This is a genomic window from Aquabacter sp. DMC10, from assembly GCF_056314145.1.
On the sequence record NZ_JBQUYX010000007.1, the window covers coordinates 114,001 to 171,671 of the forward strand.

General features: G+C 68.9%; 50 protein-coding genes (2 of these 50 only partly in view). 26 read left to right on the top strand and 24 right to left on the bottom strand.

Annotation, left to right across the window (positions count from 1 at the left end):
• Together ACT54L_RS18490 and ACT54L_RS18495 are read right to left on the bottom strand one after the other, a co-directional pair.
• On the bottom strand, positions 1-651 hold the 5' portion of the coding sequence (locus tag ACT54L_RS18490; protein ID WP_476087093.1) for a S1C family serine protease. The gene continues 564 nt to the left of window position 1, outside the view; 651 of the gene's 1,215 nt are visible here — the first part of the coding sequence; the start codon lies at positions 649-651; its stop codon lies beyond the left edge, outside the window.
• Between the two features lie 335 nt (positions 652-986).
• Entirely contained in the window at positions 987-1,898 is a 912-nt protein-coding gene (locus tag ACT54L_RS18495) for a LysR family transcriptional regulator (RefSeq protein ID WP_476087094.1), read from the bottom strand.
• A 147-nt stretch (positions 1,899-2,045) separates the two neighbouring features.
• Between ACT54L_RS18495 and ACT54L_RS18500 the strand changes: the two genes are divergently transcribed.
• Complete coding sequence (locus ACT54L_RS18500; protein WP_476087095.1) at positions 2,046-3,008, top strand: Bug family tripartite tricarboxylate transporter substrate binding protein; 963 nt, start codon at positions 2,046-2,048, stop codon at positions 3,006-3,008.
• A gap of 72 nt (positions 3,009-3,080) precedes the next feature.
• Complete coding sequence (locus ACT54L_RS18505) at positions 3,081-4,811, top strand: CocE/NonD family hydrolase (protein WP_476087096.1); 1,731 nt, start codon at positions 3,081-3,083, stop codon at positions 4,809-4,811.
• Positions 4,812-4,985: 174 nt separating this feature from the next.
• On the opposite strand, the gene ACT54L_RS18510 is transcribed toward ACT54L_RS18505, so the two are convergent.
• Positions 4,986-5,564: a hypothetical protein gene (locus ACT54L_RS18510; RefSeq protein ID WP_476087097.1), complete on the bottom strand. Its 579-nt coding sequence runs from the start codon at positions 5,562-5,564 to the stop codon at positions 4,986-4,988.
• Between the two features lie 653 nt (positions 5,565-6,217).
• Between ACT54L_RS18510 and ACT54L_RS18515 the strand changes: the two genes are divergently transcribed.
• From ACT54L_RS18515 to ACT54L_RS18530, 4 genes are all read left to right on the top strand, one after another.
• A complete protein-coding gene (locus ACT54L_RS18515; protein WP_476087098.1) occupies positions 6,218-6,589 on the top strand; it encodes a hypothetical protein in 372 nt (123 codons plus the stop codon).
• A 129-nt stretch (positions 6,590-6,718) separates the two neighbouring features.
• On the top strand, positions 6,719-9,415 hold the full coding sequence (locus ACT54L_RS18520; RefSeq protein ID WP_476087099.1) for a YadA-like family protein: 2,697 nt from the start codon (positions 6,719-6,721) through the stop codon (positions 9,413-9,415).
• Positions 9,416-9,469: 54 nt separating this feature from the next.
• Entirely contained in the window at positions 9,470-10,066 is a 597-nt protein-coding gene (locus ACT54L_RS18525) for an invasion associated locus B family protein (RefSeq protein WP_476087100.1), read from the top strand.
• A gap of 246 nt (positions 10,067-10,312) precedes the next feature.
• Positions 10,313-10,789, top strand: coding sequence for a hypothetical protein (locus ACT54L_RS18530; protein WP_476087101.1), 477 nt, complete (start codon positions 10,313-10,315; stop codon positions 10,787-10,789).
• A gap of 30 nt (positions 10,790-10,819) precedes the next feature.
• Here the strand turns inward: ACT54L_RS18530 and ACT54L_RS18535 are convergent, their stop codons facing one another.
• The 11 genes from ACT54L_RS18535 to ACT54L_RS18585 all read right to left on the bottom strand — a co-directional run bounded on the left by ACT54L_RS18535 (position 10,820) and on the right by ACT54L_RS18585 (position 19,660).
• A complete protein-coding gene (locus ACT54L_RS18535) occupies positions 10,820-11,290 on the bottom strand; it encodes a MaoC family dehydratase (RefSeq protein ID WP_476087102.1) in 471 nt (156 codons plus the stop codon).
• A 1-nt stretch (position 11,291) separates the two neighbouring features.
• Positions 11,292-12,497, bottom strand: a complete 1,206-nt coding sequence (locus ACT54L_RS18540; protein ID WP_476087103.1) for a CaiB/BaiF CoA transferase family protein — start codon at positions 12,495-12,497, stop codon at positions 11,292-11,294.
• A complete protein-coding gene (locus tag ACT54L_RS18545; protein WP_476087104.1) occupies positions 12,494-13,375 on the bottom strand; it encodes an HpcH/HpaI aldolase/citrate lyase family protein in 882 nt (293 codons plus the stop codon). Before ACT54L_RS18545 ends, ACT54L_RS18540 begins: the two co-directional genes overlap by 4 nt.
• A complete protein-coding gene (locus ACT54L_RS18550) occupies positions 13,372-13,842 on the bottom strand; it encodes a MaoC family dehydratase (RefSeq protein WP_476087106.1) in 471 nt (156 codons plus the stop codon). The genes ACT54L_RS18545 and ACT54L_RS18550 overlap by 4 nt, the downstream gene beginning before the upstream one ends.
• 83 nt (positions 13,843-13,925) lie before the next feature.
• Entirely contained in the window at positions 13,926-14,972 is a 1,047-nt protein-coding gene (locus tag ACT54L_RS18555; RefSeq protein WP_476087107.1) for a TRAP transporter substrate-binding protein, read from the bottom strand.
• 33 nt (positions 14,973-15,005) lie between these two features.
• The gene (locus ACT54L_RS18560; RefSeq protein WP_476087108.1) at positions 15,006-15,371 is read right to left on the bottom strand and encodes a cupin domain-containing protein; all 366 of its coding nucleotides are present in this window, start codon (positions 15,369-15,371) and stop codon (positions 15,006-15,008) included.
• Between the two features lie 24 nt (positions 15,372-15,395).
• On the bottom strand, positions 15,396-16,682 hold the full coding sequence (locus ACT54L_RS18565) for a TRAP transporter large permease (protein ID WP_476087109.1): 1,287 nt from the start codon (positions 16,680-16,682) through the stop codon (positions 15,396-15,398).
• 134 nt (positions 16,683-16,816) lie between these two features.
• Entirely contained in the window at positions 16,817-17,317 is a 501-nt protein-coding gene (locus ACT54L_RS18570; protein WP_476087110.1) for a TRAP transporter small permease subunit, read from the bottom strand.
• Positions 17,314-18,069, bottom strand: a complete 756-nt coding sequence (locus tag ACT54L_RS18575; protein WP_476087111.1) for an IclR family transcriptional regulator — start codon at positions 18,067-18,069, stop codon at positions 17,314-17,316. The genes ACT54L_RS18570 and ACT54L_RS18575 overlap by 4 nt, the downstream gene beginning before the upstream one ends.
• 400 nt (positions 18,070-18,469) lie before the next feature.
• Complete coding sequence (locus ACT54L_RS18580; protein ID WP_476087112.1) at positions 18,470-18,670, bottom strand: hypothetical protein; 201 nt, start codon at positions 18,668-18,670, stop codon at positions 18,470-18,472.
• A 21-nt stretch (positions 18,671-18,691) separates the two neighbouring features.
• Positions 18,692-19,660 carry an agmatine deiminase family protein gene (locus tag ACT54L_RS18585; RefSeq protein ID WP_476087113.1) on the bottom strand — a complete coding sequence of 323 codons (969 nt, stop codon included), beginning with the start codon at positions 19,658-19,660 and terminating at the stop codon, positions 18,692-18,694.
• 164 nt (positions 19,661-19,824) lie between these two features.
• Between ACT54L_RS18585 and ACT54L_RS18590 the strand changes: the two genes are divergently transcribed.
• The 5 genes from ACT54L_RS18590 (at position 19,825) to ACT54L_RS18610 (ending at position 28,970) form a co-directional block, all read left to right on the top strand.
• Positions 19,825-21,468 (top strand): ATP-binding domain-containing protein, encoded by a 1,644-nt coding sequence (locus ACT54L_RS18590; RefSeq protein ID WP_476087114.1) that lies wholly within the window; start codon positions 19,825-19,827, stop codon positions 21,466-21,468.
• Positions 21,469-21,551: 83 nt separating this feature from the next.
• On the top strand, positions 21,552-21,833 hold the full coding sequence (locus ACT54L_RS18595) for a hypothetical protein (protein WP_476087115.1): 282 nt from the start codon (positions 21,552-21,554) through the stop codon (positions 21,831-21,833).
• Positions 21,834-21,938: 105 nt separating this feature from the next.
• Positions 21,939-24,635, top strand: a complete 2,697-nt coding sequence (locus ACT54L_RS18600) for a PD-(D/E)XK nuclease family protein (RefSeq protein WP_476087116.1) — start codon at positions 21,939-21,941, stop codon at positions 24,633-24,635.
• Entirely contained in the window at positions 24,628-27,858 is a 3,231-nt protein-coding gene (locus ACT54L_RS18605) for a UvrD-helicase domain-containing protein (RefSeq protein ID WP_476087117.1), read from the top strand. The genes ACT54L_RS18600 and ACT54L_RS18605 overlap by 8 nt, the downstream gene beginning before the upstream one ends.
• Before the next feature lie 95 nt (positions 27,859-27,953).
• The gene (locus ACT54L_RS18610; RefSeq protein ID WP_476087118.1) at positions 27,954-28,970 is read left to right on the top strand and encodes a helix-turn-helix transcriptional regulator; all 1,017 of its coding nucleotides are present in this window, start codon (positions 27,954-27,956) and stop codon (positions 28,968-28,970) included.
• 14 nt (positions 28,971-28,984) lie between these two features.
• On the opposite strand, the gene ACT54L_RS18615 is transcribed toward ACT54L_RS18610, so the two are convergent.
• Both ACT54L_RS18615 and ACT54L_RS18620 read right to left on the bottom strand, forming a co-directional pair.
• Entirely contained in the window at positions 28,985-29,401 is a 417-nt protein-coding gene (locus tag ACT54L_RS18615) for a hypothetical protein (RefSeq protein WP_476087119.1), read from the bottom strand.
• A complete protein-coding gene (locus ACT54L_RS18620; protein WP_476087120.1) occupies positions 29,402-29,527 on the bottom strand; it encodes a hypothetical protein in 126 nt (41 codons plus the stop codon).
• Positions 29,528-29,687: 160 nt separating this feature from the next.
• Between ACT54L_RS18620 and ACT54L_RS18625 the strand changes: the two genes are divergently transcribed.
• From ACT54L_RS18625 to ACT54L_RS18670, 10 genes are all read left to right on the top strand, one after another.
• The gene (locus ACT54L_RS18625; protein WP_476087121.1) at positions 29,688-31,745 is read left to right on the top strand and encodes an AAA family ATPase; all 2,058 of its coding nucleotides are present in this window, start codon (positions 29,688-29,690) and stop codon (positions 31,743-31,745) included.
• Between the two features lie 295 nt (positions 31,746-32,040).
• Positions 32,041-33,681, top strand: coding sequence for an ABC transporter substrate-binding protein (locus tag ACT54L_RS18630; protein ID WP_476087122.1), 1,641 nt, complete (start codon positions 32,041-32,043; stop codon positions 33,679-33,681).
• A 4-nt stretch (positions 33,682-33,685) separates the two neighbouring features.
• Complete coding sequence (locus tag ACT54L_RS18635; RefSeq protein ID WP_476087123.1) at positions 33,686-34,717, top strand: ABC transporter permease; 1,032 nt, start codon at positions 33,686-33,688, stop codon at positions 34,715-34,717.
• Positions 34,714-35,559, top strand: coding sequence for an ABC transporter permease (locus ACT54L_RS18640; RefSeq protein ID WP_476087124.1), 846 nt, complete (start codon positions 34,714-34,716; stop codon positions 35,557-35,559). Before ACT54L_RS18635 ends, ACT54L_RS18640 begins: the two co-directional genes overlap by 4 nt.
• A complete protein-coding gene (locus ACT54L_RS18645) occupies positions 35,556-37,196 on the top strand; it encodes a dipeptide ABC transporter ATP-binding protein (protein WP_476087125.1) in 1,641 nt (546 codons plus the stop codon). Before ACT54L_RS18640 ends, ACT54L_RS18645 begins: the two co-directional genes overlap by 4 nt.
• A gap of 30 nt (positions 37,197-37,226) precedes the next feature.
• Positions 37,227-39,230, top strand: a complete 2,004-nt coding sequence (locus tag ACT54L_RS18650) for a hydantoinase/oxoprolinase family protein (RefSeq protein ID WP_476087126.1) — start codon at positions 37,227-37,229, stop codon at positions 39,228-39,230.
• Positions 39,227-40,813: a hydantoinase B/oxoprolinase family protein gene (locus tag ACT54L_RS18655; RefSeq protein WP_476087127.1), complete on the top strand. Its 1,587-nt coding sequence runs from the start codon at positions 39,227-39,229 to the stop codon at positions 40,811-40,813. Before ACT54L_RS18650 ends, ACT54L_RS18655 begins: the two co-directional genes overlap by 4 nt.
• Positions 40,814-40,825: 12 nt before the next feature.
• Positions 40,826-42,334, top strand: a complete 1,509-nt coding sequence (gene pdxR / locus ACT54L_RS18660) for a MocR-like pyridoxine biosynthesis transcription factor PdxR (protein ID WP_476087128.1) — start codon at positions 40,826-40,828, stop codon at positions 42,332-42,334.
• A gap of 88 nt (positions 42,335-42,422) precedes the next feature.
• Positions 42,423-43,742, top strand: a complete 1,320-nt coding sequence (locus ACT54L_RS18665; RefSeq protein ID WP_476087129.1) for an aminotransferase class III-fold pyridoxal phosphate-dependent enzyme — start codon at positions 42,423-42,425, stop codon at positions 43,740-43,742.
• Positions 43,739-44,116 (top strand): nuclear transport factor 2 family protein, encoded by a 378-nt coding sequence (locus ACT54L_RS18670; protein ID WP_476087130.1) that lies wholly within the window; start codon positions 43,739-43,741, stop codon positions 44,114-44,116. The genes ACT54L_RS18665 and ACT54L_RS18670 overlap by 4 nt, the downstream gene beginning before the upstream one ends.
• Positions 44,117-44,156: 40 nt before the next feature.
• Here the strand turns inward: ACT54L_RS18670 and glpK are convergent, their stop codons facing one another.
• From glpK to ACT54L_RS18685, 3 genes are all read right to left on the bottom strand, one after another.
• Entirely contained in the window at positions 44,157-45,662 is a 1,506-nt protein-coding gene (gene glpK / locus ACT54L_RS18675; RefSeq protein ID WP_476087131.1) for a glycerol kinase GlpK, read from the bottom strand.
• 49 nt (positions 45,663-45,711) lie between these two features.
• Positions 45,712-47,271 (bottom strand): glycerol-3-phosphate dehydrogenase, encoded by a 1,560-nt coding sequence (gene glpD, locus ACT54L_RS18680; protein WP_476087132.1) that lies wholly within the window; start codon positions 47,269-47,271, stop codon positions 45,712-45,714.
• Between the two features lie 136 nt (positions 47,272-47,407).
• Positions 47,408-48,190, bottom strand: a complete 783-nt coding sequence (locus ACT54L_RS18685) for a DeoR/GlpR family DNA-binding transcription regulator (protein ID WP_476087133.1) — start codon at positions 48,188-48,190, stop codon at positions 47,408-47,410.
• Between the two features lie 370 nt (positions 48,191-48,560).
• Between ACT54L_RS18685 and ACT54L_RS18690 the strand changes: the two genes are divergently transcribed.
• Genes ACT54L_RS18690 through ACT54L_RS18700 form a run of 3 tightly spaced genes read left to right on the top strand, consistent with a single transcriptional unit; the run spans position 48,561 to position 51,492 of the window.
• Positions 48,561-48,851, top strand: coding sequence for a hypothetical protein (locus ACT54L_RS18690; protein WP_476087134.1), 291 nt, complete (start codon positions 48,561-48,563; stop codon positions 48,849-48,851).
• Positions 48,852-48,910: 59 nt separating this feature from the next.
• Positions 48,911-50,680 carry an N-acetylglutaminylglutamine amidotransferase gene (locus ACT54L_RS18695; RefSeq protein ID WP_476087135.1) on the top strand — a complete coding sequence of 590 codons (1,770 nt, stop codon included), beginning with the start codon at positions 48,911-48,913 and terminating at the stop codon, positions 50,678-50,680.
• A 41-nt stretch (positions 50,681-50,721) separates the two neighbouring features.
• Positions 50,722-51,492: a class II glutamine amidotransferase gene (locus ACT54L_RS18700; RefSeq protein ID WP_476087136.1), complete on the top strand. Its 771-nt coding sequence runs from the start codon at positions 50,722-50,724 to the stop codon at positions 51,490-51,492.
• A gap of 12 nt (positions 51,493-51,504) precedes the next feature.
• On the opposite strand, the gene ACT54L_RS18705 is transcribed toward ACT54L_RS18700, so the two are convergent.
• The 5 genes from ACT54L_RS18705 to ACT54L_RS18725 form a co-directional block, all read right to left on the bottom strand.
• Positions 51,505-52,458, bottom strand: a complete 954-nt coding sequence (locus ACT54L_RS18705) for an arginase family protein (protein WP_476087137.1) — start codon at positions 52,456-52,458, stop codon at positions 51,505-51,507.
• Positions 52,455-53,690: a M20/M25/M40 family metallo-hydrolase gene (locus ACT54L_RS18710; protein ID WP_476087138.1), complete on the bottom strand. Its 1,236-nt coding sequence runs from the start codon at positions 53,688-53,690 to the stop codon at positions 52,455-52,457. Before ACT54L_RS18710 ends, ACT54L_RS18705 begins: the two co-directional genes overlap by 4 nt.
• A 25-nt stretch (positions 53,691-53,715) precedes the next feature.
• Positions 53,716-54,381 (bottom strand): amino acid ABC transporter permease, encoded by a 666-nt coding sequence (locus ACT54L_RS18715; protein WP_476087139.1) that lies wholly within the window; start codon positions 54,379-54,381, stop codon positions 53,716-53,718.
• A 134-nt stretch (positions 54,382-54,515) separates the two neighbouring features.
• Positions 54,516-55,331: an ABC transporter substrate-binding protein gene (locus tag ACT54L_RS18720; RefSeq protein WP_476087140.1), complete on the bottom strand. Its 816-nt coding sequence runs from the start codon at positions 55,329-55,331 to the stop codon at positions 54,516-54,518.
• A gap of 60 nt (positions 55,332-55,391) precedes the next feature.
• Positions 55,392-56,147 (bottom strand): amino acid ABC transporter ATP-binding protein, encoded by a 756-nt coding sequence (locus tag ACT54L_RS18725; protein ID WP_476087141.1) that lies wholly within the window; start codon positions 56,145-56,147, stop codon positions 55,392-55,394.
• A 122-nt stretch (positions 56,148-56,269) separates the two neighbouring features.
• Between ACT54L_RS18725 and ACT54L_RS18730 the strand changes: the two genes are divergently transcribed.
• Both ACT54L_RS18730 and ACT54L_RS18735 read left to right on the top strand, forming a co-directional pair.
• Positions 56,270-57,172 (top strand): LysR substrate-binding domain-containing protein, encoded by a 903-nt coding sequence (locus tag ACT54L_RS18730; protein ID WP_476087142.1) that lies wholly within the window; start codon positions 56,270-56,272, stop codon positions 57,170-57,172.
• Positions 57,172-57,671: the 5' portion of a M28 family peptidase gene (locus tag ACT54L_RS18735; protein WP_476087143.1), read on the top strand. 778 nt of this gene lie beyond the right edge of the window; 500 of the gene's 1,278 nt are visible here — the first part of the coding sequence; the start codon lies at positions 57,172-57,174; its stop codon lies off the right edge, out of view. Before ACT54L_RS18730 ends, ACT54L_RS18735 begins: the two co-directional genes overlap by 1 nt.

A 57,671-nucleotide genomic window follows, 5' to 3' on the forward strand; every position in this document is an offset into this window, starting at 1 on the left:
GTTGGTGACGGCGGCGCCGTCTTCGGTGACGAAAAAGCCGCTTCCCGCAAAGGTTCCGGTGGCTTTCGGCTTGTTGGTCTCTGCGGTCTTTCCCGTGTCCTTGCCGGTCGGTCTTGGCGCTGTCGCAGGCGGTTTCGCATTCGCTTGGGGGATGTTGCGATATGTCTTGGCGCAATCCACCAGCGTCGAAAGCATCGCGGATGTCCCATCCAGGCGAAAGCCTGAGACGCGTCCATTGACGAGGATCCGAAGCAGGATGCCTTGCCTGAATTCATTGAAAAGCTCGAGGCGATCCGGCAGTGGGGCAAGCACCGAGTCTCTGCCCATGGCACGTGCAGAAATTTTGTGAATGGGGCCGCTGTCAATCTGATAGGATACGTCGACCTTCTGGCCCTCGTAAAAGCTATGCGGCATCTCAAAGAATGCCATGCTCCAATCTAATTCATCTGTAACCTGGAAAGCCAGAATCATTCCGCTCTTATAGTCGGCCATTGCGATGCAGCTTGCAAACAGGTTTGTCCTGTCGCTCGACATCACGCTGACTTTCCATCCGCGGATATTAAATGTTTCAAGTGTCTTTGCAGATAATTGAGTGGCCCAAGCGGTCACTGCCATGACTGCGGCAAGGAACAGTGCTTTCTTCATGGACATAACATCGGCTCCCCCTCCTAAAGGTAGCCGAGGCCAGACGGAGTGAAAAGGGCGAGCCGGGGCCGGCACGGCGTCGGCGGCAGGTGGGTGTTGTTTCAGGCATCGGTGTGCGCCAGCGTGAGTTTGCGCGGGCGTGCGAACCCGTCATCGCGGGCACGCCCGCGCCTTCTACGCCTGTTGACCCTCGCAGCGGGGCGAAATGCCGCCGGCGAGGCAAAGCCGAACACGCCGAGTGGCGCCTGACGGTTCGTCCTTCCCATCGATCCTGCGGCGTGCGCTTGCGGGCCTTTCCGTGAACCGAGGGGGCTCTGGGCGGGCGGCAGGCGGCCGCTTTTTCATCGGAGGGCGCGGAAGATGCCTGGGCGGCTGGCGCACAGGTGGGCGGCTTCGGCCTGGATCATGTCGCTGAGGACCTGCGCGGCGCGGGTCAGCGGCCGGTCGCGATGGGAGAACAGGCCGCGCGATACGTCGAGCCCGTCCAGCCGGGCACCGGAAAACACGCCCTGGCTCAATTCCCGGTCCAGCGCGGACACCGGGGTGACGAAATAGCCCGCCCCCGCGCGGACCGCCTCCTTGGCGAGGGACAGCGAATCCACCTCCGCCACCACGTTCAGCCGCACAAGATCCTTGCCGAGGTTCTTCTCCAGCAAGGTCCGCATGAAGCTGCCCATCACCAGCGGGAGCTTGTCGAGCCGGGTGGGGGGAAGAGGGGAGTCCTGGAACCGCCAGTCCTCCGGGCGGCCGACCAGCCACATGGCCTCCCGGAACAGGGGCGTTTGGACGAGGTCCGGGTGGTGCGCCTCGCAGCTCATGATGCCGATGTCGAGCTGGCCGGACAGCAGAGAGGCGCGGACGGCACTGGCATAGTTCTCGTGCAGCAGCAGCTTGATGCGGGGATGGCGGACGGCGCAGTCGGAGAGAATCCGGCCCACGAACAAGATCCCGATGGACGGGGGAAAGCCCAGCGCCACCGGCCCGGCCGGCTCATGGCCCTGGAACCGCACCTCGGTCTCCAACTGCTGGACGAGCCGCAGGATCACCTCCGCCCGCTCGAGCACCAGCCATCCGGCCTCGTTGGGCTCCACGCCCCGCCGGTGGCGCATCAGCAGCGGCGTGCCGAGGCCCTCCTCCAGCATCTGGATCCGCCGGGTGAGGGCCGGCTGCACCACGCCGAGCGAGGCGGCCGCCTTGGAGATGCTGCGCTGTCGCGCCGTCTCCACGAAAAAGCGCAGGGAAACCAAATCCATGGCGGGCGGTGCTTTGAGATATGCCGATCCGGCATATTTTCCATCAAAACTATCTATTTTCAATATGCCACAATCGGCGCCATCCTCCCTTCATGCCGTCAAGGCACCGATGCCCTGCACCAAGACAGGGCAGCACGGGAGGAAGCCATGCTGAAACGCCTTGTCCTGGCCGCCGCGGTGGCGGCGCTGCCGACCCTCGCCTTTGCCGCCGACGACTATCCCGCGCGCCCCATCACCATCGTGGTGCCCAGCCAGGCGGGGGGACTTAGCGACATTCTCGCCCGCAAGGTGGCCGACAAGGCCGCCCCGGCGCTGCACGGCGTCATCATCGTCGACAACCGGCCCGGCGCGTCCGGCGCCATCGGCAGCAATTACGTCAAGCGGGCGGCGCCGGACGGCTACACCATCCTGCTGGCCAACGGCGCGTCCCATGGCGCGCTGCCCTATCTGACGAAAACGCCCCCCTACGACCCGCTCAAGGATTTCGTCCCCATCGCGCGGGTGGGGGAGACCCAGGTGGCCCTCGTCGCCTCCAAGAAGCTGCCGGTGAAAACCGGGCAGGAGCTGCTCGATTACGCACGCAAGAATCCGGGCAAGCTCACCTATGGCACCTTCGGCCATGCCAGCGCCGGGCACCTGTTCGGCGAGGTGATGAAGAAGGAAAACGGCATCGACATGGTGCACGTGCCCTATAAGGGCGAGGGCGCGGTGATGCAGGCGCTCATGGCCGGGGAAATCGACCTGGCCATGATCGTCTCCGCCAAGCCCTATGTGGACCAGGGCCAGGTCACCCTCATCGGCATCACCAGCCCCGACGGCGCCGCCGCCTATCCCGATTGGCCGACGCTCGCCTCCCAGGGCGTGAAGGGCTTTTCCCAGGCGCGCGGCTTCCAGGCGTTCCTCGCCCCCGTGGGCACCCCGCAGCCGATCATCGACAAGCTGGCCAAGGCCTTTTCCGATGCGGTGGCCGATCCCGAGGTCCGCAAGCAATTGATCGACCTCGGCGTGAGCCCCGCGACCGAAAAGCCGCAGGACTTTCCCGTCCTGTACCGGGAGCTGGTCAACCAGTGGAAAGGCCTCGTGGAAAGTTCGGGCGTGAGCTCCGACTGAGCGTCCCGCAAACGGGACGCACCGCGGCCGCCCCCGGTGGCCGCCCTTCATCAGCGGGCCAGGGAGAGTGCCATGTCAGACTTCATCATCACGCGCGACGTTGCCATCCCCATGGATGATGGACTGGCGCTCAAGGCCGACGTGTTCCGCCCAGACACGGATGCGCCCGTGCCCGTCATCATGACGCTCGGCCCCTATGGCAAAGGCGTGCGCTACCAGGACCATTACAAGGCGAGCTGGGATTTTCTCACCCGGGCCCATCCCGATCTGCTGGCCGGATCGCAGCATCGCTGGCTGACCTGGGAAACCGTCGACCCGGAACTCTGGGTGCCCTGGGGCTATGCGGTGGTGCGGGTGGATTCCCGCGGGGCGGGACGCTCGCCAGGCTATCTCGACATCCTCTCGCCGCGCGAAACCCTGGACTATTACCACGCCATCGAATGGGCGGGGACGCAGCCCTGGTGCAACGGAAAGGTCGGGCTGAACGGCATCTCCTATTATGCCATCAACCAGTGGCATGTGGCGGCGCTCCAGCCGCCGCATCTGGCGGCCATGGTGCCGTGGGAAGGTGCGGCGGACACCTATCGGGACTTCTTCCGCCACGGCGGCATCCTGTCCAACAAGTTCCTGGAAACCTGGTATCCGCGCCAGATCCTCTCGGTCCAGCACGGCAACCCCAAAGGGCCCATGGACCCCTGGATGGGAGAACCGGCCACCGGCCCCGCGCATCTGTCCGAGGCCGAGCTTCACGCCAACCGCATGGCCACCCACGCCAATGCCCGCGCCCGCGAAATGGACGATGCCTGGTATCGCGCCCGCTCGCCCGATTGGAGCAAGGTGGTCACCCCCTTCCTGAGCGCCGCCAACTGGGCGGGCTTCGGCCTGCATCCCCGCGGAAACTTTTCCGCCTTCACCGAGGCGGCCTCGCCCCAGAAATGGCTCGAAGCCCATCCCGGCCGCCACGAGGAATGGTTCTATCTGGACTATGGGATGGCGCTGCAGAAGCGCTTCTTCGACCATTTCCTGAAGGGCGAGGACAATGGCTGGGACCGCGAGCCGCGCGTGTGGCTGCATCTGCGGCGGCCCTTCAAATCGACGTTCGAGCTGCGCAAGGAAGAGGAATGGCCGCTGGCGCGGACCCAATGGACCCGGCTGCATCTCGATGCGGCGGCCGGTGCCCTCAGCTGGACGGCGCCGCAGGCGCCCGGCTCGGCGTCTTTTGCGGCCGGAAGCGGGGGCCTGTGCTGGATGTCGGCGCCGCTCGCGCAGGAGATGGAACTGACGGGCCCCCTGGCGCTGAAGATGCACGTCTCCTCTTCCACGGTCGACGCGGACCTTTTCGTCACCGTGCGGGCCTTTTCGCCAGAGGGGGTGGAAGTGGCGTTCCCCGGTACGGTGGACCCGCACACGCCCCTGGCGCAGGGCTGGCTGCGCGCCTCCCATCGCAAGCTGTGCGAGGCGCGCTCGCGCCCCCACCAGCCCTATCACACCCACGACGACAAGCAGCCCCTGAGGCCCGGCGAAGTCTATGAGGTGATGGTGGAAATCTGGCCCACCTGCATCGTCCTGCCGGCCGGCTACCGGCTCGCTCTGGATGTGCGAGGAACGGATTTCCAGCGCCCCGTGGATGCCGCGAACCCCACCGCCTATCGCGGCTCCGGCCCCTGGCTTCACGACGATCCCTTCGACCGCCCTGAAAGCCTGTTTGCGGGAACGACAACCCTGCATACGGGGCCGCAGAGGGAGGCCTATGTTCTGCTCCCGGTCATCCCTGAGGCCTCATCAGGCGCCACGGCCCCTTAAGCCGTCCCGCCCGCCGCCCAAGCGCCCGGCGGCGGGCGATCGCCGCCTCCGACCGGAGGAGGCGGCCACCCCTGTCGGATGGTGCATCCGCGCAGGCGCGCCGGGCTTGCCCGTTGGCCTCCTGGCTGAACGTCAAAGCCTTGCCCGCACGGCGGTTAAAGTGAGGATGAGGCGTTATGCAAACCGCGCAGCATCGCCATGGGTCACGAAAGTGAACGCGTTGGCAAAGACGTCCTTCAGGCCGGGAATATACAGTTGTCCAATGGTCGGGTCCTGTATCGGCACAAAATTGGCGCCGCCATCCCGACGATCTGCCTTATCGCCCCTGGATACACGGACGGTGAGGCCGCGCCCTTTGAACGCATCCAGTCTGGCCTTCAGGCAGGCACTTACTAATATTCCGCAATCTCCCCATTCGTAGGGGACGGCCAAGTACAATTTCGCCGCATAACTCAATCCGCTCTGTCCCTGCTTTCGGGCGTAATCTCTGATCGTTTCCTGGCGTCTGGCGGCATCTCTGATTTTCATGAATGTTTCGTACTCTATCCACCATCCGCCTGACATTTCTCGCTTTTCGTCCAGAGAAAATCTTTTGCTATCGCAAAACCGATAGTAATATTGCCCTCTGATGAGGTGGTCACGCTGAATGTGTGACATTCCTCCATTCTGTCCATGTTCCGTAATGCCCCGTGCCCTCAGCTCATGCTCGCCAACGTTTTCTGGAGAGAAGCATGCGCAATTCAGGGGGGTCATGACCTAATCTCCCACTTTATTGGTGGCGCACCATAATTTTTTTACTGTTATATGTTATCGTTATATTATGTAAATATTTGTGCGGCGAAAAGTGGATTTCGCGCTGTGCCGTGGCTGTTTTATTGAATTTCTCTCGCGCAATGCCGTTGCGGGAGTCGCCGGGGTACCGTCCAAAGCCGACGAGATGAACTGGCAAAGACCCTCTTCGCCCACCGAGACGCCCGCCGGGCCAAGAGGCGGCACGCCCGTCGATATGGCCACCTCTGGGACGACCCGCACCGGAGCGGGCCTGTGTCCGGACTGCGGTGGACGTCGCAGCCGGCGGGGGCGGCCATGCCCGACATGCCCGACATGCCCGAGAACGGGAATCGTGGTGCAAGGGGGTCTGAGGCCGCCCCTCCGCGGTGCGACCCTCCCGCCGACCTGGGTGCGGCGCCGACTTCGACGCGGCCAGGGGATCGTCCAATTTTGTGAGCGATCGGCGCAAAAAAATTAAACTCAAGTCATTCAACGTCGTAGCTGTGTATGTGGCTATATACTACCTCTAATTGCGGTGGCGGCCCATCGGGGGCTTAGGAAACTGGTAAAAACTCCGCATGTATCACCCTACCTCAACCAGAGGGTGCCGTCGTGGGGACGGTTGTTTTGCCGCCATGTGGTCTGTGGCTCACCATTCGGACAGTTCAGATGTCAAGCGTTCCGCGCTGGAGAAGCTCGCACGCGCCTTCCGCCAAATCCTCCTGGCCGAGCGCCTGGAGGAATGGAGCGAGGCCAGCGTCAACCTGATCTTCGTCCACTATGTTACGGGACTTGTTCTCGCGTCTTGCCAGGAACTTCCCGCGCAGCGCCAATACGATCTCATTCGGCGCTTGTCAGAGCAGGAACTGGGGCCGGCGGGGGCTCGACTTGCGTTACACACACCACCCCCCGACGGACGGGGGGCGCTGGCCAGCGCCGTAGACGCTGCCGAGCAGGCCGGAGATTACGATGGGCTGGAATTGATCCGGTCAAATTTTATCGATTGACGCAACCGCAGGTGGCCCTGATTTATGCGCCGACTTAACTGTTCGATGCATTGGCATGTTCGGGGGAATGCGATGTATTATTTACCATATTGCCGGAATGGCCGGTCAAGTGAAAATACATCGTTAACCATGTATTTCGCGCGGCGTCGCCAATTCATGGGGGTGCTGCGCGGGGGAGGCAGGCTGCTGCTGGTGCGGCGCAAGACGTTGGCCTTGGGCCTGCAGATGGGGGTTGCGACGGTCGGGTCCCTGGGCATCGCCTCAGTGGCCCACGCCGGCGGCTATGTGATCGGCGGCACCTCGGGCGCGGGAACCAGTGCCGGCCTGAGCAACATGTGCCTCACCCGCGACGACCCCGCGTCCACCACCGCCACCTGGAACTGCCAGGCCAGCACCACCAATGGCGGCCTGGCTTGGGTGTCCGGCCTGATCGGAACCTCCCTGGCGGTGCAGGACGCCAATCTGAGCGCCCTCGTCGGGTCTCAGGCGGTGGCCATCGGCTCGCCGTCCACATCCGCCAGCGGCGCCTCCGCCGTGGCCATTGGCGCGGGCGCGACCGCCAATGTGGCAAACGGCGTGGCCCTTGGCCCCAACGCCAGCGTGGGCGCCGCCGGAGGCGTCGCGCTGGGCAAGGATGCGGTGGCCAACACGGCCGCCGGCCTCAGCGGCTACACGCCCGGCAACGCCAGCGCCGCCGCCAGCGCGGGAGTGAGCGCCACCACCAGCACTTTGGCCGGCGCCTCGGTGGGCAACGCCGCCGCCGGGCAGTTTCGCCAGATCAATGGGGTGGCCGCCGGCACGGCGGATTCGGACGCCGTGAACGTGGCGCAGATGAAGGCCCTCAACTCCGCCCTCACCGGCCTGCGGGACGTGGCGGTGACCTACACCAGCACCAACCAGGACACCGTCAGCCTGGCCGGCAGCGGCGGCACCACGGTGACCAATGTGAAGGCGGGCAGCCTGTCGGCCGCCTCCACCGATGCGGTGAATGGGGCGCAGCTTTTCGCCACCAACCAGAATGTGGCCACGCTTCAGTCCAATGCCTTGCAGTGGAGCGCGACGCTCGGCGCCTATGACGCCAGTTCCGGTGGCGCGGCGCAGAAGATATCGAACGTCGCCGCAGGCACCGCGGCCACCGATGCCGCCAATGTGGGCCAGGTGAGCGCGGTCTCCGCTGGCCTGTCCAACCTCTCGGACCGCGCCGTGCTCTATGACGGGACGGTGGGAAGCGCCAAGGATACGGTCACCTTGGCCGGCACGTCGGGCACCACGCTAACCAATGTCAAAGCCGGCACCCTGTCGGCCACCTCGTCCGATGCGGTGAACGGGGCGCAGCTCTTCGCCGCCAACCAGAATGTGGCGGCGCTCCAGGCCAATGCGCTGCAATGGAATTCGTCGCTTGGCGCCTATGATGCCGGCCGCGGCGGCGTGGCGCAGAAGATCTCCAACGTCGCCGCCGGCACGGCGGCCACCGATGCTGTGAACGTCGCCCAGCTGAACGCCGTGGCCACCGGCGTCAGCGCGCTTTCCGATCGGGCCGTGCTCTATGACGGCGCCTCCGGCGACCCCAAGACCACCCTCACGTTCGCCGGCACCGGCGGCACCACCTTGACCAATGTGCGGGCCGGCGCTGTCTCAGCGGCCTCGTCCGATGCCGTGAATGGCGCCCAGCTTTACGGCGTCTCCTCCAGTGTCGCGACCATCCTGGGGGGCGGGGCTTCGGTGGCGCCCAACGGCACGCTCCTGGCGCCGAGCTATGTGGTCAATCACGCCACCTACAATACGGTGGGCGATGCCTTCGGGGCGGTGGACACGCAGCTGGCCACCTTGCAGACCTCGATCACCACCCTCAACCAAAGCGGCGGCTCGGACTACGTAAAGGTCAATTCCTCCGGGGCCGCCGCCCAGGCCCAGGGCACGGACAGCATCGCCATTGGTCAGGCGGCGCAGGCGGTGGCCGCCAACTCCACCGCCATCGGCCAGGGCGCCGTCGCCAATCAGGCGGGGGATGTGGCGCTTGGCGCGGGGTCGACCACGGCCGCGGCGGTGCAGACCTCCAGCATGGTGGTGAACGGCACCACCTATGCGGTGGCGGGCCGGGCCACCAGCACGGTATCGGTGGGCGCGGCGGGGGCCGAGCGGACCATCACCAACGTGGCCGCCGGCCAGGTCAACGCCTCCTCCACCGACGCCATCAACGGCTCGCAGCTCTATGCCACCAACCAGGCGCTCTCCTCCGCCATGGGCAGCCTCACGACGCTCAATCAGAACGCCGTGCAATATGACACCGATGGGGCGGGCCGGAAGCTGAACTCCATCACGCTGGCCGGCGGCGACGCCAGCGCCCCCGTCGTCATCTCCAACGTCGCCACCGGCGTCGCCAGCACCGACGCCGTCAACGTCGCCCAGATGAATGCGGGCCTGAGCCAGACCCTGACCAGCGCCAATGCCTATACGGACACCCGGACCTCCGGCGCGGTGGCCACGGCGAACAGCTATACGGACACCAAGTCCCGCCAGACCCTGGCTCAGGCGAATGCCTATACCGACCAGAAGTTCGCCATGCTCAACAGCTCGATCGACAGCGTGCGGACCCAGGCCAACCAGGCGGCGGCGGTGGGCCTTGCCGCCGGATCGCTGCGCTATGACGACCGGCCGGGCAAGCTGAGCGCGGCCGCCGGCGCCGGTGCCTATGGCGGGGAAGGGGCCTTTGCGCTGGGCCTTGGCTATACGACGCCCGATCAGCGGATGCGGATGAACCTGTCCGGCGGGACGTCGGGCGGGGACTGGGGCTTTGGCGGTGGCGTGAGCCTCACCCTGAATTGACGGGGCGATCCCATGTCGTTTCGGACGGGGAGGCGGCGTGCCTTCGGCGCCCTCATGCTCTCGCTTTTGCTGTGCGGTCCCGCGTTTGCGGCTGAGACGGCCAAGAAGAACGGGGCGAGCGGACCTCCGCCCCCCTCAGCTCCTGCGTCTGCGGGCCTGACGCCCGGCTATGCGGTCAAGCCGTCGGACGTGGCCGTCCCGCCGGACGTGCCCCTCGGCCAATATGTGCGCACCATCCGGCCGTTTCCCAACTGGACGCTCATCTGTGACGAGAACCGGGTCAAGAAGCAGAAGGTCTGCAACATTTCCCAGGAGATCCTCGGCCCGGCCGGGGGTGTGGTTTTCAGCTGGTCGCTGGCGGCCATGGCCGACGGCCGGCCGGTCATGATCCTGCGCATCCCTGCCGGCGGCCTGTTCGGCAAGGTGGCGCTGGATCTCCAGGACGGCCATGCCCCCCTGGAGGTGCCGGTCTATGGGTGCGATGAGCGGCTGTGCATCGCCTATCAGCCCGTGGATGCCCGCCTGCGCGCGGCCATGGAGGCGGCGCGGATGGTGGGCGTCGCCTATGAGGTGAAGGAGAACGGCGCCGTGCGGCGCCAGTCCTTCCGCGCTCCGCTCGCCGGCCTGAAACAGGCGCTGTCCGCGATCTGACCCCCCCGCGGGCCGCCCTTCCGGTTCCACCGCAGCCTTTTTGGACTCGCCGCCATGCCGCACAAGCAAAGCATCCATGATCGCCTCATGGGTCCCGGCCCGACGCCCCCGGGTTCTCGGGAACCGCCAGGACGTCCCTCATCCCGGGTTCGCCGTCTTGTCCAAGGGGCGGGCCTTGCGGGCGTTCTCCTCGTCGGCCTCGCGCTCGGTTGGGGCCTGTCGCACCCGAGCGGGCTTTTCGGTCTCATGTCGCGGGACGCCGCGTCGGCGGCGGCGGGCGGAAATGGCCAGGACCTGTTCACCGCCCATGCCCTGGCGCGGGGGGTGAAGACCTGCGCAGCCACCTATGCGCTGCTCGGCAAGGCGCTGACCAATGGCGCCAGCTTTGCCCTCCAGACCCAAGTGGCCGACAGCGCGCCCAATGCGCACTCGGTGCAGGGCACCGTGGGCATGCGCTTCACCCCCGGCGCGCGCGGACCCGAGCAGGCGGCCGGCGTGATCCTCGTCGCGCCCAATGCCGCGTCCTGCGAGGGAAATTCGGTGCGCGTCATCCCCCTCAAGCAGCGGTGCGCCGATGCCACCGCGCTGCTGCCGCCGGGCTCCAAGCTCCAGTCGCCCCTGTCGGACCTGGCTTTCTACCTCCTGCCCAGCGGCGAGCAGACCCTGCTCATGCCGGTGGGCGACAATTGCGTCGCCGTCACCACCATGCGCGCCGCCTCCTGAGGCGCGCGCGGGCTTGCGGGGGGAGGGGCTTCAGGCGCCCCGCAGCTTCAGCATGCGCAGCGGATTGTAGGTGAGCAGCTCGGTGCCGTCGCCGCGCCGCACGGAATTGAGCGTGCGCACCAGCCCCCGGTCGCCGCGGGAGGTGACGCGCATCTCGGTCACCTCGCAATAGACCGTGAGGGTATCGCCCACCACCGTCGGCCCCTTCACCCGCACGTCCGCCTCCAGGAAGGCGAGGCCGGTGCCCTGCATCATGGGCAGCAGCAGGCCTTCGGCGAAGGCATAGACCAGCGCCCCCGGCACCACCGCCGCCGGGAGCGCCATGCCGGCCCGGTGGTCGGCGTCGGTGAACAGCTCCTCGGTCAGCCAGGACAGGTTGCAGAAGGCGGACAGGTCCGCCTGGGTGATGGTCCGCCCCGCCGTACGGAACTTCATGCCGAGGCTGAGATCCTCAAAATGGAACCCCAGGCCGATGCGGCCATAGGCGTCTCGGTCCGTCATGTCATGCCTCCCCGTCCAAGCCGATCGCGCCGTCCGCCGCCAGAGCGCGCACCTCCTCGGCCGAATAGCCGAGACCTGAGAGAATGGCCGCCGTGTCCGCGCCCACGCGCGGCGCCGGGCGGTCCGGCGCTGCGGGCGCGCCGCGATAGAGCACGGGCTGGCGCAGCGCCCGCGTCGCCCCGGCCTGCGCCTGTCCTCCCGGCGCGAAAAAGCCCACGTCCGACAGGTGCGGGTCCACCAGGAGGTCGTCGAGGTCGTTCACCTTGGAATGGGGAATGTCGAGGCGCGCGAAAGTGTCCAGCCACTCGGCCGTGGTGCGCCCGGTGATCGCCGTGGCGAGGATGCCGTAAAGCTCATCCACCCGCTGGCTGCGTGCACCGGCATCGGCGAACCAGCTTTGGGCCATCACATCGGTGCGGCCAATCTCCTGAAGGATGCGCCGCCATTGGTCGCCCGTATAGGGCAGCACGGCCACCCAGCCGTCGCGGGTGCGATAGGGCCGGCGATTGCGCGAGAACAGCCGGTGATAACCCGCCCCTTCCGGCGCCGGGCTGAAGGTCGCGGCCGCCAGGTGTTCGTTGAACAGGAAGCTGACCAGGGATTCGAACATGGGCACCTCCACATCCACCGCCTCCACCACGCCGCGGGCGCGGGCGGCGAGGGCGGCGAGGATGCCGTAGGTCGCATAGAGGGACCCGACCTTGTCGGCGACGACGCTCGGCACATAGGAGGGCTCGCCCCCCGCATGGGCCGGCAGCATGGCCAAACCACTCGCCGCCTGGATCACATCGTCGAAGGCGGGCCGGTCGCGATAGCGCCCATCCTGGCCGAAGCCGATGGCCGAGCAATAGATGATGCGCGGATTGAGCGCCTTCACCGCCTCGAAGCCGAAGCCCAGGCGGCTGATGGCGTCCACCCGCATGTTGTGCAGCAGCACGTCCGCCTGCTCAACCAGGCGGGACAGCACCGCCCGCCCGCCCTCGGTCTTCAGGTCGAGGCAGATGGAGCGCTTGTTGCGGTTGTTGTTGAGGAACATGGCGCTCATGCCCTCGCCCTGGCTGGGGTGCACGGAGCGCGCCAGGTCCCCCGCCATGGGCTCCACCTTGATGACATCCGCGCCGAGGTCGCCGAGGATCTGGCCGGCGAACGGGCCGAGCACGATGGAGGTGATGTCCACCACGCGAATGCCGGTGAGAAGCGGGATCATGGCCTGCGGCTCCGTTCGAGAATGAGGCCGGCGGTGCGAATATGGGGCCGGTCCACCATGCGCCCGTCCAGCTGGAAGGCGGAGACGTCGGGATGCGCCGCCGCCAGGTCCAGCACCCGGCGCGCCCAGTCCAGGGTCGCGCTGTCCGGCGCCAGCCCCTGGTGGATGGGCGCGATCTGGGCCGGATGGATGGCCATGCGCGCGCAATAGCCCAGTTCCCGCCCGCGCACGGTCTCGGCCGCCAGCCGCTCCGGCGTGCGGAAATCGGGGTCCACCGCGTCGATGGCGTCGATGCCGGCTGCGCGCGCCACCAGGAGGCAGAACAGGCGGGCATGCTCGGCGAGCGCCGCGCCCGCATTGCTGGTGCCCGGCAGCGGGGCCCGGCCAATGTCCGCGGAGAGGTCTTCCATGCCCCAGCTATAGCCCTCGAGGCGCGGATGCCCTCGCCCGAGGTCGGCGCCATTCAGCAGGGAGGCGGCGGTTTCTGTGACGATGCCGATGATGCCGATGGTCCCCCTGGCGATGCCGTCCCGCGCCTCAAGCGCGTCGAGCCCGTAGGCGATGGGATCGAGTTGGCGCACGCCGGACAGTTTCGGCCAGACCAGGCCTGCGAGCGCCCGCAGCGGCAGGGCGGCCAGCTCGTTTAAGGCCCGGTCGGGCTCGGTGCCGTTGAGGCGCACATAAAGGCGCGGGCGCGCATCCGCCCCTTGGGCGTCCAGGAAGGCGCACACCGCCTCCAGCGCCGCCGCCTTGCGCCCGGGGGCGACCGAATCCTCCAGATCGAGGATGAGCGCATCGGCCGGTCCGGCGGCGGCCTTCGCCATCTTGTCCGGCGCATCGCCGGGCACGAACAGATAGGAGCGGGGCCGGGCGGTCATGCCGGTACGCTCCCGGATGCCGGGCGCTTGTGCATCAGCGCCTGGCGGCGGCACACGGCCACCTCGACGCCGTCCTGGTTGAAGGCGCGGTGCTCGAACTCCACCAGCCCGGCGTCGGGTCGCGAGCGGCTCTCGCGCTTGGAGAGGACGGTGGTCTCCACCCGCAGGGAATCGCCCTGGAACACCGGCTTGGGGAAGCGCACGTCGCTCATGCCGAGATTGGCGATGGTGGTGCCCAGCGTCGTGTCGGCCACCGTGATGCCGATCATGAGGCCGAGTGTGAACAGGCTGTTCACCAGGGGCTGGCCGAACTCGGTCTTGGCGGCGAAATGCCGGTCGATGTGCAGCGGCTGCGGATTCATGGTCAGGCAGCTGAACATCATGTTGTCGGATTCGGTCACCGTGCGGGTGATGGCGTGGGGCATCACCCGTCCCGGCACGAAATCCTCGTAATAGAGCCCCGCCATGGATGGGATTCCCGGACAAAAGAAGGGGGGGCGGCGCGGGCGGGCAGGGGCCCGCGCCGGTCGATCACTGGGGAGGGCGCAGGTCAGCGCTGGGCGGCGATGGCGGCCTGGAACGCCTCGAGCACCTTGCCGGCGGGCTTGCCGCGCTTTTCGAGGTTCTGCGCCCAGTCCTTCGACACGCTGGCGAAGTTGGCGGCCAGCACCTTCTCCTGCTCGGGCGTGAAGGTCACCATCAAGGTGCCGCTGTCCTTCAGCTTGGTGGCGAGCGCCGCCTCTTCCTGATCGAACAGGGTGCAGGCGTGGCCCACGGTCTCCTCGCCGGCCTTGGTCAGCGCGTCCTGGACCTCCTTGGGCAGGCTGTTCCACTTGCTGGTATTGATGGAATAGGTGATGCCGACGGTGCCGAAATTCTGGCCCACCGTCACCGCCTTCACCACCGCATTGAGGCCGTAGGAGAAGGTGGAGGTGTAGGGCAGCAGCGCGCCGTCAATGGTGCCCTTGGTCAGGGCATCGAAGATTTCGGGGGGCGTCATGCGGATCGGCACCGCGCCGAGATCCCGCAGGGCCAGCTCCATGGGGCCGGGATTGGAGCGGATCTTGCGGCCCTTGAAGTCCTCGAAGCTCTTGAAGCCGGCCTTGTCCGAGAACACGGCCTGATAGGGCGAGAGCGCCACCACATAAAGCACCCGCACGCCATTGGGCTTGAACTCCAGCGTGTCGAGGAGGCCGCCCGGCTTGGCCAGGCTCCAGAACGCCTTGGCGCCCTCGCAGGAGGAGTTGAAACCGCCCGGCAGCTCCGCGACCGCGCCCAGCGGCATCTTCTCCGAGACATAGCTCGGCACGATGTAGCCGATGTCCGTCAGGCCGGTCTGGGTGACGGTGAGCAGATCCTTCGCCTTGCCGAGCTGCTCGGCCGGGAAGTGCTGGAACTCCACCTTGCCGCCCGTCAGGGACTTCACCTTGTCGAAGAAATACTGGGTCGCATTCTTGGTAATGGAGTGGCCGGCGGGCAGGGAATCCGCCAGCTTCAGCGTCACCTCGGCGGCGCCGGCGGACGCCATCTGGGCGCATAGCAGGGCCGCGGCGCAAACCACGCCGGTCCAGAAGGCGCGGGGGATTGAACGGGTCATGGGGTTTCCTCCAACGGTCGGGGCCTGATCGGTTCAGACCTTCTCGGCATAAGGGGGGGCATAGATCACGAGCACGCGCACCGGCTCGTCGCTGACGGCGGTGAAGACATGCTCCATGCCGGCGGGAAAGAAGCAGGCATCGCCGGGTCCCAGATGCAGCGTCTCGCCGTCCACCTCGGCGGTGGCCGCCCCGGAGAGCACGTAGCAGACCTGCTCGATGCCATCATGATGATGCGGATGGGCGCCGGCGCCCTTCTCGATGGTGCCGAGCACCACTTCCAGCTGCTCGGCGCCCACCGTCTCGCGGCTGATGAGGCGACGGTTCACGGTGCCGGAATGGTTGACGGGAGAATAGGTTTTCACCTCGGCTTCCCGAACCATGTAATTGCGCTTCGTCATTGTTTTATTCTCCTTGGTTTCCTGTCACTTCATGGTGCCGGGCAGCCACAGAACCAATGCCGGGAAGGCAATGAGCAGGCCGATCACAATGATATGTGCGATGACATGGGGCGCGATGCCGGAGAAGATCTCTGCGAGCGGGCGGCCGCTGTAGCGGGAGACCACGAACACGTTCAGCCCGAGCGGCGGGGTAATCATGCCCACCTCCGCCGTCACCACCACCAGCACGCCGAACCACACCGGATCGAAGCCCAGCGCCTTGATGGCGGGCACCGCGATGGGGACCGTCAGGATCAGGATCGCCAGCTGATCCATGAAGCAGCCGAGCACGATGTAGAGGGCCACGATCAGGGCCATGATGATGTAGGGCGACACATCGAGCGAGGTGACGAACGACACCGTGCCCTGGGTCACCTGGGTCAACGTGAGGAAGAAGCCGAAGATGCTGGCGCCGATCACGATCATCAAGATCATGCAGGTGGCCCGCGCCGCCCGCGTCAGCACCGACACCAGGGTGGTCCAGGTCAGCTTGCCCACCATGGCCGTGAGCACCAGCGCGCCGAAGGCCCCGAGCGCCGAGGCCTCGGTGGGCGTGGCGATGCCCAGATAGATCACGCCGGTCACGATCAGCAGCAGGGCCAGCATGGGCCCCACCTCGTGCAGGGCCGTCAGCTTCTCGCGCCAGCTGTAGCTGCGGGTCGCCGGGGCGAGCGCGGGGTCGCGCCAGATGAGGACATAGATGGTGGCGATGATGGCGGCGGTGACCAAAAGGCCGGGAATGACGCCGCCGATCAACAGGTCGGCGATGGAGACCTCGGCGATGATGCCGTAGAGCACCAAGGCGATGGAGGGCGGAATGAGCATCGCCAGCGTGCCGGAAATGGCCACCACGCCGCAGGAGAAACGCGGCTCATAGCCCGCCCGCAGCATGGCCGGGATGGAGGTGGCGGACAGCGCCGCCGCGGAGGCCGTGCTGGACCCGGAGATGGCGCCGAAGCCCGCCCCCGCGAGGGCCGTGGCCACCGCGAGCCCGCCCCGCACCCGGCCGATCCATACCGACATGGCATGGAAGAGGCCATCGGCGATGCCGCTGGCCACCACAAGCTCGGCCATCAGGATGAACATGGGGATGGCGATGAGCTCATAGGAATTGGCCACCGAGAACGGCGTCGTCTCCAGCACGCCCACCATCGCCACGCTTCCCGCCGTGGCGAACAATCCGGCCGCGCCGGCAATGGCGAGGGCGAACCCCACGGGCGTGCCGATGGCCAGCAGCGCAAACAAAAAACCGATGACCAGGACCGGCGTCATGGCGTTTCCTCAACTGTTCTTGGGTGTGTCCGGGCCGCGGACGCTGTGCCCTGTTTGCGCTCTTCCGGCGCTCTTCTGGCGCCGGTGCGGCGCCCGTTCGGTGCGGGCCGGCGCGGGGGCGCCGACGCGGCCGGTCAGACGTGGTGCTCGTTGGTGACTTCGGGTTGGATCAGGCGCAGCACGCACAGCAGCAGGATGGGGGCTGTGCCGAGGGGCACGATCCAATAGGCAAGCCAGATGGGCCAGGGGATCAGGGTTGCCATCACTTCCATCTGGGCGGTGCTGGCGATGGCGCGCATCACGCCAGTCCACAGCACCACCGCGAACAGGATGGCCGACAGGCCATAGCTGATGCGATCGAACAGGCGGCGCGTCGCCGGCTTGGCCCGCAGGTAGAGAATATCCACCCGCACGTGCTCGTCATGCCGCAAGGTGTTGGACAGGCTGAAGAAGAACACGCCCACCATGAGGTAGAGCGAGATCAGGTCATAGGAGAAGCTCAGCGGGCTGTTGAAGAGATAGCGCATGCCCACATCGGCGAACACGATCACCATCATCGCGAACAGGAAGGCCGCGGCGACCATCAGCAAGACTTTTTCAAACCGGGCAAGCGCCCGGGAAAGGGCCAAAATCACGGGGCGTCTCCCTGTCCCTCGAAGCTGGATCGGATCCTTTGAACGGCTTCGGCGATGTGCGCGGCGGTCTCGGCGCGCTTGTCCATGAGGCGGTAGTTCGGCCCCGCCACCGACACGGCGAGGCGCTCCCCGTCCAGGATCAGCGGCATGCCCACGCCCAGCACGTCGGGCGTGAATTCTGAGAGGTTCTCGAACCAGCCGCGCGCCGTGGAGGCCAGGATGTCCGCCTCCACGGCGGCCGCGTCGGGCAAGGTGGCCGCGCTATATTTCTCGAACGGCAGCGAGGCGTAGAGCCGCGCGCGCTCCTCCGGCGTGTAGCAGCTCAAGATGGCCTTGCCGGCGGAGGTGACCTGGATCGGCCGCCGCTCCCCCGCCTGGGCGAAGTAGCGCACCGGATGCCGGCTCTCCAGCGCCTCCAGATACACGATCTCCGCATCGGAGCGGTGGGCGAGCAGCACGGTTTCCCCCGTCTGCTCCTGGAGCCAGGTGAGCGCGGGGCGCAGACGGTCGATGAAGGGGTCGTTTTCGGCAATGTCCTGGGCGAGCGCCAGCAAGCGACGGGTGGGGTAGTAGCCGCCCCACAGCCGCATTTCGTGAATGAAGCCCCCCGCTTCCAGCGTCTCCAGCAGATTGAACGTGGAGGACTTGGGCAAGGCCAGCGCCTCGCTGATCTGCGACAGCGTGCGCGGCCGTCGCACCTTGGCGAACAGCTCGAGAATGGCGAGGAGGTTTTCGGCCTGTTTCACGATCATGAACAATTTTTCTAATACACGAACAGCACTGTCAATAGAGGTAACGTTGTGCATCGCCGAAGACGTGAGCTGCACTGCGAAGGGCATCGGTCGGAGGAGGGGGCGAGAAAAGGAGGGCTGCCGCCCCCGCCGGGAGGGCGTGCGCGGCCGTCGCGCCGCCAGGAAGGCCATGACCCTTGGATGCCGCGGCCCTCGGGGGCGGAGCGAAGGAGAGGGGTAATCGGGCCGGGGAGGCGGGGAGGGCGCGGCGTGACCGCAGCCGATGGATAGGACCGGGGGGGACTGCGCCGTGTGGCGCGGGCCGGAGACGGCAGGCTCGGCGCCCCCTCTGGGCACTTTGGGGGAATGGGTCGAAAGGACGGGGCCGGGAGGTTGCCCTCCCGGCCGTCGTGGGGGCGGCCTATTTGCCGCCGGTGGGGTCGGTCTCGTCCGGCCGGCGTTTCGCCGGCTGAGACTGCGTTTCGCCGGCGGGCGTGCCGGCGGCGGGAGGCGTTTCCGGGTCCGGGGACGTCTCCTTCCGGGCCTTTCCGGGGGAGATGATGACGACGTCACCTTCGTTCCACTGGAAGCGGCTGGCGCGGTCTCGTTTTTCGTCGGTCATGTCTTCCTCCTTTCGTTTGGGTCAGACATTCAGGGTGGAGCAGTGGATGCCGCCGCCTTCGAGGATCAGGGCGGGCAGCTCCAGGCAGATGATGTCTCGGTCCGGAAAGGCCGATTTCAGCCTGGCCGCCGCCGCCGCGTCGCGGTCCTTGTCCCCGAAGGCGGGAACGATCACGGCGCCGTTGATGACCAGAAAATTCAAATAGGTGAGGGCATCGTACTTGCCCTTCCTCTGGGTCGTGGGCGGCGCGATGGGGATGAGGTCAAACGGTGCGCCATTGGCTTGGCGGGCCGCCCGCAGGGCCGCCACATTGGCATGGTCATCGCCATCCACCACTACGACGCCGGGCGCGACGAAGCGGGCGATCCCGTCCACATGCCCGCGGGTGACATCGCCAGGATCGGTGGAGCCGGGCAGCCAGACCACGTGGGTGGCCCCGGTCTGCGCCTTCAGCAGCGCCTCGGCGGCGGCCCGATCGAGCGTGCGGTTCCGCCGGTGATGCAAGACGCAGCTTTCCGTCGTCATGAGGGTGCCGGCCCCGTCGACGTCGATCGCCCCGCCCTCAAGCACGAAGCTGGCCTTGCCCGCCGTCTTGCCCAGATGCTCCCGGGCAAAAAGCGCGGCCAGATCGCGATCCGCCTGATAGCCCTTGCTGCAAAATCTCTCGCCCCAGACGTTGAAATTCATGTCCAGCCAGGAATAGTCCTGCGGGGTGGTCCACAGCGGAAGGCCCAGCGTGTCGCGGGGCCAGATGCCGAAATGCGGCAGGAACAGCGGCTCCATATTGCCGGTGCAGATGGCCTCGGCCTGCGCGCGCTCCGGGGTGTTGAAGAGCATTGTCACGGGCTCATACTGGGCGATCACCCGCGCCAGCTTCACCAGATCTTCCCGCACCGGGCCAAGGCTCGCCTTGGGAACAGCGGGGTCATAGGAGCGCCCGAAGCTCAGATAAACCCGTTGCTGCGCTTCCCATTCTGCCTTCATCCGCATCGCCGTCTCCTTCGCCGCCGCGCCGCCCCGTGCCGTCGAACGCCGAGAACCCTAGGCGGCAAAAGCGTCAGAAACGGTCGTATGACAGACAAGGCCAGGACCGCTTGTAGCCGGCCGCTTCTACCCTTAAGACGCGCATGTCAGCGTGTGTGGAGACCTGTGGCGTGGCGCAGCTTTTTCCCTCGGACATAACGCCGCTCCACCTTTCGCTGGGCGAAACCGCCGAACTGCGCACCCTCGACCTGCTGCGCCGGGCCCTGCCGCCGGACTATGCGGTCTATCATTCCGTCCACTGGTCTCTGTCCACCAGCGCCCGGGTGATGTTCGGCGAGGCGGATTTTGTCGTCGTCAACCGCTCGGGCGACGTGGTCATCATCGAGCAGAAGGCCGGCCGGCTGGAGGAGACCTCCGAGGGGCTCGCCAAGCGCTATGACACCGCCGCCCCCAAGCTGGTGGCGCCGCAGATCCACCGGAACCAGGATGGCCTGCGCAAGCAGTTCCTGCGCCAGACCGGCCATCCGCTGACCCTGGATTATCTCTTCTATTGCCCCGACCACCGGCTGCAGGGGGCGGTGGGCGCGGGCCTGTCCGCCGACCGGGTGGTGGATGCGACCGCGGCGGAGGCGCTGCCGGAGCGCATCATGGCGCTCCTGCCCGCCGGCACCGATGGCCGCGAGGGAGCGCTGGTGCGGCGCTTCTTCGAGAATCTGTTCTATCTGGTGCCCGACATCCACGCCCATGTGCGCGCCGGGGAACAGGCCATGGCACGCATCGCGGGCGGGGGGCTGGCGGGGATCGTGGGGGCCATCGAGATGAACCCCATGCGCTTGCGGGTGCGCGGCACCGCGGGCAGCGGAAAGTCCGTGGCGGCGCTGAACTGCGCCGCCCAGGCGGTGGCCGATGGGCGGCGCCCGCTCCTGGTGTGCTTCAACCGGCCGCTGGCCGAGCGTCTGTGCGCGGTGGCCCCGCCGGAGTGCATGGTGACCACCTTTCACGGCCTTTTGGACCGGTTCCTGGCCTCGCGCGGACAGGCCATCGATTTCAGCGCCATGTCCCGGCCGGGCTTCTGGAGCGGGCTTCAGGAACGGGTCATTCTGGAACGCGTGCCCGATGACTGGCGCTTCGACACGCTCATCGTCGATGAGGGCCAGGATTTCGACGCCGACTGGCTCGACATCCTCCAGCTCTTCCTGACGGAGGCGCCCCACATCCTGTGGTTCGAGGACCGCGACCAGGACATCCGGCATGGCAAGGAGACCGGGCGCGGCATCGAGGAGGCGTTCCGCGCGCTCAGCTTCGTGACCTTCAACGCCAAGGACAATTATCGCACCCCCCAATCCATCGCCGCCTTCATCCAGGATCGGCTGCCGGGTTTTGCCTTCGAGGCCCGCAGCCCCTTGCCCGGACTTGGCGTCGGCGAGCACCACTGCCGGACGTCCGCCGAGGTGGCCAGGCGGGCGGGGGCCGTGGTCACCGAGCATCTGAAGCAGGGCTTTCGGGCGCAGGACGTGGTGGTGCTCTCGCTGCGCGGCCTTGGCGCGGCGACGCTGGCGCATGCGGCCAAGGTGGGCGCCTTCACCCTTGCCCGCCCCACCGGTACCTATGACCCGCAGGGCAACCAGCGCATGGACAGCGGGCAGATCCGGTTCGAGACCATCTTTCGCTTCAAGGGGCAGGAGGCGCAGGCGGTCATCATCACCGACGTGCCGCCCGATTTTGCGGACACGCCCGCCGCCCGGCTGCTCTTTACCGCCCTGACGCGGGCCAAGGTGCGCGCGGACATTCTGTATGGCCCCGACCCGGATTGATGCACGACCGGACGTGTCGTGTGGGGCGGGCATGACGGTGCCGTCGAGGATCGGCGATGGCCGCGGTGAAACGGGGATGGGCGATGACACAGACAGAAGACGACGCGCAGCGCACCATCCGCCGCCTGGAAGCCCAGAATGAGCAACTGACGGCGATGGTGAAGGACCTGTATCGCATGTTGACGGATGTCCAGGACCAGGCGAGCCGGCTCGCGGCCCTGTTGGCGGCGGCCGATGAGACGGCTGGCCCCCGTACGCCGCCATCGGGGTGCGGCGCGGGGGCGGCGGCCCGGGAGGGCGACGGCGACAGCGCGCCCGCAGCCGCTCCCGGCCCGTCCGGCCTGCCGTGTCCGTGCGCGCCATAGCGCCGGTGAAACGGCCGACCTCGTTGTTTTGAGATCTGTCCGTCAGTCAAGCCGGTTCCCGCTTCGTCCGGGACCGCAGGGGAACCGAAGGGGCGGGAGAGCGCGATGTTCCAGGGGGTCTTGGCCTGTCAGGCCGGCGGCTTCATGTCGGCCTATGTGCCCTTGCAGCGGGCGCTGCTGGAACGGGCCTATCTGCCCCGCACGGTGCCCCCGTCGGCGGCCTTCAGCGAAGCGGTGCGTCCCCATCTCGCGTCGGGGCCATGGGCGGCAAGCTTTGCCGTCGCGCCGGGCGAGACGGCACGGGCGGTGGAGCGCGCCCTGCGCGACCTCATGCTGGCGAGCGGGACGTTGCGCCCGGAGGCCATCGATCCCTCCCGCCTCGATCCCAGTGCACGGGCGCATCATCATCTGACCGCCCTGCTGGATCTGTGGCGCCGCATCGGCGATGTCCTGCCGGAGGACCTTGCCTATCTGCGCCCCATCCTGGAGGCGGAGGTCGGCGACGCCATCGATCGGCTCCATGTCATCCATGATCCCGCCGATCCCGACCTCTGCGCGGTCGAACGGGCCGTGCTCGACACCCTGGTGCGCCATCACGGCGCCCCCGATGACCTGGACGCCCGCCGGGCCGAGCTGATCGCCGCGCGGGATCGCCGCCACGGCCGGCCCGGCTCGGCCCTGGCCCACCTGCAGGACACGTTCCTGGCCCAGGCGGCGGAGCGGCGGGCGCTGGACGAGAGCGTTCAGGTGTACGGCCTGCGCGATGCCGCTGCCGAGGCGGATTTTGCCGCCAGCCTCGCCCAAAGCTGGCTGGATGGCGCGCCGGACCTGGCGCCGGCGGACATCGGCCTCCTGTTGCCGGCGGGGCCGCATTATGTGCCGTTCGTGCGGGAGGCCTTCGCCCGCGCCGGCCTGCCCCTGTCCGGCCTGCCGTCCGAGGGGGAGCGGCGGGACCTGGCCGGAGAATGCCTGCTGCATTTCCTCACCGGCCTGCGCCAGCCGGCCCCGGCCATGGCACTCGCTTCGCTGGTGCGCTCGCCGCTGATGCCGTGGTCCCCGAAGGACGGACGCCGCTTGTCCGATGCGGTGATGGAGGGCGCTCACGACCTCGCCGACGTGGTGCGCCTCACCGGCCCCGCCCTCGCCATGGCACGTCTGCTCGCCGACCGGCGCGTCCCCAAGGGGCACGATGCCGCCGAGCGGCTGTCGGTGCTGCTGCGGAACCTGACGCGGGAGGACGCCTTCGCCGACGAGGTGGCCCGGCTCGGCGAACTGGCACGGCAGATCCAGCTTCCCCTGTTCGCGCGGCCGGCCGAGGCGGACGTGCCGTGGGAGGATCTTCTGGCCGGCATTCCCGTCGGGGCATGGCGGGATGGAGGAGCGGGGCCGGCGCTCATGGACGGCGTGAGCATCCGCGTGGACGGCGAGCCGCCGTCAGGTCCCGTCCGCCACCTGATCGTGCTGGGTTTCAGCGCCGGCGCCTTTCCCGCCGCGCCGGCGGTCAGTCCCCTGTTCCTGGACAGCGAAGTGGCCGAGATCGGCGCCCGGTGCGGCGTGCATCTGCCAAGCCAGGGGGCGGAGCTTGCGCGGCGGCTGCGGGTGCTGCGGTCCCAGCTGGCGGCGGTGCGCGAGCGCCTGGTGGTTCTGGTGCCGTATCGCGACCTCATGGGCGGCCGCAGTGCGCCGTCCGCCTCCCTCGCCTTTCTGGCGCGCAGCTTTCAGGGCGTCGAGGACCCCGAGGACCTGGTGGTCGACCTCGCCGACGAGCGCGCCCTGCCGGCGCGCGCGCTGCCGGTGGCGCCGGAAACCAAGAGCGCCTGGCAGCCGCCGCCGGCCGCCCCGTCCATGCTCACCCTGGGCGTCGACCTCCTCATGCTGCGGACGGATAAGGACGGCCAGGCGCGCGCCCAGTCACCCACCCGCCTCGACACCCTGCTGGTCAGCCCGCTCGCCTGGCTGCTGAACGAACTGGACATCCTGGACCGGCCGTGGGCGCCGGAGACTCTGGACGTGCTGACCATCGGCAGCCTGTTCCACAAGGTGGTGGAGCAGTTGTTCCCGCCCGACGCCGCCCTGCCGTCGGAGGCGGACATCCGCGCCCGGCTTCCCGGCCTGCTGGCGGCGGACATCCAGGCCATGGCGCCTTTCCTGGCCGCCGCCGGCTGGATGGTCGAGCGCCAGTCCCTGGAGCGCGACTTCCTGAAGGCGGCGCTGTCCTGGCGGGCGACCCTGGAGGCGCTGGGGGCCCGCATCGTCGCCAGCGAGCTGCCCCTGCGCGGGACCGCCCTCGGCGTGCCCTGCCGGGGCTTCGTGGACTGCCTGCTGCTGCTGCCCGATGGCAGCCTCGTCATCGTCGACCACAAGACCAGCGCCGCGCGGACCCGGCGCACGCGCATGGAAAGCGGCTTTGACCTCCAGGTGGACATTTATCGCAGCCTTGCGGCCCAGGCCGCGGCCCACCCGCCCTCCGACGAGGGCTTGGAGGTGAAGGCGCTGACCCGGCCCGGCCGCATCGGCGTCGCCTATCACACCACGCGGGACGGCACCGTGTTGCTGCACGGCCTCTCGCTTGCCGCGCCGCCGGCCGGCGTCGAGGTCATCGACGCCGACATCAGCACGGCCGCGACGGCCCGGATCACCGAGGAGATCGCCCGCCTGCGGGCCGGGCGGCTGCATCTGACCGGGGAGGATGAACTGGCCCTGCTGGAGAAGGCCGGGGTCGGGCTCTATGCGATGGAGACCAGCCCCCTCGTCTCCCATTTCACGCCGCCCGCGCCGGCGCAGGAGAGCGACGATGCCTGATGTGAGACTCGTGCCCGCCGGCGCCGGCGCCGGAAAGACCCACCACATCAACCAGACCCTGCTGGACTGGGTGAAGGCGGGGGTGGTGCGCCCCGAGCGCATCCTCGCCGTCACCTTCACCGAGGCGGGGGCGGGGGAGTTGCGCCAGCGCATCCGTGCGAGCCTGGTGGCGGACGGGCGCATGGAGGCGGCCCTGGCGGTGGATCGGGCCTATGTTTCCACCATTCATGGCCTGGGCCTGCGCCTTCTCACCGAGCACGCCTTTGCCGCCGGCGCCTCGCCCGCCCCGCGCCTCTTGTCGGACGAGGAGCGGGACCTCCTGATCCGAAACGAGCTACCCCACGCCGAGGACCTCCACGCTGTGGCGGCGGACCTGCCGCGCTACGGCTATCGCTTCGCGCCCGGAAGCTCCGCGGAAGCCGATTTCCGGGGCCGGGTGTTCGAGACCGTGTCGCTGCTGGCGACCCTCGGGCCGCGCGGGCTCGATCCAAGCCTGCCCGAGCGGGCCGAGGCGGCCATCTGCGCCGGCTATGGCACGCCACAGGGAGAGGCGAAGGCCCTCGCCGCACGCCTTCATGGGGCCGTCCGCGCGCTCCTGGCCGCCTTTCCCGACAGCCTGTCCCGGCCGGACCAGAATGCCTCCGCCCGCAGCGCGTTCCGCGATGATTACCAGGCGCTGTGCGCGGCGCGCGACCCGGCGCGCCTGGAGCGGGACTGGGACCTCTGGGTGGCCCTGGCCGGGCTGCGCCAGAGCCGGCGGGGAACGCCGACGCCCGAGGGATACGACGCCCTCGCCGACGCTGTCCGGGAGGGGGCCGCCGCCCTCTCCAGCCATCCCGGGCCGCTGGAAGAGGCCTGCCGCCATGCCCGGTCCCTCATCAAGGGCGCGCAGCAGATCCTGAAGGGCTATGCCGCCCGCAAGCGCGCGCTCGGCGTCATCGACTTCACCGACATGGTGGCCGATGCGGGCCGCCTGCTGCGGGAGGAGCCGAAGATCCGCGCGGCGGTCCTCGGCGAAATCGACTGCGTCATCGTGGATGAGTTCCAGGACACCAATCCGGCCCAGTTCGCCCTGCTCTGGCCGCTGATCCAGGGCGCGCCCCGCGCCATCATCGTGGGCGATGTGAAGCAGGCCATCATGGGGTTCCAGGGGGCGGATGCGCGGCTGATGGAGGCCCTGGTGGCGCGCTTTGCGTCCGGCGTCGCGCCGCTCGACCGCAATTGGCGTTCCTCGGCCCGCATCATGGATTTCGTCAACGGGGTGGGCGCGCGCCTGTTTGCCGGCGGCTACGATGCCCTCTCGCCCACCCGGCCGGCCGGTGCCGGCTCGGCCCTGGAGGTGGTGGCAACCCAGGCCTCCCGGCGGGGCAGGGGAGAAGTGCGACCCCCTCATCACCTCGCCGCCCATGTGCACGATTTCCTGGCGCGGCCGGACGTTGAGATCCGCGATCGTTCCTCCGGCGCGGCGCGCCGGCCCACCGCGGGCGATGTGGCGGTGCTATGCCCCACCAACAGCCAATGCCTGGCCTATGCCAAGGCCCTGGCGCAACTGGGCGTGCCCGTGCGCGTGGCGGGGGTGGATTGGTGGGGGAGCCCCATGGTCGCGGCCGCCCGGTTCGCCCTCCAGGTGGCCGATGATCCCGAGGACCGCCACGCCGCCCTGTGCTTTGCCACGCTCGGGCCGCCGGCCCTTCCCCTGGAGGAGGCCCTGAAGCAGATGCTGGCGGGGGGCGCCCTCGACCATCCCGCCCTGGATCGCCTGCGCGCCCTGTCCGCCACCACCCAGGGCCATACGGTCCGCGCGCTTCTGGGCGCGGCCATCGCGGCGGCCGGCCTGCGGGAGTGGGCCGACCTCCAGGAGGACCCGGCCCAGGCCCGCGCGGACTTGCTGCGCCTGGAAGCCGAGGCGGAGGGCTTCCAGGCTGCGCACCGGGACATGCGGGCGGCCGCGGGCTTCCACGGCTTCGGCGTCAAGGTCTTCCTGGGCTGGATGGACTCCCGGCGGGATGAGCGCGGCTTCGACCAGCGGCCCAATCCCACCGGGAATGTGGCGGACGGCGTCGAAGTGGTGACCTGGCACGGCGCCAAGGGCCGGGAATGGCCGGTGGTGGCGGTGGTGGGCCTCGACCATGATTTCGGCCCCCGCGCGGGAGGCTGGCGGGCCGTGTGCGCGGATTATGGCGACCTCGACGGCATGCTGGAGCGGACCCACCTCGCCTTCACGCCAAAATTCCACGCCGGCGACGTGAACGAGCGCTTCCTGGCCGCGGAGGCGCCCCAGGCCGAGGACACCGCCCGGCGCCTGCTCTATGTGGCGCTCACCCGGGCGCGGGACGTGCTGGTGCTGGAATGGCCGGAAACCTTCGCCCAGAAAGCGGAGGCGGGAGAAAAGCCCCCCTTCAGCGGCAGTGCCCTGCTGGCCGCCTGCGGCATGCGGGTGGAGCCGGGAAAGATCCGGCTGGGCCAGGCGACCTTTCCCGCCCGTACCTCCTTCTGTGGCAAGGAAATGCCGCCGGAGTTCGCGGGCGCGGGGGCGCCGGGGGGGCGCGCGCCCGGCTTGGCGCGGCTCGGCCGCCGGGCCATCGCCGTGCGGCCCATGCGGCCCGACGGGGGACCGGCCTTGCTCATGCCTTCGGGCCTGGAGGTGCCGCTCTCCGCGCCGCCGGCGGCCCTGGTGACGGAGGGGATCGCCCCGCCGCTGCCGTTGCAGCCGGAGGCCTTCGCCAGCGCCACGGACCGTGGCACCGCCCTCCACGACCTGCTGCGCATCTTCCTCCTGCGCCCGGACCTGGGCGCGCGGGCGGGGGCGCGCTCCGGCCTGGATGAGGCCACCTGCGCCATCCTCGCCCGCCAGGCGGAGGCGCTGCGCACCTGGCTGGCGGCGCGCGGCTACGGCACGCTCATGGCGGAAGTCCCGGTGGACGTGGCGCTGCCGACCGGGGCGCGCATCCGCGCCACCCTCGACCTGGTGGCGCAGGGCAGCGCGGGCCTCGCCCTCATCGACCACAAGAGCGATGCCGTGTCCGATTGCGAGGCCCGTTTCGTCCACCACTGGCCGCAAGTGTCCGCCTATGCGGCGGCGCTGCGGGCCATGGGATTTGCCCACGAGCCGATCCTGGCCGGCATCTATTGGCTGGGGCGGGGGGCGGTGACGTTCGGGACCGTGACGGCGGGCCTGCCTGGCACGTCGCGCGCGCCCGTGCCCTCGGAACAGGTGGCGTGAAATGGCGCCGCGCCTGTGGTTTCCTGACAAGCGCGGGGCGGGTCCGAAGGCCCGGGTGATCCTGCCGGCGACATGTGCGGCCAAGGGGTGAAAAGGTGCCGACCGATACCATCAGGCTCGAAAAGGCCGCCAACCTCCTTTCCCTCGCCCGCATGCTGGCCGCTTCGGCGGAGGGGGTGACGCTCGACGAGATCGCGCGCCATTTCTCGGTCAACCGGCGCACGGCCGAGCGCATGCGCGATGCGGTGCGGGACCTCTTCCCCGGCTATGACGTGGTGGAGGAGGGCAAGTATCGGCGCTTTCGCATCGTCGGCGGGCTCTCCGGCTTTTTCACCGCACCGAGCGTGAGCGAGCTTGCGGAGCTGGAGACCGCCTGCAAGGGCCTCCAGCAGGCCGGGCATCATCCGCGCGCCGCGCTGCTGCGGGCGCTCCAGACCAAGATCGCCGTCGCGCTGCGCGACCCGACGCGCCGCAAGATGGCAACCGACATGGAGGCCCTGTGCCGCGCCGAGGCCATCGCCCGGCATGTGGGACCCCGCGCGGTCACCGATGACGCCACCCTTCAGCTCCTGCGCGAGGCGCTGATCGCCATGAAGCGGGTGCGCTTCTCCTATCCCTGGACGGATCGGCCGGAGGGCTATGTCCGCACCGTCGTGCCCTACGGGCTCCTGTTCGGTTCCAATGCCTATCTGGTGGGCCGCGAGGCCGGGCGCGCCAACGCCGTGCTCTGGCGTCTGGACCGCATGAGCGGCCTGAAGATGACCGCCCAGGCCGGCGGCCCGCCGGAGGGGTTCGACCTGGATGCCTATGCCGCCCGCTCCTTCGGCACCTACCAGGAGGAGCCCGTGCGCGTGGTGCTGCGCTTCGCCCCAGGCGCCGCCGAGGCGGCGGCGCGGATGGTGTTTCACCCCAGCCAGGAGGTCCGCCTGCTGGCGGATGGGCGGCTGGAGGTGTCCTTCGAGGCCGGCGGGCAATTGGAGATGGTGCAGCACCTGTTCAGCTGGGGCGACACGGTGGAGATCGTGGAGCCGCCGGAGCTGCGGGCCCGGATGGTCGCCGAACTGAACAAGGCGCTGGCCGCCCATCAGGGGAAAAAGCGGACGCGCGCCTGACCGTCCATGGGCTGTTACGGCCGCCGGTAATGGGCATCGAGCGCGAAGCGCACCTTGGCCTGGTCCAGATGGAAGCGGGCGAGGATGACGGCGCGGCTGCGGGGCGTGTGAAGGCCGGGGTCGGCATAGGCCACGAACAGCCCGCTTTCCCGCCGGTAGACGATGCGGCCGCGGGGGAAATACGCATAGTCGTGATCGACGATGGAGGCGGGCAGCCCCAGCCGCGCAAGACCTGCCACGCCGAGGCGCTGCCAGGCCTCCCAGACCTCGAAATGGCCCCGGGCATGCCCGAGACAATCGCCATAGGGCTCCGCCTCCGCCAAGGGCGTGGCATCGGTGACGAAGACCGGCGCGCCGCCGGGGACGGTCACCAGCCAGAAGATGCCCACGTGGGGCGGCGGCGCGGACGCCGTGTCGGGGGCGCCCGCCATCTAGAGGCCCCCGAACATCAGGTGCGCCACCAGGGCCGTCATGAGGGCGAACACCCCGAGGCCGATGACGAGCATCGCCCACAGGATCAGGGTCCGCGGCGGTTCCTTGCGATCTAAAGGCTGCATATGTCCACTCCGTCCACCGGAATGGAAATGCGCCCGTCATACGACATAATCGGTCGTGTATTGTCTCGCGCGGCGCCCCATCGCGCCCAACCGCTCTCCGACGTGCGACCGAATGTGTCGTTCGAGCATGGCATGTCCTGTCGCCATGATGGAGAGCGCCATGCACCCCTTTGAACGACACACCCTGTTGCGCCGCCTCGCCGCCTTGACCTTCGACGGCCCCCAGATGTGGGCGCGCCACTGGCGGACCAGCGAACTGTCCTATTGGGTGTTTCGCCACCACCGCGCCCTTGGCCTCGCGCTGCCGCCCACGGCTGGTGCGGCCGTCGAGCCGCCGGACAATGTGGCGGCCCGCGATGCCGTCTTTCGCCACCTGACCGGCCTGCGGCAAGGGCGAGTGCCCCAGCCCTCCCCCCTCGAGCGCAAGCTGGTCTGGCTCGGGCAGGAGGCGGGCCTGGGCGAACTCGATCAGGCCATCCTGGCGCTGCTGGTACGGCTGGCGATGGTGGTCGAGCTGCACACCCTCGAACTGGCGTTGAGCAGCCGCTTCATCCCCGAGCGCGCGCTCATCCCGCACAATACGGATGTGCCCGTGAGCAACATCGCCGCACTGCTGGGGCAGTCAACCGGCACCGTCAACCGACGTCTTTCCCCCGAGAAGCCCCTCCTGGTGTTCGGCTTGGTGGAAGACCGCTGCCGCAACGAGTTCGCCGCCGCCGATGTGACCCTGAAGGTGGCCGGCGCCCCCCGGGCGAGCGCCCCCGCGTTGCGCAACGTCCTGTTCGGCACCCCCAAATCCACGCCCCTGAAGTGGGACGACTTTTCCCACCTGAGCGCGGATGCCGAGGCGGTCAGCGCCCTGCTGGAGGCGGCCACGCGGACCAAGGCACGCGGCGTCAACATCCTGCTCTATGGTGCTCCCGGCACGGGCAAGACGGCCTTCGCCTCCGCCCTTGCGGCGCGGGCGGGCCTTCACGCCATCTTCGTCGGCGAGAGCGACGAGGATGGCGACGAGCCGACCCGCGTCCAGCGCATCGGCGCCTTGGCCCTCGCCCAGAAGCTGGCCAGCCGCAGCGCGGGCCTGCTCCTGGTGGTTGATGAGGCCGAGGACATTTTCGTCGGCGTGGACGACGAGGATGGCGGCAGCCGGCGTGGCGCCAAGGTGTTCATGAACAATCTGGTGGAGGCCAATCCCTGTCCCACCCTGTTCATTTCCAACCATCCGGGCCGGCTGGGCGCGGCTGTCCTGCGCCGCATGACCTATGCGGTGGAGTTTCCGGCGCTGGACCAGGGCGCCCGCGCGCGCATCATCCGCCGGTCGGCCGCCCGACATAGGCTTCGGCTTGGCGACCAGGATGTGGCGCGTTTGGCCCGCCTGGACGCCCCGCCGGCCCTGATCGATCACGGCCTGCGCGCCGCGCGACTGTGCGCCGCCGACAGCCGGTTCGCCCTGCGCGCCACGTCGTCCCTGATGAAGGTCATGGGGCGACGCGGCCCCCCCGCCGCGCACGCGACGGCCGACTTCGACCCTGCCTTCGCCTGCGCGGACATGGATCTGGCTGGCCTTGCCGAGAAGGTGGTGGCGAGCGGGCGCAGGGACATTTCGCTCTGCCTGTCCGGCCCTCCGGGCACGGGAAAGAGCGCCTATGCCCGCCATCTGGCGCGCTGCATGGGGCTTGAGGTGGTGGAAAAGCGCGCCAGCGACCTGTTTGGCATGTTCGTGGGGGAGACCGAGCAGAAGATCGCGGCCTGCTTCGAGGAGGCGAGGGAAAAGCACGCCTTCCTCATTTTCGACGAGGCGGATTCCCTCCTGCGCGACCGCACCACCGCCGGGCCGGCCTATGAGGTGCGCCAGGTCAACGAGATGCTGACCTGGATGGAAAGCCATCCCTATCCGTTCGCCTGCACCACCAATTTCGTCGATGGCCTCGATCCGGCGGCGGCGCGGCGCTTCCTGTTCAAGGTGACCTTCCTGCCCCTCGGTCCCCACCAGGCGCGGGCGCTGTTCCTCCATACCTTCGGCTTCGACGCTCCCGGCCGCCTGGACACCCTGGCTCCGCTCACCCCGGGCGATTTCGCCGTGGTCGCCCGTAAGGCGCGGGTGATGGGGGAACACGACCCGGACGCCTTGGTGGCGGCCCTCGCCGCCGAAGTGGCGGCAAAGCCGGGGGCGGCGCGGCCCATCGGCTTCAGGGCCTTAGCGGCGGCACGGCCTTGAGGCGTTCCAAGGCGGCGCCGGCCCCATCCCGGGCGGGCGCCGCCCAGCCCGGCCCTCGCGCGGCGCGCGGGGCACCTTGTGGCGGCGCGTCCGGCCGGGGGCGTGCCTGGGGTTGCAGGGGGGTGGAAAAAAAAACGTGCGGGGCCACTGGCTCACGGCCCGAGGGAATCTGGCACATTCTTTTGAGCCAATTCTGGACCTATCGATCAGCCCACAAGCTGTCATCTTCTGAGCCAGAAAAAGATCCGAACGTCGAATGACGTCGACCTTCCTTCCGACCAGAGGGGTCTGGACCATGAGTTTCGATCGCTTGGCCTTCACCCGAAGGCAGGGCCTGAAAGCCGTGCTCGCGACCGCCGCCGGCGGTGCCCTCGGCGCCTTCGGCGGGCTTGGCGCCGCCCAGGCGCAGACCCGCGCCGAGACGCTGCGCCACGTGCTCGCCGGCACCGTCAACACGCTCGACCCCACCATGCCAGGGGCGACGCGCGAATCCTTCGGCCTGTCCACGGCGGTGTATGATCGCCTGGCCTCCTATGGCCGCAAGCAGGTCAACGGCGCCTGGGTGTTCGACTTCGACAATATCCGCGGCGAGCTGGCGGAGAAGATCGACCGCTCGGCGGACGGGCGCACCTTCACCTTCCACCTGCGCAAGGGCGCCACCTGGCATGACGGTTCGCCGGTGACCGCCGAGGACGTGAAGTGGTCCCTCGACCGCGCCGTCTCCGCCAAGTCCCTGGCGGCGGGGCAGATTGCCACCGGCTCGCTGACCAAGCCCGACCAGTTCAAGGTGCTGGGCGAAGGGGTGGTGGAGGTCTCCCTCGACCGGCCGGACCGCCTGGCGCTCGCCAATCTGGCGGTGCCGCTCTCGCCCATGTTCAACAGCACGTTGGCGCGCCGCAACGCCACCGCCGAGGACCCCTGGGCGCAGGCCTGGCTGAAGGAGAACACCGCCGGCGGCGGCGCCTATATGGTGGAGCAGTATAAGTCCGGCCAGCAGACCCTCCTGAAGCGCAACGAGGCGTGGAAGAATGGCGCCGGCGGCGCGCTGCCCTATTTCCGGCGCGTCATCGCCCAGACCGTCCCGGAGGCCGCCACCCGCGCGAACCTTCTGGAGCGCGGCGACGCGGACATCGCCATCGACCTGCAGTCCAGCGACATCACCGCCCTGGAAGGGCGCGGCAAGATCAAGCTGGTGGCGACGCCACAGATCAACGGCTTCACCGCCATCGTCTTCAACACGCGCATGGTGCCGTTCGACAATCCCAAGGTGCGGGCCGCGCTGGCGGCGGCGCTGCCCTATGAGGCCATGTTCGAGGCCGCCCTCTTCCGGCGCGGCCGGCCGCTCTTCGGCGCCACCTGGACGCAGGCGCCCGACGGCGCCTTCCCCCAGCCCTTGCCGTTCCGCACCGACCCCGCCAAGGCCAAGGCCCTGTTGGCGGAAGCCGGCTTCCCCGACGGCTTCAAGACCACCTTCTCCTTCTCGTCCGGCGTCGCCGCCGTCGCCGAGCCCATGGCCACCCTGATCCGGGAAGCGCTGGGCGCCATCGGGGTGGAGGTCGCCATCCAGAAGCTGCCGCCGGCCCAGATGGCCAGCATGGAAGTGGAGCGGCGGGTGCCGTTCTTCATCTCGGCGGGCACGGCCTGGCTGCCGGCACCGGACTATTTCCTGCGCAATTATTTCACCGGCGACCACCGCTGGAACTTCAGCGGCTTTTCCAACCCGCAGCTGGACGCGCTGGCGCAGGCGGCCCGCTTCGAGGCGAATGCGGCCGCCTATGAGGCCACCTGCCGCCAGATGGTGGACATCGTCGCCCGCGACGTGCCCATGATTATGGTCTGGCAGCCCAACCAGGACGCGGTGATGGCGCCGAACATCGACGGCTACACCTATTGGTTCCACGGGCAGGTGGACTACCGAGACCTGCGCAGGTCCTGAGCGCATGTCCACACTGCTCACTATCGGCCGCAGGGTGGGGAAGCATCTCATCGCCTCCCTGCCGGCGCTGTTCGGGGTGGTCCTCTTCACCTTCCTGCTGATGCGCGTGCTGCCCGGCGATCCGGCCGCCTTCTTCGCCTCCGGGCCCAATGCCGGGCAGGCCGAGATGGCCCAGATCCGCGAGACCATGGGCCTCAACCGGCCCATCCCGGAACAGTTCGTGCGCTATCTCGGCGACCTCGCCCGCGGCAATCTCGGCCAGTCCATGACCACCGGCCAGCCGGTGATCGCGGATCTGGCCGAGCGCATGCCCGCCTCCCTGGAACTGACGGTCTTCGCCCTGGTGCTGGCCCTGGCGCTGGCCTTGCCGCTGGGCATTGTCGCGGCGCTGCGGCCCAATTCGCTGATCGACCATGGGGTGCGCTTCGTGTGCACGCTCGGCGTGTGCGTGCCCACCTTCGTCACCGGCCTGCTGCTGATCTATGTGTTCTACTATCTGCTCGGCTTCGCGCCAGACCCGACGGGGCGCATCGACATTTTCGCCGCCCCGCCGCCGGGGATCACCGGCTTTCTCCTCCTCGACTTCCTCCTGGTGGGGGATTTCGCCGGCTGGAGAGCGGCCTTCGGCCAGCTCATCCTGCCCGCCTGCACCATGGCGCTGTTCGTGCTCGCGCCGCTGGCGCGCATGACGCGGGCCTCGCTGCTGGCGGTGCTCGGCTCGGACTTCATCCGCACCGCCCGCTCGGTGGGCATGTCGGACTGGCGGGTGATCGTCGTCTATGCCCTGCGCAACGCGCTGTTGCCGGTGCTGACCATCATCGGCATCGTCTTCTCCACCATGCTTGGGGCCAATGTGCTGGTGGAGAAAGTGTTTTCCTGGCCCGGCATCGGCTCCTACGCGCTCGACGCGCTGCTGGCCTCGGACTATGCGCCGGTGCAGGGTTTCGTGCTGCTCATCGCGGTCATCTTCGTGATGGTCAATCTCATCATCGATGTCCTCTACGGCATCGTCGATCCGCGGATCTCCCTGAAATGAGCGCCACCCTTCGCCATGCCGGATGGGTGCTCCGCGGCAACCCGGTGACCGCCTGCGCCGCCGCCGGCGCGCTGGTGCTGGCCGCCATCGCCGTCTTCGCGCCGTGGATCACGCCCTATGATCCCGTCGCCTCCAATGTCCCCGCCGCGCTCCAGCCGCCCTCGGCGGCCCATTGGGCGGGCACCGACCAGCTGGGCCGCGACATCTTCAGCCGCCTGATCGCGGCCACCCGGCTCGACCTCGGCATCGCCGTCTCGGCGGTCGTCCTGTCCTTCCTGGCGGGGGCCACCATCGGGGCGCTGTGCGGCTATGCGGGCGGGCGCATCGACCGTTCCGTGGGGCGCGTGGTGGACGTGCTGATGGCCTTTCCGCTGTTCGTTTTGGCCATGGCGCTGGTGGCGGCCCTCGGCAATCGGGTGGAGAATATCGTCATCGCCACCGCCCTCATCAATCTGCCCTTCTACATCCGCTTCGCCCGCGCCGAGGTGAATGTGCGCCGCCATGCCGGCTGGGTGGAAGCGGCGCGGGCGGGGGGCGAAAGCCACGCCACCATCGTGATGGCCTATCTGCTGCCCAACATCCTGCCGGCCATGGCGGTGCAGATCTCGCTCAACCTGGGCTGGGCCATCTTGAATGCGGCGGGCCTGTCCTTCCTCGGCCTCGGCGTGCAGGCGCCCACCCCGGAATGGGGGATCATGGTGGCGGAAGGCGCCCGCTTCATCGGCAACGGCCAATGGTGGCTGGTGGCCTTTCCCGGCCTTGCGCTGATGCTGGCGGTGCTGTGCTTCAACCTCCTGGGCGACGGCCTGCGCGACATTCTCGACCCGAGGATGCGCACGTGAGCGGGCCCCTTCTCTCCATCCAGGACCTCCACGTCTCCTTCAGCACCCGCGCGGGGCTGGTGGAGGCGGTGCGGGGCATCGACCTGGAGCTTGCCCCCGGCGGCACGCTGGCGGTGGTGGGCGAGAGCGGCTCGGGCAAGTCGGTGACCGCCTATGCGGTGACCCAGTTGCTGGACCGGGCCGCGCGCATCCCCAAGGGGCGCATCCTGTTCCGGGGCGAGGACATCACCCGCGCCGATCCCGCCCGCATGAAGGCGCTGCGCGGGGCGGCCATCTCCATGGTGTTCCAGAGCCCGCGCACGGCGCTCAACCCCATCCGCCCCATCGGCCTTCAGGTGATGGATGCCATCGCCGCCCATGAAAGTTTGCCCAAGGCGGTGCTGCGGGCCCGCGCGCTGGCGCTCCTGGAGGCCGTGCGCATCCGCGATGCGGCGACCCGGTTCGATGCCTATCCGGCGGAATTGTCGGGCGGCATGTGCCAGCGGGTGATGATCGCCATGGCCATGGCCTGCAACCCGTCCTTGCTCATCGCCGACGAGCCCACCACCGGCCTCGACGTCACCACCCAGAAGACGGTGATGGACCTGCTCGCCGCGCTCACCGCCGAGCGGGGCATGGCGCTCATCCTCATCACCCACGACCTGGGGCTTGCCGCCTCCTATTGCCGGGACGTGATGGTGATGCAGCAGGGCCGCGTGGTGGAGCGGGCGCCGGCCGTCGACATCTTCCGCCGTCCCGCCCATCCCTATACCCGCCGCCTGGTGGCGGCCTCGCCCACCCCCACCTCCACCGTGGACGATCTGGTGGGCGAGGCGCCGCCCGCGCCCCGCGCGCCGAAGAGGCCCAGGGGCGAACGGGTGCTGCTGGACGTGTCCGGGATCGTGAAGCGCTACGGCGCCACGGTTGCGGTGGAGGATGTGTCGCTGACCTTGAGGGCGGGCGAGAGCCTGGGCCTTGTGGGCGAATCCGGTTCGGGCAAGAGCACCCTGTCGCGCATCGTGTGCCGGCTCGCGGATGCCGATGGCGGACGCCTGATGTTCGATGACGTGGACATCGGCGCCATCCCCCTGCGGTCGTTCCATGACTCGCCCTGGCGGCGCGAGATCCAGATCGTGTTCCAGGACCCCCACGAGAGCCTCAATCCCCGCTTTACCGCCTTCGAGTGCATCGCCCGCCCCTTGCGGCGCCTGGGCAAGCTGCGCGACGGGGCGCAGGTCAAACGCCGGGTGGAGGAGGTGGCGGACCGCTGCGGCCTGTCGCCCGACCTGTTGACGCGCTTTCCCCATCAATTGTCCGGCGGCCAGAAGGCCCGCATCGGCATCGCCCGCGCCATCGCGGTGGAGCCGCGCCTCCTGGTGCTGGACGAGCCGACGGCGGCGCTCGACGTGTCCGTCCAGGCGGTGGTGCTGAAGCTGCTGGACGATCTGCGGCGGGACACCGGGCTCGCCTTCCTGTTCGTCAGCCACGACCTCAATGTGGTGCGGATGATGTGCGAGCGCACCATCGTCATGCGCCACGGGCGCATCGTGGAGGAGGGGGAAAGCCAGGCCCTCTTCCGCCAGCCGCAGGCCGCCTATACCCGCGAGCTGCTCGGCGCCATCCCCCATTTTGAACCCATGCAGGCCGCCACCGCCTGAGGGCGCGGGGCGAGGCAGGAGAAAACCGACGTGACCACGAGGCTATGGGACATCGGCACCGACATCGGCGGCACCTTCACCGATATCATCGCCGTCAGGCCCGACACCAACGAGACGCGGATCGGCAAGGTCCCCTCCCGGCCGGATGCCCCCGTCACCGCCATGCTGGAGGCCCTGGCGGCGGTGGGCGTGGCGCCGGAAGCCGTGCGCCGCTTCGTCCATGGCACCACCCGCGTCACCAATGCGCTGGTGGAGGAGCGCCTGCCGCGCGTGGCGCTGGTGGCCACCGCCGGCTTCGAGGACGTGCTGGAAATCGCCCGCTATCGCCGCGAGGAGCTTTATCGCCTCGACGTGCGGCCCAAGGCATTGCCGCTGGTGCCGGCGCAGCTGTGCTTCGGCATTCGCGAGCGGCTCGGCCCCGATGGCCAGGTGATCGCGCCCCTGGACGACGCCGAGATTGCGCGCCTGAAGGCCTGGCTGGTGAAAAACAAGGTGGAGAGCGTCGCGGTCTGCCTGCTGCATTCCTACGCCAATCCGGCCCATGAGAAGAGGATCGCGGCGGGGATTGCCGGCGTGGTGCCCCATGTGTGCGTCTCCCATGAGATCAATCCCGAGGCCCGCGAATATGAGCGGGCCTCGTCCACCGCCTTCAACGCGGCGGCCATGCCCATCGCGGTGGAATATCTCACCGAGCTGGAGCACCGCCTGCCCATCGGCGCGGGATTGCAGGTGTTCCATTCGGCGGGCGCCATGGTGCCGGTGCCGGCGGTGAAGCGCCGGCCGCTGGTGATGGCCATGTCCGGCCCGGCGGCGGGCGTGTCCGCCTCCGCCCGCATTGCCCGCACCCTCGACCGGCCGCGCGTGCTCACTTTCGACATGGGCGGCACCACCACCGACGTGTGCCTGATCGTGGATGGCGCCGCCGAGATGACGGACACCCGCATGATGGGTGGGCGTCCGCTGCGCCAGCCCATGCTGGCGGTGCATTCCATCGGCGCCGGCGGCGGCTCCATCGTGACCCTGGGGCCAGGCGGCCTGGCCGTGGGGCCGAAGAGCGCCGGCTCCGTGCCGGGGCCGGCCTGCTACGGGCGCGGCGGCGACCGGCCCACCATCACCGACGCGAATGCGGTGCTGGGCTATCTCGATCCGCAGGCGCGCCTGGGCGACACCATCCAGATCGATGTGGAGGCGGCGCGCCGGGTCATTGCGCCCATCGCGGCGGAGCTGGGCTTCGGCATCACCGAGACGGCGCTGGGCATTGTCAAGGTGGCCGGCGCGGCGATGGCGCGGGCGCTCCGGCGCGTGACGGTGGAGCGCGGCGTGGACGGGCGCGACTGCACGCTGCTCGCCTTTGGCGGCGGCGGCCCCATGCATGCGGCGGGGCTGGCCGACATGTACGGGCTGTCCGAGATCATCGTACCGGCCGCCTCCAGTGCCTTCTCGGCGCTGGGCTGCCTGACCGCCGATTTCTCCTTCCTCCAGCAAGGCACGGTGCGCATGCCGCTCACCGATTTCCCGCACGCGGCCTTCGCCGCGCGGGTGGCCGAGCTTTCGGCGGAGGCGACCGGGCCGCTCCTGGCCAATGGCATCGCGCCGCAGGAGATCCGCGTGGAGCATGTGGCGCTCATGCGCTACAGCGCCCAAAGCGACGCCATCCCGATTCCCTTCGTCCTGCCGCTGGACCGGGCGCGGCTGGAGGCCGACTTCCACCGCCGCCATCGCGACCTGTTCGGCTATGCCACCGGGGAGGCGTGCGTGATCGAATCCCTGCGCGTCCAGGCGCTGAAGCCGTCCTCGGTGCCGTTCTCCCGCCCGGACGTGGGCCGCGCCACGGGCACCGCCCGCACCCGCCTGTGCGTGTTCGACGCCTCCGGCCCGGTGGAAACCGCCATCCTTCCGCGCGAGACCCTGTCGGGCGTCACCCATGGCCCGGCCATCATCGAGGACGCCTGGTCCACGGTGGTGGTGCCGCCCGGCTGGCAGGTGCGCCCCGATGATCTCGGCAACCTCTTCATGACGCGGAGCGCCGCATGACCCCCCTGGACCCCTTCGTCGTCGAGGTCATCCGCCACGGCCTGTCGGCCGCGGCCGAGGAGATGAGCCTCGTCATGACCCGCTCCGCCCGCTCGCCGCTGCTGCGGGAGGCGGGCGACCTGTCCTCGGCCATCATGGACGCCGCCGGCGGCCTGGTGGGGCAGGGGCGGGACATTCCCATCCATCTGGGCGCCATGTGCTACACGGTGCCCGAACTCCTGAAGGTGTATCCCGCCGCCGCCATGCGCGAGGGCGATGCCATCGTCTACAATGTGGGCGCGCTCGGCGGAAACCATCTCAACGACGTGAAGGTGGCCCGTCCCGTCTTCGTGGACGGCCGGCTGGTGGCCTTCGCCCTGAGCCTTGCCCACTGGCCGGACGTGGGCGGCACCTGGCCCGGCAGCTATCTGGCCCATGCGGTGGACACCTTCCAGGAGGCCATCCGCATTCCCCCGCTGCTGATCGCCAGTGCGGACGGGGTCAACCGCCCGGTGCTGGACTTCATCCTGGCCAATGTGCGCGATCCGGTCTCCTGCGAGGGCGACCTGCTGGCGCAGCTGGCCGCCACCAGCGCGGCCGAGCGGCGCATCCGCGACATGTGCGCCCAGCACGGCACCGACACCTTCGTCGCCGCCATGGCGCGCCTTCACGACCTCTCCGAGGCCGAGATGCGCGCCGCCATCACCGATCTGCCCGACGGCACCTATGAGGGCGAGGATTTCCTCGACGATGGCGGGCCGGATGGCGCCCCCTCGCGCATCCATGTGCGCATCGAGATCCGTGGCGACGAGGCCACCTTCGACCTGTCCGGTTCCGCCGATCGGGTGGCCACCTTCTGCAACACCACCCCCTTCATCGCCCGTTCCGCCGTGGTCTACGCGGCGCGCATCCTGAGCGGGCGGGACATGCAGCAGAATGCCGGCGCCCTGCGGCCGCTCACCATTCTCACGCGGCCGGGCTCCATCCTGGAGCCGGGCTGGAAGGCGGCCGTGGCGGCTGGCAACCACGAGACCTCCATGCGGGTGGTGGATGCGGTGTTCCGCGCCATGGAGAATGTCATCCCCGAGCGCCTGTCGGCGGGCGGACCGGCCACCTCCGGGCTCCTGGCCTTCGCCGAGCCGATGCCGGACGAGAGCTGGCGCATGCTCTATGAGGTCCATGGCGGTGGCGAGGGGGCGCGGCACGATCGCGACGGGGCGCCCGCCACGCGCGTGCATCTCGCCAACACCTCCAACACGCCGGCCGAGGTGATCGAGGCGAACTATGCCATTCGCGTGGAGCGCCAATCCATCCGCCGGGGCGCGGGCGGCCAGGGGCGCCATGTGGGCGGCGACGGCATCGTGCGCGCCTACCGGGTGCTGGCGCCCTCCATGTGGTTGACCACCTGCGTGGAGCGCACGAAGATTCCGCCCTATGGCCTGCAGGGCGGGGAAGCGGGCGCGCCTTATGTGCTCACGCTCGAGCGCGGCGGGGTCGTCTCCTCCCTGCCGGGCAAGGCCAATCTTCTCCTGGAGGCGGGTGACCTCGTGACCATAGAGGGATGCGGCGGCGGCGGCTTTGGAGCGCCGGCGCCGGCAAGCTGAGGAGCGCGGATCGTGCCGAGGCAGGGAAGGGAACGCCGCGCCGCCGCGCCCGCCGCCGCCGGGCGGCGCATTTCCATGGCCGGGCTCGGGCTCGATCGCGGCTCCGATCTGCCGCTCTACCAGCAAGTGGCCGCCCATCTGCGCAACCAGATCCTGGACGGCCGCCTCCAGGCGGGCACGCGGCTGGCGGGGTCCCGCACGCTGGCGGAGGAGCTGGGCTGCTCGCGGGCCATCGTGCTCACCGCGTTCGACCTGCTGTATTCGGAAGGCTATCTGCGCTCGGTGCCGCGCGGCGGGGTGGAGGTGGCGGCGGTGGCGAAATCCTCCGGCGCCGCCGTGCCCGTCGCCGATGCCGCCCTGGAGGGGCAATGGCTCTCCGATGCCTGGCAGGCGGTGCTGGAGACGGGCTACGAGTTTGATCTCGGCTCGCCCTTCAGCCCGGGCTCGCCGGACCTGTCCGACTTCCCGTTCGAGGTCTGGTCGCGCATGCTGCGCCAGAGCTGGGCCAACCCGCCGCCTTCGGCCTGCATTGACATGTCGCCGCTCGGCTGGGGACCGCTGCGCGAGGCGACGGCGGAATATCTCGGCGCCGTGCGCGGCCTGCTGTGCCAGCCGGAGGAGGTGGCCATCACCTCCGCCAGTTCCGGCGCGCTGAACCTGTGCAGCCGGATGCTGCTCAATCCCGGCGACGAGGTGTGGGTGGAGGAGCCCGGCTTCATCGAGGCCCGCTGGAGCCTGAAGGCCGCCGGCGCCCGCCTGGTGCCGGTGCCGGTGGACGATAAGGGGCTGGTGGTGGAGGAAGGCATCCGCCGCGCGCCCAATGCCAAGGTGGCGGTGGTCACGCCCTCCCATCAGTTTCCGCTCGGCGTGCCCATGGCGCTGGAGCGCCGGCAGGCGCTGCTGGAATGGGCGAACCGCCAGGGCAGCTGGATCATCGAGGACGATTATAATTCCGAGTTCCGCCATCGCGGCAGCATGACGGCCTCCCTGAAGTCCCTCGATCGCTCGGGGCGGGTGGTCTATCTCGGCACCTTTTCCAAGGTCATGCTGCCGAGCCTGCGGATCGGCTATCTGGTGGCCAGCCCCCGCTTCGTGGACGCCTTCGGGCGCGGGCGGGCGCGGGTGGACGTGCATCCCGCCGGCACCGCCCAATTGGCGCTGGCCAAGTTCCTGCGCGAGGGGCACCTGCTGCGCTATCTCCGGCGCATGCGCAAGGTCTATGGCGAGCGCCAGAAGGCGGTGATCGAGGCGGTGGAGGCGCTCATGGGCGACAAGGTGGAAATCGCCTCGCTCCCCGCCGGCCTGCACCTGACGGCCCAGTTCCGGCCTGGCCTGTCCGATCGCGTCAGCGATGCGGACATCTCCCGCCGCAGCCGGGGCACCGGCCATTTCGTGCAGCCGCTGTCCCAATGCTATGTGGGGCCGGCTGATCGCCAGGGCCTCATCATCGGCTATGGCCGCCTCCCGAAGGAGGAGGCGTTCGCCCGCCTTGCCGCCGTATCGGCCCTGTTTCCGGCCTGATCTGGCTCACCGATTATCCCGGAAACTGGAACTGTCACGATCCAGCGCGTCTTTCTAGGGTCGCCTCATCACGGGTGAGGAACGCGCAATGGGCAGGCTGCTTCGGACGGGTCTTAACGCCGGCTCGGTGGCGCCGCTGGTGGTGGGTGGCGAGGGCGTCTATTTCCATCTCAGCGACGGGCGCAAGGTCCTCGACGGGTCCAATACCGGCGGCCCCCTGGGCCATGGCCATCCGCGCATGGCCGCCGCCCTGCGGGACGCCGCCGCCTTGCCCATGGTCAGCGAGGGCTGGAACTGGCGCGGGCGCGACGCGGCTGCCGAGCGCCTGTTCGAGGTGGGGCTGAAGGACGAGGCGCACTGGGCGGGCGCGGTGCGCTTCTGCCTCAGCGGCAGCGAGGCCAACGACCTCGCCTTGTCCCTCTCGCAGGCCCTGACCGGCCGCAAGGCCATCGCCACCCGTGAGCGGGCTTATCATGGCCTCGTGGGCCTCAGCCGCGACGTGACGGTGCAGCCGCACTGGCATGGCGGCCTTGCCGCGCCCGGCGTCACCAAGGTGCCGCCGCCCGGCGCCCAGGTGCATGTGCTGCCCGCCCCCGACACCGCCCTTTATCTGGCCGAGGGCAATCCGGCGACAGTTCCCGCCGCCGCGCGCCTTGCGGGCGAGGCGGGCAAGCTGTCCCAGTCGGCCGCCGTGATCGTCGACTACAGCCAGGGCGGCTTCTATCACGATGGCGCCTATCAGGACGCCATGGCGGACCTGGCCCGCGCCAATGGCGCCTTGTGGATCGCCGACGAGGTGGTGACGGGCCTTGGCCGCGCCGGCCGCCCCTTCGCCTTCAGTGCCGGCGAGAGCCGGCCGGACATCGTCACCCTCGGCAAGGGCCTGGGCGGCGGCATGGCGCCGGTGGCCGCCATCATCCTGTCCAAGGACGTGCTGGCGGAGCTGGATGGCAAGAGCTGGCAGAATTACGGGACGCTGCGCGGCCATCCCATGGCTATGGCGGCGGTCTCCGCCTATCTGGACATTCTGGTGGAGGAAGACCTGCTGGCGCGGGTGGCGGCGCTGGAAACCCTATTCGCCCGCCGCCTGGGCGAGATCGCGGCCCGCCATCCCAGCGTCGCGCGGGTGGCCGGGCAGGGGCTGCACTGGACCATCGAACTGTTCGGCCCGGACTGGCGGGACTGGCGCGCCGACACGGTGGAGGCGCCCATCGCCTCGCGGGTGGCGGCCGGCGCGCTGGCCCAGGGCGCGGTGATCGGCACCAGCGGCGAGCAGGTGTCCCTCTTCCTCGCCCCGCCCCTCATCATCGCAGAGCCGGAGGCGGAGACCCTCCTGACCATTCTCGACGAAAACCTCAGCCTCGCGGATCGCGAGCACAACAGGGCGATGGAAGGTGCAGCGCGATGAACGAGATCGAAGCCATTCTGGCGACCGTGCAGGGCTATTTCGACGCGCTCTATTTCGGCAGCGTTGAGGGTTTCCGAGCGGCCTTCCATCCGCAGGCGCAGCTGTTCTCCTCCGAGGGGGGCACCACGGCGGCGCTGGGCATGGACGCCTATATGGAGCGCGTGGCGGGCCGTCCCGCCCCCTCATCCCGCAACGATCCCCGCCATGACGAGGTGGTGGCGGTGACCCTGACCAGCCCGTCCACCGCCCATGTGCGGGTGCGCGACGCGCTTCTGCCCAACCGCTTCGCGGATGACCTGCTCCTGGTCAAGTATGCCGACGGCTGGAAGATCGTCTGCAAGGCCTGGGCCTATGACCCGCTCGTGAGCGCCTGACGGCGGTCCTTCGTCCACCCCGCCTTCCGTCCGCCCGCCTTCAGTCCACCACGTGCAGCGCGCGGGCCACGGCGGCCTGCCAGCCCTTGAGCTTGCTCGCCTGCACCGCCTCGGTCATCTGCGGCGCGAAGCGGCGGTCCAGATGCCAGTTGGCGGCGAAGGCGTCGGGTCCGCCATAAAGGCCGGCGCGCCAGCCGGCCAGGAAGGCGGCGCCCAGGGCGGTGGTCTCGCGCACCCGCGGGCGGTCCACCGGTAGGCCCAGGATGTCGGCGATGAATTGCATGGTCCAGTCGCTGTCGGACATGCCGCCATCCACCCGGAGGACGCCCTCGGCGCCGTCGAGGCCCGACTGGGCCATGTCCGCGCGCATGGCGTCCAGGAGGTCGCGCGTCTGGTAGCCGACGCTCTCCAGTGCCGCGCGGGCGATCTCGCGACGGGTGGTGCCCCGGGTCAGCCCGCTCAAGGTGGCGCGGGCATCGCTGCGCCAATGAGGGGCGCCGAGGCCGACGAAGGCGGGCACCAGATAGACCGGCTGGCTCTCGTCCGCCTGCGCCGCCAGTGCGGTGCTCTCCGCGGCGGTGGCAATGATGCCCAGGCTGTCCCGCAGCCATTGCACCGTGGAGCCGGCGGAGAAGATGGCCCCCTCCAGCGCATAGGCCCGCGCGCCGTCCCATTGATAGGCGATGGTGGTGAGGAGGCGGTGGCGCGAGCGCGGCCGCGCCGCGCCCGTATTGAGCAGCATGAAGGCGCCGGTGCCATAGGTGACCTTGGCAAGGCCCGGCGCGAAGCAGGCCTGGCCGATGAGGCTTGCCTGCTGGTCGCCCACCAGGGCGAGCACCGGCAGCTCACGGCCGAGCAGGGCCTTGGAGGTGACACCGAACGAGCCGGCGGTGTCGCGCACCTCCGGCAGGAGCGCCTCGGGAACCCGGAACAGGCGCAGGAGATCGGCATCCCAGGCGCCGGCCGAAATGTCGAACAGCAAGGTGCGAGAAGCGTTCGTCACGTCCGTCGCATGCACAGCGCCGCCGGTGAGCTGCCAGAGCAGGAAGCAGTCCACGGTGCCGAAGGCGAGGTCCCCCCGCTCCGCCCGCGCCCGCGCGCCAGGCACGTTGTCCAGCAGCCAGGCGATCTTGGTGGCAGAGAAATAGGGGTCGATCAGAAGCCCGCTGCGCTCGGACACCAGCGCCTCGCAGCCGTCTGCATTGAGGGTGTTGCACACTTCCGCCGTCCGCCGGTCCTGCCACACGATGGCCGGCGCGATGGGCTCGCCGGTGCGGCGGTCCCAGATCACCACGGTCTCGCGTTGGTTGGCGATGCCGATGGCGGCGATGTCGGAGGCGGAGAGGCCCGCCTTGGTGAGCGCCTCGCGCAGGGTGGCAAGGCTGGTCTCCCACAGATCGCGAGGATCGTGCTCCACCCAGCCGGGATGGGGGAAATGCTGGGGAAATTCCCGCTGCGCCGTCGCCACCGGCACGAAGGCGCGATCGAACACAATGGACCGGGTCGAGGTGGTGCCCTGGTCGATGACTAGAATGTGGGTCTCCACGCCCGTCCTCCCCGTTTTTGGTCTTGAGCCGGTCTTCAGGTCCCGGTCTTCAGGTCTCTGCGCCCTGCCGCGCTGCGGCCATGAAGGCATCGAGCGCCGCCACCTCGTCCGGGGACAGGCGCAGGCCGAGCTTGGTCCGGCGCCAGATCACGTCCTGCGCGGTGCGGGCGAACTCCTCCTGCATCAGATGGCGCACTTCGGCAATGGTGAGCCCGGCCCCGAAGCTGCGCCGCGCACCGGGATCGGCGTCCGCCTCGGCGAGGATGTCCACCGCCCGCGTGCCATAGGTGCGGGCGAGCCGGGCGGCGTCTCCGGCCGCAAGCCAGGGATGGCTCTCCGACAGAGCCCGCGCCAGCTCCGCCGTGCCGCCCCGCTGGAAATGGCCGCCGGGCAGCGGCGCGCTGCCCGTCCAATCGCCGTGCCGGCCGGCGGCGGGGCCAAGATGCGCGGAGAGCTTGTCGAGGGCATCGAGGGCCAGGTGGCGATAGGTGGTGATCTTGCCGCCGAGCACCGACAGGAGCGGCGCGGCCTCTTCGTTCAGCTCCAGCACATAGTCGCGCGTGGCCGCCTGGGCGGCGCTGGCGCCGTCGTCATAGAGGGCGCGCACGCCGGAATAGGTCCACACCACGTCGTCGGGCGTCACCGGGCGGGCGAAATAGGCGCTGGCGGCGGAACACAGATAGGCGGTTTCCTCCGGCGTGATGGCGGGGGCGGCCGGATCGCCCTCATAGTCCAGGTCGGTGGTGCCGATGAGGGTGAAGTCGTCCTCATAGGGAATGGCGAAGACGATGCGCCCGTCCGGGTTCTGGAAGATGTAGCAGCGGTCGTGCTCGAACAGGCGGGGCACCACGATGTGCGAGCCCTGCACCAGGCGCAGCTTGCCCTTGAGCGGCGGGCGCGCCGCCCCGATCTGCCGGTCGGCCCAGGGCCCGGCGGCATTGACGAGCACGCGGGCGCGCACGGCCTTGCGGGTGCCGCTGTCCTGGTCTTCCAGGCTGAGCGTCCAGGCGTCGGCGGCGCGGTCGAGGGCGATGGCGCGGGTGCGCGTCTCGATCACCGCGCCCCGGGCGCGGGCGTCGCAGGCGTTCAGCACCACCAGGCGCGCGTCATCCACCCAGCAGTCGGAATATTCAAAGCCGCGCGTGCGCAAGTCCCCCTTCAGCGGGGTGCCGGCGGCATCGCGACCAAGATCCAGCGCGCGCGCCTTGGGCAGGAGCTTGCGTCCGCCGATGTGGTCATAGAGGAACAGGCCCAGGCGCAGCATCCACCAGGGCCGCATGCCCCGCCCATAGGGCAGCACGAAGCGCAGCGGATGGACGATGTGGGGCGCGATGCCCCACACCACCTCGCGCTCGGTGAGCGCCTCGCGCACCAGCTTGAACTCGTAATATTCCAAGTAGCGCAAGCCGCCATGGAGCAGCTTGGTGGAGGCGGAGGAGGTGGCGCTGGCCAGGTCGCCCTGCTCGCACAGATAGACCGAATAGCCCCGGCCGGCCGCATCGCGCGCGATGCCGCATCCGTTCACGCCGCCGCCGATGATGGCGATGTCGAACACCCCATCCGCCGGCGGTCCGGCCGGCTGACGTGCGGAGGCGGGCACCCGTTCCATGTGAAGAGACCTCTCCCGGACGCGCGGCCGAGGGCGGCAGCTCGACCGATGGGGAAAGGCTAAAGCGAACACGGATATGTTCGCAATCGAAAATAGCGAACATGAATTAGGGCGTTTCTCCTTGGATTACAGGAGGTCAGGCGCTTTCGTTTTCCCCCAGTGCCTCCACCAGGGCGACCCCATGGGTGGCGCAGAGCGCGCGCAGACGGGGGGAGGGCAGATGATCTGTGACGAAGGCGGCCATCTGGGAGAGATGGCCCAGGCGCACCGGCGCCACGCGCCCCACCTTGCTCTTGTCGCAGACCAGGATGACCCGCCGGGCATTGTCCATGATGGCGCGCGCGACCGTCACCTCCAGCGGGTCGAAGTCGAGCAGTGCGCCGTCCTCGTCGATGGCGGAGGCGCCGATGATGGCGGTGTCCACCTTGAACTGGCGGATCATGTCCACCGCCGCCGGCCCCACCACCGCGCCGTCGGAGGGCCGCACCTGGCCGCCGGCCACCATCACCCGGAGCGCGGGGAAGGGGTAGAGGCGCAGCGCCACATTGATGTTGTTGGTGATGACCAGGAGGTCGCGATGGCCGCTGATGGCCCGCGCCACCTCCTCCGTGGTGGTGCCGATGGTGATGAACAGGGAGGAATTGTCGGGGATGAGCCGGGCCGCCGCATCGCCGATGGCGCGCTTGGCGGGGGCGGCGATCTGCCGGCGGGCCTCATAGGACAGGTTCTCCACCGCCGAGGAGACCACGGCCCCGCCATGGGTGCGCGCCAGCAGATTGCCGCCGCACAAGGCATTCAGATCGCGCCGGATGGTCTGGGGCGTCACCCGCAGGCGGCGGGCGAGGTCCTCCACCTCCACATGGCCGCTGGCGCGGGCCAGGGAGAGAATGGCGGTCTGGCGATCATTCAGCGCGGGCACGCGGGGCCATCCTGGCAGGCGAAATTGGCCGGTACGATGTCCGGGCTTGGCCGGCAGATCAATGGCGTTGGGCCTGCGAGCCTGGATGTGGAACTATGTGACCTTCCAGCGCGACGCCCGCCTCATCGCCGATCGCGCGCCCCCGGTGCCCGGCAGGAGCCGCAGGTGCCCTCCGCCGTGACCTCGGACGGGCGCCCCAAATCCTTGGCGGACGGCGACTTTTCCGCCCCCGCCGGCCCGCCGCCGCCGCGCGGGTCGCACCCGGTGCCGGCGGGCGATACGGAACGCTCCCGGGCCTGAGGCGTTTGCCGAGGGGACGGGGAGGTTGGCAGGGGGACGGCGTGGTGAAACGGGACCTGAGGACACGGCCATGAGAACCGCCCTGATGGCGATGCTGCTGACGGCCTTCTCCCTTCCGGCCGCGGCGCAGGAGGTCAATGCCCTGCGCCTGTCCTGCGCGCAGGCGAGGGGATGGGTCAATTCTCATGGCGCGGCCCTCATCCGCACCAGCCCTTCCACCTTCGATCGCTATGTGCGCGACCGGGGCTTCTGCGTGGTGCCGGAGGACACCAAGCCCGAGTGGATCCGCACCCGCGACGTGGCCCAGTGCTTCGTGGGCTACACCTGTTACGACCCCTCCCGCGACCGCTCGAACCGCTGAGGGGCTAGCCGCGGGCACAGACGGGGGCAATCACGGGGGAGAAGCATCACGGAGGCAAAATGTGTGGCATTTGCGGTGAGGTGAACCGGGATGGAACCGTCGGCCTGCGCGTCCTGGAGGACATGGCCGAGCCCCTCACGCCCCGCGGCCCCGACGGGGTCGGCGTGTTCGCCCAGGGCGGCATCGGACTGGCCCATCGGCGCCTGAGCATTCTCGACCTGAAGGCCACCTCCCAGCAGCCCATGGTGGATGCGCAGCTCGGTCTCGCCATCGCCTTCAACGGCTGCATCTACAATTTCCGCGACCTGCGCCAGGAGCTGAGCGCCAAGGGCTACAGCTTCTTCTCGCAGGGCGACACCGAGGTGATCCTGAAGGCCTATCACGCGTGGGGCGCGGACGCGGTGAAGCGCCTCCAGGGCATGTTCGCCTTCGCCATCTGGGAAATGTGGACGGGCCGCGTGGTGCTGGCCCGCGACCGGCTGGGCATCAAGCCGCTCTATCTGGCGCAGGTGGGATCGTCCTTGCGGTTCGCTTCCACCTTGCCGGCGCTGCTGGCCGGGGGCGGGGTGGACACTGCCATCGATCCGGTGGGCCTCCACCATTATATGAGCTTCCACAGCGTGGTGCCGGCCCCCCACACCCTCTTTCGCGGCGTGCGTAAGCTGCCGCCCGCCACCGTCCTGACCCTGGAGCCCGATGGCCGGCGCCATGAGCACGTCTATTGGTCGGTGCGCATGGGCGAGGGCTTCGATGCCGCCGAGAGGGGCGAGGAGGAGTGGCGCGAGACCCTCACCCACGCCCTCCAGACGGCGGTGGAACGCCGCGCCGTTTCCGACGTGCCCATCGGCGTGCTGCTCTCCGGCGGGGTGGATAGTTCGCTGCTCGTTGCGCTGCTGGCGCGGCTCGGCCACTCCGACATCCGCACCTTCTCGGTGGGCTTTGAAAGCGTGAACGGCCTCAAGGGCGACGAGTTTGAATATTCCGACCTCATCGCCCGCACCTATGGCACCGACCACCACCGCATCGTGATCCCGCAGGAACGGGTGCTCGACGCGTTGCCCGGCGTCATCGGCGCCATGTCCGAACCCATGATGAGCCATGATTGCGTCGGCTTCTATCTCCTGGCGCAGGAGGTGGCGCAGCATGTGAAGGTGGTGCAGAGCGGGCAGGGGGCGGACGAGACCTTCGCGGGCTATCACTGGCACGAGAAGATGCTCACCTCGGCCGATCCGGTGGCCGACTATGCCGCCCTCTATTTCGACCGCGACCACGGCGAGATGGCCAACGCGCTGTCTCCGGACCTGCTGGGTGCCGACCATAGCCGCGTCTTCGTGGAGGCGTTCTTTGAACGCTGCGGCGAGACCTCGCCCATCAACAAGACGCTGCAGATCGACACCGAGATCATGCTGGTGGACGATCCGGTGAAGCGCGTCGACAACATGACCATGGCCTTTGGCCTCGAAACCCGGGTGCCTTTCCTCGACCACGAGATGGTGGAGCTGGCCGCCCGCATTCCCTCGGAACTGAAGGTGCAGTCGGGCGGCAAGCACATCCTGAAGGAGGCCGCGCGCCGCATCCTGCCGGCGGAGGTGGTGGACCGGCCGAAGGGCTATTTCCCCGTGCCCGCGCTCAAATACATTCGCGGGCCCTATCTCGACTTCGCCCGCGACGTGCTGAACCAGGAGGCCGCCCGCACGCGCGGCCTCTTCCGGCGGGATTATGTGGACCGCCTGCTGGCCGATCCCGAGGGGAATCTCACCGCCAAGGGTCATTCCAAGCTGTGGCAGGTGACCGTCCTGGAGCACTGGCTCCAGACCCACGCGGCGTGACGGGGCGCCGGGCCGCGACCATTCGCAAAGGAGGAAAATCCATGTGCCGGTGGATGGCCTATTCGGGCGAACCCATTGCACTCGATCGCTATGTGACGCGCTCGTCCCATTCCCTGGTGGTGCAGAGCCAGAAGGCGCTGGAATCCACCATGGCCATGAACGGCGACGGCTTTGGCCTCGGCTGGTATGACGATCTGCCGGACCCGGGCGTCTATCGGGAGATCCGCCCCGCCTGGTCGGACGAGAATCTGCGTTCCCTCAGCCGCCACTTGCGCTCGCGCCTGTTCTTCGCCCATGTGCGCGCCGCCACCGGCACGCCGGTGACCCGGCCCAATTGCCACCCCTTCGCCTACGGCCGCTGGCTGTTCATGCATAATGGCTATCTTGCCAACTGGATCGCGCTCCGCCGCACCGTGGAGGGCATGATCCCCGACGCGATGTATGGCGCCCGGGCCGGTTCCACGGATTCGGAGGCGCTGTTCCTGGCGCTGATGGGGCAGGGTTTGGCGGAGGATGCGGAGCCGAACCCGGTTGCGGCGGTGGGGCGGTTCCTGGCGCGTGTGGCGGAACTGGCGGGGTCGGACCCATTCCTCTTCACCGCCGCCCTGTCGGACGGCGTGCATCTCTACGCCTTCCGCTACGGCGTCAATGCTCGGCCGAACTCGCTTTATTACCGAGCGGCCCGCAATGGCGTGCTCATCGCCTCCGAGCCGCTGGACGATGACCGCTCCACCTGGATCGAGGTGCCGCCGCAATCGGCGCTGTGCGCCCCGTCCGGCGGACCCGTCTCGGTTCTGCCGCTGGCGGCGTGAGGGGGGCCGGCACTATCCCCCCGCGCCCCGCGCGTGGATCAGCAGCAGGATCTCATAGGCGAGATAGGCGGCCAGATGCGCCGCCATGCCCTGCACGTCATGGCCGGGGCTCACCGTATTGATGTCCACGGCCACGATGTTCAGGCCCGACAGGCCGCGCAGCAATTGCAGCCCCTCCCGCGCCGAGAAGCCGCCCCAGGTGGGCGTGCAGACGCCCGGCGCCACGGAGGGGTCGAAGGAATCCATGTCCCAGGACAGGTAGACCGGCCGGCCCCCCATCACCGCGTGCAGTTCGGCGAGGACATCCGCCTCGCCCCGTCGCACATAGTCGGTCATGGTGATGATGTTGTAGCCGAGGCTGCGGGTATGGTCGGCGACGCCTGGCCGGTAGGTGGAGCCGCGCACGCCCACATGGTAGGAGGCGCTGGCCGAGACCCGCTGCTCCAGCGCCACATGGCTGAACTGGCTGGCGGCGTCATAGGGGTGTTCCGGGTTCACCGGGTGGCAGTCCGTATGGCTGTCCACATGCAGCACGCACAGGTCCGGCCACAGCCGCGCGGCGGCGCGCACCAGCGGCACGGAGACCGAGCCGTCGCCGCCGAAGCCCACCACCGTGGCTCCCGTGGAGGCGATGCGGAAGGCGGCCTCCTCGATGCGCGCGAAGGCGTCCTCGATACGGCCCGGCGTGAGGGTCACGTCACCGCAATCCACCAGCCCCAGGGCCGCGCGCACGTCGAAGTCGGCCCGCTCGCTCTCATAGGCCCGCACCAGGGCCGATTGCTCGCGGATGGAGCGCGGTCCTTCCCGCGAGCCGATGCGGAAGGGGTGGGTGCCGCAATCGAAGGGCACGCCCAGGATGGCGGCCTTGGCCGCTTTCGCGCCGGTGGCGTCGTCCGCCCACGGCACGCCCATGAAGCCGGCGCCCTGGTGCATGAGGGCGGCGCTGCTCAGTTCCGAGGGTTTCATGACAGGGGGATTTCCTGCGCCAGAAAGTCGAAGGCGGTGAGCGTGTGGACCTTGGCCACGGCCACCAGTTCGTCGACGAGAATGTATTCGTCCGGCGCGCCCATGTTGAACGGCGTGCAGCCGAAGACCACGCTGGGAATGCCGAACATGCGGTAGATGCGGGCGTCCGAGGCCCCCACCCGCATGTTGCTGACCGGCGGGGCGCCGAACACGCGGGCGGCGGCGTCCACCGTGCGCGTCACGATCTCATGGCCGGGCGGGGTGTAGCTTGCCGGATAGGCGCGGATGATGCGCCAGGTGACGCCGTCCAGGCCATCGAGCCCGGCATGGAGGGCCTGCTCCACCGCTTCCAGCGTCACGCCCACGGGAATGCGGATGTCGGCGGCGGCGGTGGCGGCGGCCGGCACCAGGTTCGGCGAAATGCCGCCCTGGACGGTGCCGATATTCACCGTCACCCGCTGGAGCGTCGCCGCCTCGCCCGCGCCGGAGAGCGGCTCGGACACGGGCTTGGCCGCCGCGATGGCCGCGCTCACCTCGGCGGGAGCGTCCACGGGCAGGTCTTCCAGGCGCTTCAAGGCGTCCAGCGCGTCGCGCAGGCGGTCGATGGCATTGAGGCCCTTATGCACATGGGCGCCGTGGGCGGGCTGTCCCTCGGCCTCGATCTCCACCCAGCACAAGCCCTTCTCGCCGAAGCGCACCACGGTGGGCGAGCCCACGTCGCCGCACAGCATGGCATCGCCCTTCGCCTCCGGCACATGCTCCAGCAGCCAGCGGGAGCCGAGGGAACCCATGTTTTCCTCATCGCCCGCCAGCGTCACCACCAGCTCGCCCGACCAGTGGTCGGTATGGCCGGCGAGGATGCGGGCCGCCATCAGGGACGAGGCGATGCCCGCCTTCATGTCGGAGACGCCGCGCCCATAGATGCGGCCATCCTCCAGCACGCCGCCGAGCGGCGGCCTGCTCCAGGCGCCCTCGCCAATGGGGAAGGTGTCCAGATGCCCGTTCAGCACCAGCCGCCGGCCGGGCCGGCCGGAGCCGAGGACACCCACGAGGTTGATGATTCCGGGCGCGCTTTCGTAGCGCTGCACGGTCATGCCGGGGATGGCCTCCAGGAGCGCGGCGGCGGTTTCGGCGATGGCCGTCACATCGCCGGGCGGGTTGGGGGAGGCGATGCGCACCAGGCGGCGGGTGGTGTCCACGAGGGCGGCACGGCCCGCCTCCACTTGCGCCATCAGGCGGTCGTGAAGGCAAGAAAGATCACTGGCGAGCAAGGCGGCGCTCCCACAGGCGGATGGCCATGGCCAGGGGCCAGCAGATGAAGAAATAGACCACGGCGATGAAGGTGAAGATTTCCAGCGGCCGGAAGGTGGTGGAGGACAATTCCATGCCCCGGCGCGTGATCTCGCTGACCGAAATGACCGAGCCGAGCGAGGAGAACTTGATGAGCTGCACGAAGTTGGAGGCGAGCGGCGGCAAGGTCATGCGGATGGCCTGCGGCATCACGATGCGCATGAAGCTCTGGGCCGGCGTGAGCCCCAGCACCTGCGCCGCCTCCCGATGGCCCTTGGGCACCGCCTGGATGCCGGCGCGATACACTTCCGAGATGAAGGCGGCCATGTAGAGGGAGAGGCCGATGAGGATCGCCGCCAGGGCGGAGATGCGGATGCCGAAGACGATGGGCAGCACGTAATAGACCCACAGCAACTGCACCAGGATGGGCGTGTTGCGGATGATCTCGCCCAAGGTCAGGCTGAAGGCCCGCAGCAGGCGGAACTTCGACATGTCGAACAGCGCCAGCACCAGCCCGCCCAGCAGGGCGAAGACCAGAGACGTGGCGGAGATGATGAGCGTCAATTGGAGGCCGGACAGAAGGAAGTCCAGGTTGCTCCAGATGATGTCCCAGCGAAACGTATAAGAGTGCACGGCGGGCCTCCTGCTGCTCGCCTCGGGATGGGACGCGCCGGCCCGTGAGCGCAGCGATGCGGCGCGGCAGGGCAGGCGCGGGATGGGGCGAGCGGGCCGGCGCCAAGGCAGGCGCCGGCGGCGTCTTCAGGACATCAGGGGGCGACGATGGGGCCGAGCTTGTTCTTCTCGGCATATTTCTTCAGGCGGCCATCCAGCTTGATGGTGTCAATGAAGAGGTTCACGTAGTTGAGCCACACTTGGTCACCCTGGTTGATCACATAGGCATAGGGCGTCACGGCCAGCTTCTCCGGCGGCTCGATGGATTTGGCCCAGTCGAACTCGTCGGTGACTTTCACGGCGGTGGGGAAGTCGGTCATGATGACATCCACGCGGCCGGCCACCAGTTCGCCCTCGCGGGTATTGGGCGGGGCCACCGAGATCAGCTCGGCATTCTTCAGGTAGGACTTCATGAAGGGCTCGATATAGGAGCCGAGCGTCACGGCCACCTTCATGCCGGGCTTGTCCACGTCGGCCCAGGTCTTCACCGGGCCGTCCTTGCGGGTGACCGCATAGATGTTGGTGATGAGATAGGGCTTGGAGAATTCCACCGCCTGGGCCCGCTTCAGCGAGGCGCCGACGCCGAACATGCCGATGTCGCACTTATTGGCCTGGAGGTCGGCGATGAAGGTGCCGAAGCTGGATTCCACGATCTCCAGCTGCGCGCCCAGTTCCTTGGCCAGCTCCTTGGAGAGATCGGCGTCGATGCCCTCGATCTCGCCCGTCTTCGGGTTGCGGAAGGAGATGGAATAATAGAGCGGATACTGGCAGACGCGCAGCTTCTTGCTCTTGGTGATCTCGTTGAGGCGTGAATTCACCGCCTGCGCGGCGGCGGGCAGGGGCGCGGCGATGCAGGCGGTCAGCGCCGCAGCCGCGGCCCATCGCAGGAGTTTGGCAAAAGGAAAGGTCATGGCTTGGTCCTCTGGGGTTGGCCCGGCCTTGGGCGGCCGTTGTCTGTGTTCGGGTGAGGGTCAGTCCTGAAGCAGGGACAGGAAGCGGCGGGCGCGGTCGCTGGCGGGCGAGGTGAAGAAGGCCTCGGGGGCGGCTTCCTCGACGATCTCGCCGCGATCCATGAAGGCGACGCGGCTCGCCACCTGGCGGGCAAAGCCCATTTCGTGGGTGACGACCACCATGGTCATGCCCTCCAGCGCGAGCTGGCGCATGACCGAGAGCACCTCGTTGCGCAGTTCCGGATCGAGCGCGGAGGTGGGCTCGTCGAACAGCAGAACCTTGGGGGACATGGCCAGCGCCCGGGCGATGGCGACGCGCTGCTGCTGGCCGCCGGACAGGCGGCTTGGATGCACGTCGCGCTTGTCGGAGAGGCCCACCTTGGCGAGCAGCGCCTCGGCGATCTCGATGGCGGCGGGGCGGCTCATGCGCTTCACGCGCAAGGGGGCCTCGATGATGTTCTGGAGCACGGTCATGTGCGGCCAGAGATTGAAGTGCTGGAACACCATGCCGATGTCGGGCCGCACCTCGCGCGCCGAGCGGCGCTCCTCGGAACTGTCCCGCGCCGAGGAAATGGTGACGCCGTTCATCACCACCGTGCCGGCGCTCGGCTGCTCCAGCAAGGCAAGGCAGCGGCAGAGCGTGGTCTTGCCCGAGCCGGAGGGGCCGATGAGGCACACCACGTCGCTCGTCTGGATGGAGAGATCCACGCGCCGCAGCACCTCCACCGGGCCGAAGCTCTTGCTCACCTCATGGGCGGCGATCAGCGGCACAACCAATGCGGGCTCCCTCGACAAACTTGACCATAAATTTGCGTTATGATCTTCTTGCCTCGTGTTCCAAGGCTCGCGCATATTCCAGACGAGCAAACACAAAATGGCAATAACCAAAATTTATGCAAATGGACTATCGCCTCCTTGAAGCCTTCCGCGCCGTGATCGATGCCGGCTCCGTCACCCAGGCGGCGGGCGCGCTGGGGCTCACCCAGCCGGCCGTGAGCGCGCAGATCGCGCGGCTGGAGGCAGAGGTGGGCTTTTCCCTATTCGAGCGCTCGGGCAACCGGGTGCGGCCCACCACTGAGGCCCTCGTCTTCCGCGAGGAGGTGGAGCGCACGCTCGCCAAGATCAACGACCTCAGCCGCGTGGCGGAGCAGATCCGCACCGGCGAGATGGGGGCGTTGACCATCGTCAGCCACCCCATGGCGGGCGTCACCTTGCTGCCGCCGGTGGTGGCCGCCTTCGGCAAGGCGCGGCCGGAGACCAGGGTGGAATTGAGCGTCCGCAACTCGGACATGGTCCGCTCGCTCTTTCCCTCGCGCACCTATGACATCGGCATTGCCGAGGCCTCCGTGGACCCGGCGGGGCTCACCCTCACCCGCTATCGCATGGCCTGCCGCGCCATTCTGCCCAAGGGCCATGCACTGGCTGCCCATGAAGTGCTCACGCCGGCGCTCCTCTCCGGCGTGCCCTTCGTCTCCATGTCCCGGCAATGGGCCGCCCATCATCTGGTGGAGAAGGTGTTCGCGGCGGTGGACGCGCATCTCAACATTGTCGCCACCTCGGAATTGTTCGCCGCCATCTGCGTGATGGTGGCCCATGGGCTCGGCGTCTCCATCGTGGATGCCGCCTCCGCCGCCCAGTTCGAGGGGCTGGGCCTTGAGGTGCGGCCCTTCGCGCCCGCCGTGCTCTATGAGGTGGCCGTCTTCCATTCGGCGGACCGGGTGCCCTCGGCCATCGCCCGCAACTTCCTCGATCTTCTCGACGCCCACATGGGCACCTTCCTGTCGCCCGTGGAGCAGCCCTGATGCGCCCCTTGCCCGATTTGTCCACCTTCGCCGCCGATGCCCGCCTCCAGGAGGAGTTCGACGCGCTTTGCGACTTCGGCGGCCGGCTCGCCGGCACCAAGGCCGAGGCGGAGGCCATGGCCTATGTGGCCGAGCGGGGCGCGCAGGCGACCGGCGTGCCCTGCCGGGCGGTGCCGGTGGCCTATGGCGGCTGGACGGCGCGGGGGGCTTTTCTCGCCTTTGCCGATGGCAGCACTGCGCCGTGCCATCCTTTGGTGCGCAGCCGGCCGACGCCGGCCGAGGGCCTCGAAGCTGAAGTGATCGACCTCGGCCGGGGCACGCCGGAGGAGTTCGAGGCGCACCGGGCCGAGATTGCCGGGCGCATCGTGCTGGTGCGCCACGAATTGATGTTCGTGGCCGGCACCATCCATCGCCGCCGCAAATACAATATGGCACTGGAGATGGGGGCGGTCGGCTTCCTCATTGCCGGCCCCGTGGCGGGCGGCGCTGTGGCGGGTTC

Coding starts and splice junctions, on each gene's coding strand:
- ACT54L_RS18495 (WP_476087094.1), bottom strand. CDS start 1,898: ATGGATTTGGTTTCCCTGCGCTTTTTCGTGGAGACGGCGCGACAGCGC.
- ACT54L_RS18500 (WP_476087095.1), top strand. CDS start 2,046: ATGCTGAAACGCCTTGTCCTGGCCGCCGCGGTGGCGGCGCTGCCGACC.
- ACT54L_RS18505 (WP_476087096.1), top strand. CDS start 3,081: ATGTCAGACTTCATCATCACGCGCGACGTTGCCATCCCCATGGATGAT.
- ACT54L_RS18510 (WP_476087097.1), bottom strand. CDS start 5,564: ATGACCCCCCTGAATTGCGCATGCTTCTCTCCAGAAAACGTTGGCGAG.
- ACT54L_RS18515 (WP_476087098.1), top strand. CDS start 6,218: ATGTGGTCTGTGGCTCACCATTCGGACAGTTCAGATGTCAAGCGTTCC.
- ACT54L_RS18520 (WP_476087099.1), top strand. CDS start 6,719: ATGTATTTCGCGCGGCGTCGCCAATTCATGGGGGTGCTGCGCGGGGGA.
- ACT54L_RS18525 (WP_476087100.1), top strand. CDS start 9,470: ATGCTCTCGCTTTTGCTGTGCGGTCCCGCGTTTGCGGCTGAGACGGCC.
- ACT54L_RS18530 (WP_476087101.1), top strand. CDS start 10,313: ATGTCGCGGGACGCCGCGTCGGCGGCGGCGGGCGGAAATGGCCAGGAC.
- ACT54L_RS18535 (WP_476087102.1), bottom strand. CDS start 11,290: ATGACGGACCGAGACGCCTATGGCCGCATCGGCCTGGGGTTCCATTTT.
- ACT54L_RS18540 (WP_476087103.1), bottom strand. CDS start 12,497: ATGATCCCGCTTCTCACCGGCATTCGCGTGGTGGACATCACCTCCATC.
- ACT54L_RS18545 (WP_476087104.1), bottom strand. CDS start 13,375: ATGACCGCCCGGCCCCGCTCCTATCTGTTCGTGCCCGGCGATGCGCCG.
- ACT54L_RS18550 (WP_476087106.1), bottom strand. CDS start 13,842: ATGGCGGGGCTCTATTACGAGGATTTCGTGCCGGGACGGGTGATGCCC.
- ACT54L_RS18555 (WP_476087107.1), bottom strand. CDS start 14,972: ATGACCCGTTCAATCCCCCGCGCCTTCTGGACCGGCGTGGTTTGCGCC.
- ACT54L_RS18560 (WP_476087108.1), bottom strand. CDS start 15,371: ATGACGAAGCGCAATTACATGGTTCGGGAAGCCGAGGTGAAAACCTAT.
- ACT54L_RS18565 (WP_476087109.1), bottom strand. CDS start 16,682: ATGACGCCGGTCCTGGTCATCGGTTTTTTGTTTGCGCTGCTGGCCATC.
- ACT54L_RS18575 (WP_476087111.1), bottom strand. CDS start 18,069: ATGATCGTGAAACAGGCCGAAAACCTCCTCGCCATTCTCGAGCTGTTC.
- ACT54L_RS18580 (WP_476087112.1), bottom strand. CDS start 18,670: ATGACCGACGAAAAACGAGACCGCGCCAGCCGCTTCCAGTGGAACGAA.
- ACT54L_RS18585 (WP_476087113.1), bottom strand. CDS start 19,660: ATGCGGATGAAGGCAGAATGGGAAGCGCAGCAACGGGTTTATCTGAGC.
- ACT54L_RS18595 (WP_476087115.1), top strand. CDS start 21,552: ATGACACAGACAGAAGACGACGCGCAGCGCACCATCCGCCGCCTGGAA.
- ACT54L_RS18600 (WP_476087116.1), top strand. CDS start 21,939: ATGTTCCAGGGGGTCTTGGCCTGTCAGGCCGGCGGCTTCATGTCGGCC.
- ACT54L_RS18605 (WP_476087117.1), top strand. CDS start 24,628: ATGCCTGATGTGAGACTCGTGCCCGCCGGCGCCGGCGCCGGAAAGACC.
- ACT54L_RS18615 (WP_476087119.1), bottom strand. CDS start 29,401: ATGGCGGGCGCCCCCGACACGGCGTCCGCGCCGCCGCCCCACGTGGGC.
- ACT54L_RS18620 (WP_476087120.1), bottom strand. CDS start 29,527: ATGCAGCCTTTAGATCGCAAGGAACCGCCGCGGACCCTGATCCTGTGG.
- ACT54L_RS18625 (WP_476087121.1), top strand. CDS start 29,688: ATGCACCCCTTTGAACGACACACCCTGTTGCGCCGCCTCGCCGCCTTG.
- ACT54L_RS18630 (WP_476087122.1), top strand. CDS start 32,041: ATGAGTTTCGATCGCTTGGCCTTCACCCGAAGGCAGGGCCTGAAAGCC.
- ACT54L_RS18635 (WP_476087123.1), top strand. CDS start 33,686: ATGTCCACACTGCTCACTATCGGCCGCAGGGTGGGGAAGCATCTCATC.
- ACT54L_RS18640 (WP_476087124.1), top strand. CDS start 34,714: ATGAGCGCCACCCTTCGCCATGCCGGATGGGTGCTCCGCGGCAACCCG.
- ACT54L_RS18655 (WP_476087127.1), top strand. CDS start 39,227: ATGACCCCCCTGGACCCCTTCGTCGTCGAGGTCATCCGCCACGGCCTG.
- ACT54L_RS18665 (WP_476087129.1), top strand. CDS start 42,423: ATGGGCAGGCTGCTTCGGACGGGTCTTAACGCCGGCTCGGTGGCGCCG.
- ACT54L_RS18670 (WP_476087130.1), top strand. CDS start 43,739: ATGAACGAGATCGAAGCCATTCTGGCGACCGTGCAGGGCTATTTCGAC.
- glpD (WP_476087132.1), bottom strand. CDS start 47,271: ATGGAACGGGTGCCCGCCTCCGCACGTCAGCCGGCCGGACCGCCGGCG.
- ACT54L_RS18690 (WP_476087134.1), top strand. CDS start 48,561: ATGAGAACCGCCCTGATGGCGATGCTGCTGACGGCCTTCTCCCTTCCG.
- ACT54L_RS18695 (WP_476087135.1), top strand. CDS start 48,911: ATGTGTGGCATTTGCGGTGAGGTGAACCGGGATGGAACCGTCGGCCTG.
- ACT54L_RS18700 (WP_476087136.1), top strand. CDS start 50,722: ATGTGCCGGTGGATGGCCTATTCGGGCGAACCCATTGCACTCGATCGC.
- ACT54L_RS18705 (WP_476087137.1), bottom strand. CDS start 52,458: ATGAAACCCTCGGAACTGAGCAGCGCCGCCCTCATGCACCAGGGCGCC.
- ACT54L_RS18710 (WP_476087138.1), bottom strand. CDS start 53,690: ATGGCGCAAGTGGAGGCGGGCCGTGCCGCCCTCGTGGACACCACCCGC.
- ACT54L_RS18720 (WP_476087140.1), bottom strand. CDS start 55,331: ATGACCTTTCCTTTTGCCAAACTCCTGCGATGGGCCGCGGCTGCGGCG.
- ACT54L_RS18730 (WP_476087142.1), top strand. CDS start 56,270: ATGGACTATCGCCTCCTTGAAGCCTTCCGCGCCGTGATCGATGCCGGC.